Source organism: Phaeobacter sp. SYSU ZJ3003, assembly GCF_041300735.1.
Lineage (GTDB): Bacteria > Pseudomonadota > Alphaproteobacteria > Rhodobacterales > Rhodobacteraceae > Phycobacter > Phycobacter gallaeciensis_A.
Genome location: NZ_PXNU01000049.1, coordinates 1 through 41538, shown reverse-complemented (window position 1 = coordinate 41538; position 41538 = coordinate 1). Strand labels below are relative to the sequence as shown.

Sequence of the window (41538 nt, the reverse complement as noted above, 5' to 3'; positions counted from 1 at the left end):
GGCGAAAACGCCGGCAAACAGCAAGTCTGCGCAGGTTCCTCCGCATTATGGCCAACTGATGATAAGTGAAGTAATGGAGAGGTGATCATTACTTCACGTATGGCCGGACATAGAGCGGCGACATCAAACGAGGCTCATGTCCCTTCTCAAGACAGAAACGCCCGATGTGATGCGCTCTGCCACAAGCTTCCATCGCAACCACGCAGGGCGGAAGCGCATCAAGAAAGTCCAGCAGCCGATGCCGCTGGAGCCGTTTGCGAAACACAACCACTCCCGCTTCATCCAACCCGGCCAGGCTACAAACGGTCTTGCCCAAATCAATGCCCAGAACCTTGATGTCCATCAGATCCTCCTCTCTCCACCTATGTCCGCCACTCTAGCAGCGGGTTGGTGGGAAGGCTGTTCATCCCATTAGCTCAATCAGGCTGACCCAGAGTTTCTTGCAGCTCTGGTCGAGGAATTTGGCCCGTTTGATGTAGTCCTTGATGACGGTAGTCATGTCTGCTCCCACCAGATCGCCAGTTTTGAGGGGTTGTGGTCGCATTTGAAGAACGGTGGGCTCTATATGGTGGAAGATTGCCACACCAGCTACTGGCCAGGGTTTGGCGGTGGTTACCGAAACGAGACCAGTTTCATTGAGTATTCCAAGAGACTCGTTGATAAAATTCACTCTTGGTACACGAAGCAGGATAAACTGTTTGCGTTTCAGGAGATGGCTAAAGAGGTCAACTCCGTGCGGTTTTATGATTCCATTGTCGCGATCGAAAAACTGGAACAAAAGGAGCCGCCCGTCTCTCTGACTTCCGTCAATGGGAAGGTTATGGGATCATGCAAGGCGCTTGATGTTCGGGGGCGGACTTCGATTTTTGCAGGTAAGGATGGCAGGTAATCGGCAGGCAAATAATGATATAATTGCTGTCCTCACAGATCGCTGTCCGGAGGCGGCGCTAGTGTTCCCCGCCTGACATAGGATTCCCAATCCTGCTCTGCCGTGGCATGATTGTTGGATGAGATGCTCCGACGTTTGCCTTTATCTTGGCCCCGCTGACCGCGCCGAGCTTCAATCTCTGCTCACCAACCACAACACGCCTCGCAAGCTTGCATGGCGCGCCGATATCGTGCTGGCGACGGCGGACTGTCAGGGCACGGTCGAGATCATAAGGCGCACAGGCATGTCGAAGCCGACCGTCTGGCGCTGGCAGGAGCGGTATCTCGATGAAGGCATGCCGGGGCTCAAGCGCGACAAAACGCGGCCCTCGCGGGTGCCGCCGCTGCCGCGGGAAACGCGGCTCAAGGTGATCGCGAAGACGGTGCAGGAGAGCCCGCCCAATGCCACCCATTGGAGCGGCTCTACCATGGCCGAGGCCATGGGCATCTCGTTGTCGAGCGTGGGCCGCATCTGGGACGAGGCGGGGCTGAAGCCGCATCTGACAAAGGGCTTCAAGGACTCCAACGATCCAGCATTCGAGGAGAAAGTCACCGACATCGTCGGGCTCTACCTCGATCCGCCGGAGCGGGCGGTGGTGCTGTGCGTCGATGAAAAGTCTCAAATACAGGCGCTGGACCGCACCCAACCGGGGCTGCCGCTCAAGAAGGGGCGTGCCGCCACCATGACCCATGATTACAAGCGCCACGACACGACCACGCTGTTCGCCGCGCTCGACGTCAAATCCGGCGTGGTGATCGGCGAATGCCTGCCGCGCCACCGGGCGAAGGAGTTCCTGAAGTTCCTCCGCCGCATCGACCGGGCTGTGAAGAAACCGCGCGACATCCACATGGTTCTCGACAACTACGCCACTCACAAGACGCCCGAGGTGTGGGCATGGCTGGAGAAACATCAGCGCTTCAAGTTGCATTTCACACCGACCAGCGCGTCCTGGCTGAACCTGTTCGAACGCTTCTTCGCCGAGATTACGTCGAAGCGCATCCGGCGCGGCAGCTACTCAAGCGTCGACGACCTGCAGAGCGCGATCTACGACTACCTGCTGCTGCACAACGCAAAGCCCTTCGTCTGGAGCAAGACCGCCGATGACATCATCACCCGCGAGCGCCGCGCGCTTGATGCTCTCGATGAAACCAGAGGAATCGGTAGCATGTGTCAGACTCGGAACGCTAGCGCCGAAAGCTGCTGGCGAAAAGAGCAAAACCGCCCCGACTGTCCGTCGGAGCGGATCTCGTTATGTTTCTCTGAAGGCCTTTGCGAAATAGTCGCTGAAGGGTTTCAGCAGATAGGTCAGGGGTGAGCGGTCCTTGGTGCGGATATAGCTTTCCACCGGCATGCCCGGGATCAGGGCGGTATCCGCAGGCAGGCGCTGCAACTCGCCGTCATCCAGTGCGATCTCGGCGCGGTAGTAGGACACCCGCGTACCTTCGTCCTCAAAAGCGTCAGCAGAGACCTGCGTCACCTTGCCAAAGAGTTCCGGCGTCTGGCGCTGATCCAGCGCCGAGAAGCGCAGCGTCACCGATTGGCCGACAAAGATCTGATCGATATCCGTCGGTACCACCTGCACCGCGATCACCAGCGGACGGTCCTGCGGCACCAGATACAGCACCGGCTCTGCCGGGCGGATCACCGAGCGCGGCGTATGGACCTGCATGCCATAGACGACGCCCGACACCGGCGCGGTGATGTCGAGCCGGTTCAGGCGCTCCAGCAGCGAGCGGCGAGTTTCTGCCAGTTCCAGCTCCCGGTAGCGCAGATCGCGCAGACGGGTGATCGCCTCTTCCCGCTGGCGCGAGCCAAGCGTCAGGATCTGGATGTCGATTTCTGTGATGCGGCCTTCGGCCTGGGCCTGATTGGCCAGGAGTTCCCCCAGAGAGCCGCTGAGGTTCGCCTCGGTGCGGCGCAGGTTCAGAACCGTGCCCGCCTGCGCCAGCCCGCGCTCCAGAAGGGTCTGCTGGTTCTTCAGTTCCTCGCCGATCAGATCCAGCTGTACTCGCATGGACTCCTGCTGCGCCTTGATGCCGACGATCTGATCGTTGATCTGGGTGCGGCGTTTTTCCAGCTGTTCGATCTCCCGGTTGGTCGAGTCGCGACGGGCCAGGAACAGGCGCTCCTGCCCCTCCATTAGATCGCGCACCTCAGGGCGCTGCGCCGCCAGGGTCTCCAGCTCCGGGTCAAAGCTGATCTCATCCACCTCGTCGCGCTCGGCCTCAAGTCGGCCGCGGCGGGCCATCAGTTCGAACAGCTGACCTTCGGTGATCACCAGCTGCGAATGCAGCTCGGTTTCGTCCAGTCGCAGCAGCGTCTCTCCGGCGGCGACGGTATCGCCCTCGTCGACCAGGATCTCCGATACGATGCCACCATCCAGATGCTGAACCACCTGACGGTTGCGGTCCACCTCGATCCGGCCGGAGGCAACAACCGCCCCCGCGATCGAGGACATCACCGCCCAGGTGCCGAACCCACCGACCAGGATCAGCAGTCCCAGCAGGCCAAGGGTCAGCGGACGCCGGGCAGACCAGTCTTTTTCGACGCTCATTTCACACCTCCGGGGGCCCGTGCCTTGCGGATCGTCTGATGGTTCGCGACCATCTCCTGCAGCACCTTGTCCTTGGGACCAAAGGCGGTCTGCACGCCCTGATCGATCACCAGCAGCAGCTCGCATTCCTGAATGGCGGCCGGGCGGTGGGCCATGATCATCACCGATTTCCCGTCCGCTTTCAGCTGTTTGATGGCCCGGTTGAGCGCCACCGATCCATCATTGTCGAGGTTCGAATTGGGCTCGTCCAGAATGACGAAAACCGGATCATCATAAAGCGCGCGCGCCAGGGCGACACGCTGCATCTGGCCGCCCGACAGGCGCCCGCCACCAGACGAAACCGCGGTGTCATAGCCGTCGGGCAGTTTGACGATCATGTCATGCGCGGCGGCCTTCTTGGCGGCGGCGACAACCTTGTCGGCATCGGGCTCCTGGGCCAGCCGGGCAATGTTCTGGGCGATGGTGCCGTCGAACAGCTGCACCCGTTGCGGCAGATAGCCGATGTGACGCCCCAGAACCTCCGGCGCGTATTGATCGATGGAGGCCCCGTCCAGCCGCACCGTGCCCGCCGCCGGGCGCCAGGCGCCGGTCAGGGCCTTGGCCAGGGTGGATTTGCCCGATCCCGACGGGCCGATCACGCCAATCGCCTGCCCCGGCTGCACCCGGAACGACACGTTGCGCAGCTGCGCCTTGTTGTCACCGGGCGGTACCACCGCCAGCCCCTGCACCTCCAGCAGTGCCTTGGGCTGCGGCAGCGCGGTGCGCTCCTGCTCCGGCGGCACCTTGGCGAGAAGTTCGCCGAGGTTGTTCCAGCCTTTCATGGCGCGCTGCACCATCGCCCACTGGCCGAGGCCCAGCTCGATCGGGGCCAGGGCGCGGCCCATCAGGATCGACCCGGCGATCATCGCCCCGGGCGTCATTTCGCCCTGCAGCACCAGATAGGCGCCCAGCCCCAGCATCGCCGATTGCAGGAACAGCCGTAGCGTCTTGGTGAGGGTGGTGAAGCCGCCTCCGGTATCCGTGGCGGCGATATTGTCCTTCAGCGCGGCCGAACGCGCCTTCTGCCAGCGCTGGAAGGCGGCATTGCGCATCCCCATGGACTGGATCATCTCCGCTTCGGTGCGGATTTCCTCAGACATCAGGTTGGCCTTGTGGCCGGACATATTGGCTTTTTGCAGCGGCGTGCGGCTCAGCAGCTGGTTGAGCACGGCAATCCCGATCAGCACCGCGCCACCGGTCAGGGCCAGCAGGCCGAGCCAGGGGTGAAAGAGGGCGATTCCGGCCAGGAACACCGGCGTCCACGGCAGGTCGAAGGCAGCGCCAAGGACCGGCGATGAAATCAGCCGCTGGATCGATTCCAGATCGCCAAGCCCGGTCTGCGCCACGGGATCACGCGCCACTGCCGAACGGCGGATCATGGCATCGAACACCCGCTGGTCCAGCGCCGCCTGGAACCGGGCCCCGGCCCGCGCCAGAATGCGGCCACGGGCGTAATCCAGAAGACCCATCATGCCGTAAAGGAACACCACCAGGAGCGACAGGGCGACCAGCGTGGCCTCGGAGCGGCTGCCCAGAACCCGGTCATAGACCTGCATCATATAAAGCGGGCCGGTCAGCATCAGCATGTTCACGAAAAAGCTGAAGACTCCGACGAACCAGTAAAGCCCACGGCTGCGACGACGCACCGCCAAAAGCTCGTCATTGCCAGATTGGTGATTTTTGTTTGTCATGCCTTCTTAACACAATTCGATGTTATGCGCGGCCCTTGGGTCGTCTGACGTGTGTCGCGCGTGTTTCGAGCCACAGGCTCTTGCTGTCTCTGGTGACGGTGTAAATATGCTCCATAACGCAGAAAATACAGGTGAGACAGAGCGCTCCGATTATTCCGCATCTATGCGTCATAACGGCAGGCAAGGAAACCCGGTTGAACGGGCATTTTTCCGGGGTGACAAAATGCGCCCGCGGACGGCGGGCGCGTGAGGACGTTTGCCGGACTTTGCAACGCCAGGCCTGACGGGGCTGTGATCCGGTGCTTTGCGTTTGGGACTGGCAAAAAGGCTGGAAAAGCGGCATGAAGCGGCAGTTTGGTGCAGCTTGTTCAGGTGTTCCGAAGGCTTAGACTGGATCAAACCCTGCTCAGGACATCAAGGAGCCCGTCCCGTTGACCCTTCCTCAAAATCACGATGACCCTTCTGGTGCGCAATGAGCAGGATATCATTGCCGACGACATCCGGTTTCATCATGCGCTTGGCGTGGACAGCCCTGCACTCGGCCAAGGCGCGGCAAAGAGCACGGCTGGTCTTGCACCAGTTTTAGGGACCCGTTTCAGGAATGAGGTATCACATGCAGGACCACAGGCTGGACGATGGGCCGGAAGACGGGCGCGGCGATCCTTTCGGGCAGGTCGACAGGACCGTCTTTGTGATCACCTATGGCCGGTCGGGCTCGACCCTGTTGCAGAACATGATCAATGCGCTGCCGGGCCATGTCCTGCGCGGGGAGAACGCCAATCTGCTGGCGCCACTGGTGCGGGCCTGGCAGCAGCTGCGTCTGTTCTATCCCGAGCAGGTGGAGCGCATGAAGATCGCCGGGCCGCTGCCCTCGGGGCCGCATCAGCCCTGGTACGGCTACGAGGCGATCGATGTCGACCGCCTGGGCCGCGATCTGGCGTCCGTGTTCCTGGGCGATGTGCTGCGCCCCGACGCGGACACACGGGTGATCGGCTTCAAGGAAATCCGCTGGCATGAAGAGCCGGATCTGTTCGTGCCGATGCTGGAGTTCCTGCAGCGCTACATGCCGCAGGCCCGGTTCATCTTCAACACCCGCAATCACGCCGAGGTCTGCCGGTCGGGCTGGTGGAAGACCATGGATCCGGCCGAGGTCACCGCTCAGCTGGAAGGGGCCGAGGCGCTTTATGCCGGCTGGCAGGCGGCGCATCCCGGCAGCTGCCTGGCGCTCCACTACAATGACTATGTGTCCAGCCCCGAGGCCTGGCGTCCGCTGTTCGACTTCCTGGACCACCCCTTTGACGCGGAACTGGTAGAGGCCACTCTGGCCCGCAAGCTGATGCATATGAAGTGGCAGCGCCCGGCGGCAGGCTGAGGCCGGATCGCGGGGCTTGTCGCCGACGCCGCTAGAGCACGCCGGCCCGGCTGAAGACGCCGAAGAAGTTGCCGATGAGATTGGAGACGGTCAGCGCATCGTTGATCGGGGATTCGGTGGCAATGACCAGATCGCCGGGGTTGATCTCAAAGGTGCGGGCGGAAAACAGCCCGTCCGCGGTGGTCAGATCCAGGGTGAAGACCACGCGGTTGTGGCGCGGGCCACGCTGGCCGGGCGCCACCGCCGAATCCGGGTATTCGCGCAGGACCAGCAGCCCTTCGGGATCGGCCTTGTTGTCCTGGAACCCGCCCGAGACCGAGATCGCGTCCATCGCCGACATCTCGTCCTTGGTGAAGATATGCAGATCCTCGGTGCCGGTAGCCCCGAAGGACAGAAAATAGCGTTCGTCCTCTTCCACGAAGACTCGGTCACCGCCGCGCAGGAGTGTATCAAGGCGCGGATTGTTCAGCAGGTTCTGCACCGAGGTGCCGTAAATATTGCTGCCCCGCACCAGGCGGATCTGCGGGTTGTTGAGATTGGAGGAAATGCCGCCCCCGGCCGAGATCAGCCCCATCACCGTATAGTTGCGGTCCGGCATCGGATAGGTGCCGGGCTGGGCAACGCCCGAGACCAGATCGACCGAGTTGCCGCGCCCTTCTGCCATGTCCAGCTGCAATTGCGCCGAAGGCACGATGGCCTCCAGCTCTTTCTGCAGTTTTTCCCTCGCCAGATCCGGGGTTAGCCCCAGCACGTTCACATTGCCCACATAGGGCATGAAGACAGAGCCGTTCGAGGCTACTCGCACGTCCTGCAGCTGCACCATCTTCTGCTCGGCTGAGGTCAGCAGGGAATTGTCGCTGCTGTCCCAGATCCGGAGCGTCAGCGTGTCGCCGGCCTGGATGATCTGGGTCTTGGCGCCCTGGCTGGCCCGGATCCAGCCCAAAAGCTCCTTCTGGCCGGTTTCCGGCCATTGCCCCACCGTCGGCAGGAAGGCGCGGGTGACCTGATAAAGCGCAAAATCGGCATCCGGTTCGCTTGACTGGGCCAGGATTTCCTCGCTGACAGGGGCGCCGCTTGGCAGGCGTCCACAGGCCGCCGACAAAAGAACAAGGCTGACGGCGGCGAGCAGTGAAATGAAAGAGCGCATGAGGTCCCTGTCCGGAAACGGCTTGATTTTTGATCCGGTTTCGGACCTGTGGTTTTTATGCGAGCAAGATACCGGGCCTGTGCCATGCGTCAACAACAAGCGTCAACACCTATGGAGGCAGAATCGGGGGGCGATCCCGCCGCCCCGGCCATTTTGGTGCTCGGCGCCGCAGGGCGGATCGGCGGGCTGTTGCACCGGGACTGGCCGACTTTGCTGCCCGGCCACGATCTGCGCTGGCAGGCGCGCCGTTCCACGGCCGATCCTGCAATAGATGACGCCTGGCATATCTTTGCGCCGCTGAAAGATCCCGCTGCCCTTGCGCAGGCGGCAGAGGGCACCGATACGATTCTCTGCCTCGCCGGGGTCACCCCGGGTCATGGTGGTGATCTCGATGACAATGCCCGCCTCGCCGAGGCCGCGATAAGGGCGGCGCAGAACTGCAATGAGGTCAGAGGCCGGGCCAAAAACGGGGCAAGCGACAGAAAGACACGGGTGTTGCTGGCCTCTTCGGGGGCGGTCTATGGCAACCAGTCCGGTATCCTGTCCGAAGAGGCGCGGCTAACCCCAGCCAATCCCTATGGCGTCGCCAAGGCCGAAATGGAGGCGCAGGCCCTCAGGCTGGGGGCAGAGGCCGGGGTTGCGGTCACCGTCCTCAGGATCGGCAATATCGCGGGGCTCGATGCCATTCTCGGCGGCTGGCGCCCCGGGTTTCAGCTGGACCGTTTCGCCGATGGCACGACGCCCCGGCGCAGCTATATCGGGGTGCAGATGCTGGCGCAGGTGCTGGCGGCACTGGTGCAGCACCAGGGTCTGCCTGAGGTGCTGAACCTGGCCCAGCCCGGCCCAGTTGCCATGGGCGATCTGCTGCGCGCGGCGGGGCTAGATTTCAGCTTGCGCCCGGCGCCCGATAGCGCCATCCCCGAGGTTGCGCTGGAGGTGACCCGGCTGGCCGGGTTGCTGCCGCCGGATGTGCCGCTGCCCCCTGCCGATCCGGCGCAGCTGGTGGCCGAATGGGCCGCGCTGAGGGACGAAAGCTGAGACATGACCTGGGCCAAACGCCTTTTCGATCTTTTCTTTGCCACGCTGCTGATCGTGATTCTTGGGCCGATTCTGCTGTTGCTGCTGCTCTGGCTGCTGCTGAAGGAAGGGCGACCGCTGTTTTATGTGGCAGAACGGATGAAAACGCCGGACCAGCCCTTTGATCTCTGGAAACTCCGCACCATGACCGTGGTGGCCGAGGATGCGGGCGTCTCCGGCGGTGACAAGGCGGCACGCATCACCCGCACTGGCGCCTGGCTGCGGCGCAAGCGGCTGGATGAATTTCCCCAGCTCTGGAACATCCTCAAGGGCGATCTCAGCTTTGTCGGGCCGCGCCCGCCGCTGCGCCAATATGTGGAGGCCCATCCGGAAGTCTATGAAAAGGTGCTGAAAAGCCGTCCCGGCGTCACCGGGCTGGCGTCGATCACTTATCACAAGCACGAGGCGGCGCTGCTGGAGCGCTGCACAAGCCGCGAGGAAACCGATGCGGTCTATTCGCGCATTTGCGTGCCTGCCAAGGCGCGGCTCGATATGATTTACCAGCGCCACCGTAACATGTGTTATGATTTCGATCTGGTGTTCCAGACCATCGGCAATATCTTCCGCCGCGGTTAGGGGGCCTGTTTCCAGGACACACAGGGTCTGGATTTGGCGACTTTCCGCCATCTTGGGGTTTGTGCTAAACTCCAAAAACGGGATAGAAATATCCGCAAGCGAATTTGAATAGTGATCCGGATGATTTGCACAAACCGGGCGGACAGCATGGGCGGGATTGCAGACAAACGCTTCATGCAAGGGCAGCGACCCGATGTCATGACCGGGCAACGGCATGGCAGAAGCCTCGGGCTGGCTGTCAGGGAGCAGGGGCACAAGAGTGTTTAATCTGATCAGTGCATTATCGCGCAAACAGAAATCCTATATCTTTCTGGCTATTGATCTGGCTCTGATCCCCCTGGCGCTTTTGTTTACCTTCGCGGTGCAGCCGCTGCCGGATCCCGCTTTGCAGACTCTGATTCTGATGGTGCCGGTACTGCCCTATGCCATGGCGGTGATGGCGGCGATGTCGGTCTGGCTGGGACTGCCGATGGTGCAGCTCAACGCCTATGAACGTCACGCGGTGACGTTGACGGCAGCGGTGGCCGCTGTAACCGCCGCAGTGGTGGCCGGGCTGACCTACCTGTTTGGCCCCGACCTGCCGCCCGGCACCCATGTGGTGTTCGGCACCAGCTATTTCCTGTTCCTGGTTGCCACCCGCGGGGTGCTGCATCAGGTGGTCATGGCGATCTACCGCCGCGCCCAGCCGCGCTGCCGGGTGCTGATCTACGGCGCTGGCACCACCGGCACCCAGCTGGCGCAGGCGCTGAAGGCCCATGACGGCATCGATCCGGTGGCCTTTGTCGATGACAATTCCTCGCTGCAGGGCATGACGCTGGTGGGGCTGCCGGTGTTTCCGCCCGCCCGCATCGACCACATCGTCAAGACCCGCGGCATCAAGCGGGTGCTGCTGGCGATGCCGTCGCAAAGCCAGCCGAAACAGGCCCAGATCACCAAGCGCCTGCAGGATATGCGGCTGGAGGTGCAGGCGCTGCCCTCCTTTGCCCAGCTGATCGGCGAAGAGGCGCTGGTGGACAAGCTGACCCCGGTGGCGCCGCAGAAATTCCTCGGCCGCGCGGCCCGCGATGTGCCCTTGCAGGAGGCCGCCGCCTCCTATGCTGGACGGGTGGTTCTGGTCTCCGGCGCTGGCGGGTCGATCGGCTCGGAGCTCTGCCGTCAGGTGCTGGCCTGCGCGCCGACGAAACTGGTGCTTTTCGAACTCTCTGAGCTGGCGCTATATACCGTGCATCAGGAAATGAAGCAGCTGACTGCGGGCACCGGGATCGAGGTTGTGCCGGTGCTGGGATCGGTCACCGATCCGCGTCAGGTGCGGCTGGTGCTGAACACCCACGACGTTCAGGTGGTGCTGCATGCGGCAGCCTATAAACACGTCCCCCTGGTCGAGGCCAACCCGCTGCCGGGCCTGGCCAACAACGTCTTTGGCACCGAAACCCTGGCCCGGGCGGCAGCGCAGGCGGGGGTGGAACGCTTCATCCTGATTTCCTCGGACAAGGCGGTGCGCCCGACCAATGTGATGGGCGCCTCCAAACGCATGGCCGAGCTGACCGTGCAGGATCTGGCCAGCCGCCATCCGAACACCGTCTTCACCATGGTGCGGTTCGGCAATGTGCTGGGCTCTTCCGGCTCGGTGGTGCCGCTGTTTCAGGAGCAGATCAGCCGCGGCGGCCCGGTGACCGTCACCGATCCCAATGTGAAACGCTATTTCATGACCATCCGCGAGGCGGTGCAGCTGGTGCTGCAGGCCGGCGCCGAGGCCATGGGCGGCGAGGTCTTCGTGCTGGACATGGGCGAGCCGGTCTCGATCCTGCAGCTGGCCCGTCAGGTGATTGCCAGCGCCGGTTACACGGTGCGCGATGAAGACAATCCCGAAGGCGATATCGCCATCCACATCATCGGGCTGCGCCCCGGCGAGAAGATGGAAGAGGAGCTGACCCTCAGCCAGGAAGTGATCGGCACCCGGCATCAGAAGATCTTCTGCGCCCGGGAAACCGTGCTGTCGGAACTCGAAACCGCCGCCCTGTTGCGCGGGCTGCGTCAGGCAGTGGCCGCCGGAGACGAGAGCGCAGCCCGGCAGGTGGTGATGCGCTGGGTCGAAGGCTACACCCAGCCCCCCGCGGACCGGAAAACCTCATAAGCGCGCGCCGCGCTGTTCTGACCGTTGATCCGGTTCAGGATTCTGTGTTCTAACCGCCTGAGGCAGGCATTTTCAGACAGTCAGGACCGTCGTGACCTCTTCCCGCAGATATACGTTCCGGCGCGTTTGGCCCTCTTTCGCAGGGTCGGGCACCTCTGGGTTTTCTGCCGCGATCATCGCGGGGATCTGCGCAGGCGCCTCTGGCGCTGTGGCGCAGGACGCCGCCCCGGCGCCGGGATTTGCCACTGCGGCGCAGGTCGATAACTTTGATGCGCCCAGTCTGGAGCCGCCCGCAGCACCGGGGCTCAATTTCTACGGCACCCCCGGCCTGATGGACACGCCAAGCGCCGAAATGCTGCCGGACGGGCATTTCGCCACCACCTTTTCCTGGTTCGGCGGGCAGAGCCGCTACAACCTGACCTTTCAGGCGCTGCCCTGGCTCAGCGCCTCCTTCCGCTACAACGGCATCCGCAACCTCAACCTCTTTGGCTTCAACACCTATTACGACCGCGGTTTCGACGTGCGCTTCCGCCTGCTGCGCGAGCGGCGCTACCTGCCGGAACTGACCATGGGATTGCAGGATTTCGCCGGCACCGGGGTCTATGCAGCGGAATATCTGGTCGCCACCAAGCGGATCGAGACGCCGCCCCTGCGTTTTGGCGGCGCGCCCGGGCGCAGCCCCGGCCAGCTGAAGGTCTCGGCCGGTCTGGGCTGGGGGCGGCTCGGCTCTTACGGGGCGATTGGCAATATCGGCGGCAAGCGCCCCAGTTTTGTTGGCGGCGGCACCGGCGGTAACCTGTCTTATGATCAATGGTTCCGCGGCGATTTCGCGCCTTTTGCGGGCATCGAATGGCAGGCCAATGAACGCTGGTCCGTCAAGGCGGAGTATTCCTCGGACGCCTATGTGACCGAGACCCGCATCTCCAATGTCTTCGAGCGCAAGTCGCAGGTGAACTACGGGCTGGAGTACCAATGGTCCAAGACCACCCGCATCGGCGCCTATTACATGTATGGCTCCGAACTTGGCATCACCGCGCAGTTCCAGCTGAAGCCCCGGCACCCGATCATCGCGACCCAGGTGCCCGCCCCGGCGCCCATCGTGCCGCGCAGCCAATGGGCCACGAAAGAGGAACATTGGAGCCAGGACTGGACCGAAAGCGAATATAAACGCACCCGGTTCCGCGATCTGGTGGCTGAAGGGCTGAAACCGCACGGGCTGATCCTGGAGGCGATCGATCTCAAGGGGACCGAGGCCGAGGTGCGGTTCCGCAACCCGCGGTACCGCTCCTATGCCATCGCAGTGGGCCGGGTGGCGCGCACCATGGCGCTGACGCTGCCGCCTTCGATCGAGACCTTCCGCATCATCCCGGTGCGTTCGGGCATGGGACTGTCCACTACAGTGATCCGGCGCTCCGATCTGGAAGAGCTGGAATTCTCGCCCGAGGCCTCTGATGGTCTGATGGCGGTGGCGGCGGTGACCGGCGCCGGGCCACTGCCTGAGACGGCAATCTTCTCGGAGGAACTTTATCCCGCCTTCACCCGCTCCATCAGCCCCTATGCGGCGCCGGCCTATTTCGACCCGGCCCGGCCCTTCCGGCTGGATGTGGGGGTGGATTTTGCGGCAGGCTATTCCCCGGCGCCGGGCTGGCGCATCGCCGGCACCATCCGCCAGCGGGCCTGGGGCAACGTGCAGGACGGGCGGGCGTCGAACTCGGTGCTGCCGCATGTGCGCACCGACCAGTCCTTCTATGCGCAATATGGCACCACGCTGGAAAACCTCTACGTGGACCGCAGCTGGCAGCCGCGGCGCAACGTCTATGCCCGCCTGCGCGCCGGCCTGTTCGAAAGCATGTATGGCGGTCTGTCCGGCGAGGTGCTGTGGAAACCGGTCTCCAGCCCGCTGGCGCTGGGGGTCGAGGCCAATTATGTCATTCAGCGCGATTACGACCAGCGCCTGTCTTTCCGCGATTACAAGACCTTCACCGGCCATGCCTCGGCCTATCTGGAGCTGGGCGAAAGCTATCAGGCGCAGATCGATGTCGGGCGCTATCTGGCGGGGGATTACGGCGGCACCTTCAGCCTGTTCCGGGAATTCGAGAACGGCTTCAAGGTCGGCGGTTTCTTTACCCTGACCAATGTCTCGGCTGCGGAGTTCGGCGAAGGTTCCTTTGACAAGGGGTTCTATTTCCGCATTCCGCTGGGCTGGCTCCTGGGCAAGGAAACCCGCAACGCCTACGGGCTGACCATCCGCCCGATCCAGCGCGACGGCGGCCAGCGCGTCGGCGGGGTCGGCGGTCTTTACGGCGATGTGCGCACCGCCCACCGCCGCAGCCTGCGGGCGCAACGGGCGAGGTTCTGGGAATGATTATGACACAGCTGACCCGCCCCCTGCGCGCGCTCGCCGGGATCCTCAGCGCTGCGCTTGTGCTGGCCGCCTGCAGCGGCGGGCCGCAGGATGCACCGCTTGAGGTGGAAATCATGCAGGTCGTCGGCCAGCAGGTGAAGCAACGCCTGCAGCGCAAGCCCGAACGCCCGCCGGTCACCCGGGCGCTGCTCGACAGCCTGGATGAGACCTATATCGAGGTCACCATCGAGGACGACGGCCAGCGCGCCTATCTGCAGCCGCAGCTGGTGAAACAGGACAGCACCCCGGGTCAGGTCACCGTCTGGCTGACCGAGGACGCGGTGACGCTGGCGATGCGCAACGGCGTGCTCACCGCCACCCGCGGGCTGCGCAACGACATGCTGTCTGCTTCGGCGCTGGTCCATGAGGGGGGCAGCGTGATGGGACCTGCGGGTACGGGCGCGCGGCGCTATGAATTTGCCGCGCTCGACAACCGGTCCGAGGTCTTCACCCTGGCCTGCACGGTCTCTGATCTGGGGACAGAGACCATCGAAATCATCGAGTTAACCTACCAGACCCGGCATCTGCAGGAACGCTGCGAATCCGGCCCGGGCGGCGAATCTGGCGTGGTGGTCAATGACTACTGGATTGATTCCCGCAGCGGCCATTTGTGGCAATCGCGGCAATGGGCCGGTCCCACCACCGGCTATCTGCGTATCCGCCAGCTGACACTCTGAGCGAAGTGTCGCCTTTTCCGCCTTATTTTCCCCGCATTTCGCAGAGGTTGAGCGGTTTTCGCGCAACGTTCAAAAAAAATGTTTTTTTCTGCCCGCTACAGCCTCTCCTTTCGTTGAATTGAAAGACGTCGTCGCATAGTGTCAGCCTCAAAGGTCTCCACAGGAGTTTGGATCATGAAACAATTCTTCGCAGCATTCGCACTGGCCGCAATGGCCGCAACATCCGCATCCGCACAGACAAGCGGTGGCGAAGCCGGTCTCGGCGGTAGCCTGGGCGCAGGCGGTCTGGGTGCAGGTATCATTGCAGGTGCAGTTCTGATCGGCGTTATCACCAACGACGACAACGAAACCGGCACCACCACCACCACGACCACCAGCAACTAAGCCAGGCGGTCGCAGGTCGGCACGGTCCGGCAAACGATATTGTGAAAAAGCGGGTCCTCTGTGGCCCGCTTTTTTGCACCCTGTTGAAGCCCCATTCACAGCCGTTTATAGCCAAGGGTCAGACACCTGCCGATCCGGTCATTCTCCCGACCCCCGGCAGGATTTTCGGCACGTTTCCCGGCCCGAACAGGAAAAGGACCCCGGCATGAGCGATCCAGAGGCGCGGATTTGCGTGATCGGCCTTGGCTATGTGGGCCTGCCGCTGGCGGTGGCCTTTGGCCAGCAGCGCCCGACCCTGGGATTCGACATCAGCGCGGACCGTATCACCGAGTTGCGCGGCGGCCGGGATCGCACCGGCGAGATCGCCGCCGATGATCTGACCGGGGCAGGCCAGCTCTCCTTTACCTCGGACCCAGGCGAGATTGCCGGTTGCACGATCTTCATCGTTACCGTCCCGACCCCGGTGGATGCCAGCCACCGCCCGGATCTGACGCCGCTGCTGCGCGCCTCGGAGACCGTGGGCGCCGCGCTGAAACCCGGCGATCTGGTGATCTATGAAAGCACAGTTTATCCCGGCGCCACCGAGGAAGACTGCGTGCCGGTGCTCGAAGCCACCTCTGGGCTGGTGTTCAACCGGGATTTCCACGTCGGCTATTCGCCGGAGCGGATCAACCCCGGCGACAAGACCCGGCGCCTGGCCGATATCGTCAAGGTCACCTCCGGCTCGACCCCCGAAGTGGCGGCACAGGTCGATGCGCTTTACCGCCAGGTGGTGCAGGCCGGCACCCATCCCGCGCCCTCGATCCGGGTGGCCGAGGCCGCCAAGGTGATCGAGAACAGCCAGCGCGACATCAATATCGCCCTGATCAACGAGCTGGCGATGATCTTCAACCGCATGGGTATCGATACCGAAGCAGTGCTGCAGGCGGCAGGCAGCAAGTGGAATTTCCTCAACTTCCGCCCGGGTCTGGTGGGCGGGCACTGTATCGGCGTCGATCCCTATTACCTGACGCATAAGGCCGAAAGCCTTGGCTATCACCCCGAGATCCTCTTGGCGGGGCGGCGGCTCAACGATGGTATGGGTGCCTATGTGGCGGGGGAAATGGTCAAGGCGATGCTGCGCCGGGGCCTGCCGGTGGCGGGCGCGCGGGGCTGGTGATGGGGCTGACCTTCAAGGAGAACTGCCCCGATCTGCGCAATACCCGGGTCATCGACGTGCTGCGCGCGCTTGAGGAATTCGGCGTCCTCCCCGAGGTCCATGACCCCCATGCCGACCCCGAGGAGGCGCTGCGGGAATATGGTATCCCCCTGGTCGCCGAGCCCGCCGCGGGGCGCTATGACGGGGTGATGCTGGCGGTGGCCCATGATGCCTTCCGGCAGATGGGTGCCGAGGCGATCCGCGCCTATGGCACCCCCGGCGCGCTGCTTTATGATCTGAAATACATCCTGCCGCCCGAGGCCTCGGACCTGCGCCTTTAGGCAGCGACCGGCTTTGGGGACATTTGACGGAAAGAAGAACCGACCCATGCGCAAACTCTTTGGCACCGACGGGGTGCGCGGCACCGCCAACACCCACCCGATGACCGCCGATATGGCGCTGCGCATCGGCGCCGCCGCCGGGCGTTATTTCCGGCGCGAGGCCGGCGGCGTCCACCGGGTGGTGATCGGCAAGGACACCCGCCTGTCGGGCTATATGTTCGAAAACGCGCTGACCGCCGGCCTGACCTCCACCGGCATGAACGTGCTCCTGCTGGGGCCGGTGCCGACCCCGGCGGTAGGGCTGATGACGCGTTCTATGCGCGCCGATCTTGGCGTGATGATCTCGGCCAGCCACAACCCGGCCGAGGATAACGGCATCAAATTCTTCGGCCCCGACGGCTTCAAGCTCTCCGATCAGGCGGAGATCGAGATCGAAGCCCTGATCGAGGCCGGGGTGGAACCGGCGCAGGCGGGCAATATCGGCCGCGCCAAGCGGATCGACGATGCGCGCTTTCGCTATGGCGAGCGGGTGAAATCCTCGCTGCCGCGCGATATCCGTCTGGATGGGCTGAAGGTGGTGGTGGATTGCGCCAATGGCGCCGCCCACCGCGCCGCGCCGGAAATCCTCTGGGAGCTGGGCGCCGAGGTGATCGCCATGGGCACATCCCCCGATGGCACCAATATCAACCGCGGCTGCGGCTCTACCCAGCCGCAGGCGGCCGCCGAAATGGTGGTCGCCCATGGCGCCCACGTGGGGATCTGCCTGGATGGGGATGCCGACCGGGTGATCGTCATCGACGAGAACGGCGCCATTGCCGATGGCGATCAGCTGATGGCGCTCTTGGCAGCGCGCTGGTCCGAGGCAGGCCGGCTGGCAGGCGGCGCGCTGGTGGCCACGGTGATGTCGAACCTCGGGCTGGAACGCTTCCTTGAGGACCGGGGTCTCAGGCTGGAACGCACCGCCGTCGGCGACCGCTACGTGGTCGAGGCGATGCGCGCGGGCGGGTTCAACCTTGGCGGTGAACAATCCGGGCATATCGTGATGAGCGATTACGCCACCACTGGCGACGGGCTGATGGCGGGGCTGCATGTGCTGGCCGCCATGGTGCAGACCGGGCAGGCGGCCTCTCAGCTGGTGCGCCAGTTCGATCCGGTGCCGCAGCTTCTGAAGAACGTGCGCTTTGGCGCCGGGCAGACGCCGCTGGAAGAGACCGGCGTTCAGGACGCGATCCGCGATGCTGAGGCGGCGCTGATGGGGCAGGGGCGTCTGCTGATCCGCAAATCCGGCACCGAGCCGCTGATCCGGGTGATGGCGGAATGCGAGGATAATGCTCTTCTGATGCGCACCGTGGACCAGGTGGTCGAAGCCATCGAAGCTGCCAGCGCCTGATCCGGCGGGCAGTTCCAGCCGAAGATCAGACAGACTGAGGCAGGGGAAGCAGGCGCACGGGCCGGTCAGGCCGACAGGCGCGGCGCCTCTTCGAACGGCTCTGCCATGCCCCCCGCTGCCGTACCGGTGCGGAATCGGTCCAGCGCCTCGGCCATGGCCTGCGCCTCCTGCGACAGGGAAATGGAGGCCGAGGTCACCTCTTCGAACAGGGCGGCATTCTTGGTGGTGGCATCGTCCAGATTGGCCACCGCACCATTCACCTCCTGCAGGTTGCTGGACTGTTCCGCCGAGGCGCGCGAGATATTCTGCATCAGCTCGGCCGCGCTGGAGACCGATTGCGAAATCTCGTTGATCACCTCGCCGGTGCGCCCGACCAGATCGGCGCCCAGTTCCACATGTTCGCTGCTTTCGGCCACCAGGCTGGCGATCTCGTTGGCGGCCTCTTTCGAGCGATGCGCCAGGTTGCGCACCTCGGAGGCGACCACCGCAAAACCCTTGCCCACGGATCCGGCCCGTGCCGCCTCGACCCCGGCATTCAGCGCCAGAAGATTGGTCTGCTGGGCGATACTGTCGATGAGGCCGATGATCTTGGCGATCTTGTCCGAGCTTTCCTTGATCGCCTCCATGGCGGCAAAGGTACGCTGGACCACATCCATGCTTTCGCTGGCGTTGCGGCGCGCGGTCTCCACCGAGGCCGAAGCCTCGCCCGAGGCCTGCGCGGTGCTTTCGACCGAGACTGACAGCTCGTTGAGCGCCGCCGCGGTAGAGGCCAGGGTCTGCGCCGAATGTTCCGAGCGGGCTGACAGATCGCGCGCGGCGCCGGAAATCTCGGTGGTGCCGCTGGCGGTGGACTGGCCGCTCTGGCTGAGGCTGCGCACGGAATCTTCCAGCGCGCCAAGTGCCCGGTTGAAATCGTCGCGCAGCTTGCCGTAGCCCGCGCTCATCTCGTCGTGGATCCGTACCGTCAGATCGCCTTCGGCAAGCCGTTCCAGCCCCTGACCGATGGCGCTGACGGCAGCCGTCTGCTGCGCCAGATGCTGCTGGCGTTCGGCCTCGGCCGCCTTTGAAATCTCTTCCTTTTCCACCAGCCCGTTGCGGAACACCGACAGGGCCTGGGCGATGCGGCGGATTTCGCTGCTGGAGCGGTCAAAACCGGTGACCGGGCTGAGATCGCCGCCCGCCAGGTTTTCCGTGGTCTCGCTGATCCGGGCCAGCGGCCGGGTGATCAGCAGCCGGGTCAGCACCATCGCCGCCAAAAGCACCGCCGCCGAGACCGCCCAGAGGGTCTGCATCCGGGTTTGCGCCGCCTTCACATCGCGGGAGACAGAGCCGGCCATCTCGGCGATGGCGCCTTGGTTGTCAGCGCTAAGCGCCGCCGCCCGCAAAGCGATTTCGGCCACCGCGCTGGCCGCCTCCTGCGAGGCAGAGACGGTTTCGGCGCGGGCACGGATCGTGGCAATCCGCGAGGCGGCAAGACCGGTCTCCGGATCGGCATCGGCAGCGATCTGTTCCAGATCGGCAGCGAATTGCCCGCCAGCAATATCACGGAAGGCCATCAGCGCCGTGGCCGCGGCCTGCAGCGGCGCACCGGCCTCTTCAACCGCGGCGACACGGTCGGCGGCCAGCACCTGCAGCGCCGCCAGCTGCAGGGCGTTGACCTCGGTGTTCATTTCCAGAAGCTGTTTCAACACACCGATTTCATTGTCCAGCAGGCTCTGCACCGCATCGCGGCTTTCCTCGACGGTTTCCTCGGCGACGATTTCCAGCACAAAGACCATGTCCTCGATCGCCTTGTTCAGCACATTGGCGCTGGCCTGGCGGTGATCCAGCACCATGGGGCGCAGCTCTTTCTGCTCGGAGCGGCGCGCGTTCATCATCTGGTCAAAGATGGCAAGCGCCTCTTCGACGATGCCCGCTTCAACCGGGTCTACCTCCATCTCCACCAGCCGCTCGGGCAGGTTTTCCAGCCGCGCGGTCGAGCTTTTGGCGATATTGGACAGGGCTTTTTTCAAAGACGGATCCCGGGTCTGCCCCAGCGCCAGCGCCACCCCGGACAGAAGGTTGATATCGCCCTGCGCCTCCAGAAGGCTTTGCAGCCCGGCAAAATTTTCCTCCACCAGCACCAGAAGCGCGTCTTCGATCGCGGACATCGTGGCATCGCCCCCGGTCTGCAGGTTGGAATAGGCGGCCTCGGCGGCGCTCAGCAGCGTGTTCTGCAGATGCTGGCTGTTCTCCTGCAGATCATCGATCTGCGCCGCGATCCGGGCCTCGCTGTCAAAGGTGGTTTCCCGCGCCGCCATCAGCGCATTCAGCGACTGCACCGTCTGGGTCACCACGGCCTCATACTCGGCGCGCAGATCCGAGGGCAGGCCGGTGACCTCCTCCTGCAGGCGCTGGGTCGCCGCCTCCATCTGGCTGCGGCGGTCCTGCAGCTCTGCGGCATCATCGGCCAGCAGGATATCCGTCATCGCATTGCGGGTCAGGCCGGTGGCCTCGGTCAGCCGGGCGCTGACCTCCAGCTGCGGCAGCATGTCCTGAGTCAGCACCCCCATGTCATCGGACACCCGGGCAAAGACCAGCGACACCAGCACCCCGATCCCGGCCGAGGCAGCCCCCATCGCCAGCAGGATCAGCACCAGCTTGGCCCCGATGCTGGAAAACGGCCGGAAGCGGCGCGCGGCGCGCGTCCCACCAGCTGCGGGATCTGCGGTGGGATCGACTGCGGGATCTGCGGAGGACTTGTGAACCATACTGTATCACCTGTAGCAAAGCGCCGCCCGCCTGCCCGGCGGAGGGCCTGCGGATCGGATGGGGGGCAAACAACCGCAGCCTATCAGCCTGTGGTTTAATTTTATTTTAGCCCTCTCACCCCTTTTTCAGATAATTTGATCGGGTTGATCGGACGCGGTCACGCCCGATGTGGGGTGGATTCCGGTAGGGGGCAGGATCGTATCACAAGGCTCTGACGCCCCCTACACCCCTTCAATTTGAGCCCTGTGGTTGCCTTCATTGTGGCGGTGAGCGTGGTGCGCGCGTTTCGTGGCTGTGAAGGTGGCAAGAAATTGGGGGTGATTACTTCACAACTTCACCCTGGCTTACCGCCGCCACCGGTATTCGCCGGTGAGCAGGATGTGGGCCCATCCGAGCGGGGAGATGTGCGCGAGCAGAGCGGGATCGCAATTCAACCCGGCCCGCTGCCGCGCGGCTACAGCCTGACCGAGGTGCTTGGTGTTCCAGTAGATGATGATGGCGGCGAGCAGGTTGAGACCGGCCATGCGGTAGTGCTGCCCTTCGGCTGTACGATCCCGGATTTCGCCCTGCCGCCCGATGCGCAGGGCGTTTTTCAGAGCGTGATGTGCCTCGCCCTTATTCAGGCCAATCTGGGCCCGCCGCTGCATGTCGGCGTCGAGGAGCCACTCGATGATGAAGAGGGTGCGCTCGACGCGGCCGATTTCGCGGAGCGCCAGAGCTAACTCGTGCTGGCGCGGATAGGCGGCGAACTTCTTGAGCAACTGACTGGGCGGTATGACGCCTGTCACCATCGTGGCGGCAGACCGCAGCACACCGGGCCAGTTCTGGACGACAAGGCCCTCTCGGATCTTGCCACCGATCAGGCTGCGCAATTCGTTTGGCGCTGACGCCGGGTCGAAGAGGTAGATCCGTCTGGATGGCAGGTCACGGATCCGCGGGATGAATCGGAACCCAAGCAGCGAGGTTACGGCAAAGACGTGATCGGTGAACCCGCCGGTGTCAGCATATTGCTCTGTGATCTTCCGCCCCGCCTCGTTCATCAACAGCCCGTCCAGGATATAGGGTGCCTCGCTCACGGTGGCGGGAATGTTCTGGGTCGCGAAAGGGCCGAACTGATCGGAGACATGGGTGTAGGCCTTGAGGCCCGGCTCGGAGCCGTATTTCGCGTTGATGAGGTTCATCGCTTCGCCCTGCCGGGCGGCGGGGAAGAATTGCCCATCGCTGGAGGCAGTCATGCCACCACCCCAAAACCTGGCCATGGGCAGGCGGGATTGCGCCTCGATCACCATGGCGAGGGCCTGGTTGATGGCGTCGCTCTCCACATGCCATCGCGACAGACGGGAAAGCTGGAAGTAATCATGGGTGTTGGTCGCCTCGGCCATCTTGCTGAGCCCGAGGTTCAGGCCCTCGGCCAGCAACACCGTCAGCATGCCGATCTGGTCTTTGCAGCGCGCGCCGGTTTGCGCACTGATGAAGGTTTCCGTGAAGCCGATATCCGCATCGACCTCCTGCATCAGCTCGGTGATCCGTACGGCGGGCAGCCGGTCGTAGAGATCGAGCACCAGCTCGTCCGCCTCTTGCGGCACCGCCGCACTCAGGCGGTCGAGTTTCAGGATGCCGTTCTCGATCGAGCCGCCGGGGATGGCCCCGTCACGCGCTGCCTTTGCCAGCCGCGTCAGGCCTTCGGTCATGCGTGCCTTGCGGTCGGCAAGCCAGGCTTCCGGATCAAGCGGCACGGCCAATCTTGGCATATCCTTCACCGCCTCGGCGGGAACCAGAGCCTGTTTCAGATCGCTGTAGCGTCGGGAATGAGGCACCCAGATATCGCCGGAGCGGAACGCATCCCGCAGGTGGAACAACACCGCCACTTCCCAGAGCCGATGGCCGTCACCGTCCTCAGCGTTCAGATGGCGGTGCCATTTCGAACTGCGTCGCAGGAAGCCAACCGGTCGTTCCTCGGGTCTCTGATCGTCCGCGATCAGCGTGCTGGCCTGCAGCAAGGGCGCTGCGACACCCGCCGCCTGGATATCCAACGCGCGCAGCATGCGCGGGGCATAGCGCCGGAACCGGTGATAGCCTTGGCCAACATGCGCCAAGGGGTCAGCGGCCATCGTGTCCGTCAACTCGGCGGCGATGGCCACCAAGCCTTCAAGCCGTTCCCACCCGCAGGCCAGTTCCGTCGCCTGATCCAAGGGCGCGCCATCGCTTCTGGCGTCGAGCAAGGCGGCACCAAGGGATTTGAAGGCGCGCAGGGTGTCCTGCACCGCCGTCTTTGCGTCAGCGATCTTGGCATCGCAGAGCTTCTTGGCACCCTGCCATGTCTTGCCCACGATCCGATCGTGGGTCTCGATGACCGCGTCCGCAAGCGCCGCACGCCATGCGACCGCGCAGACCGCGAGGATGGCCAGGCGGCGATCACTGCTGATGTCGCGCAGGCCATCGGCAAAATAGCGTTCCCCCTGACGCTGCAGGCGGGTCACCCGATGGGGTGGAATGCCCGAAAGGATGTCAGGCGACAGGTTCATCTGATGCAGAAATTCCAGCCGGTCGAGCAGGCGACTGGCATCGGCCGAGTTCTGACCCACCTCGAATTGGCGCAGCCAGACGAACCGGCTGACCTTGCCCTCGACCATATCCGTAAGCAGGGCATCAAGGCGGGCTTTCATCGGCTCATCCAGCCGGGCTACGATGGCGCTATCGATCCGACGTTCCGCCGCGACCAGCGCATCCGCGCAGAGGCGCTCGATCACGGACACGCCCGGCAGGATGGTTCTGGTCCGGCGGCACTCATCGACAAATCGGCGGGCAAAATCATGGTTGGTAGTCGCGTTCTCCGCCTCACCCGCAAGCCAGGCCTTCAGCTCGCGTGCGCGGTGACCGGAGAACATCCTGAAGCCGTAGGCTTGGCGCAAGTCGACCAGATGCCTTCGCCGCGTTACGTCGGTCTCAGCGTAATGGGAAAGCTCATCCATCTCTTCGCCAAGCTGTGCGGCGATGAAGCGACTGACGGCCTCCGGAATGACCTCACCCGACACCAACAGTCGGCCAGGATACCGGAACGCACAAAGCTGAAGAGCAAAGCCGAGGCGATTGCGTGCATGGCGACGGGTCCGAATGATTTCGATGTCATGATCCGACAGCGTGTAGTGGTGGAGGATGCCGGCTTCGTCTTTCGGAAGGTCGATCAGCGCCGCGCGTTGGCGCGCGGTCAGAATAGAGCGTCTTGGCATGTGGCCTTGTCCTTGTTAGTCATTAGTCTGTTCAGGACAAAATCCGCACCAGCAATATCAAAGGCTTGCAAGGCCAAATTCCGAGGGGGTTCAATTGGGACACATCCTCAAGCAGCAGAGCGATAGGATATGAAAAACCGCGCGGCCATCTACGCCAGAGTTTCGACTTCTGATCAGTCCTGTGAGCGGCAGGTCGCGGAACTGACCGCATTTGCGGAACGCGGCGGCTATGACGTGGTCGGCATGTTCAAGGAAACGGCCTCCGGGGCCTCAGCCAATCGCGCCGCCCGCAATCAGATCCTCAATCTCGCGCAGGCCCGGCATATAGACGCCATTCTGGTCAGCGAGCTTTCCCGGTGGGGGCGGTCCACTCAGGACCTGCTCGATACCCTCAATCGCCTTGCGGGCTGGAAAGTCTCGGTCGTGGCTATGAACGGCATGACCTTCGAGCTCGATACACCTCACGGTCGGATGATGGCCACAATGCTGGCCGGGATCGCCCAATTCGAGCGCGACCTTCTCAGCGAGCGCGTGAAATCCGGCCTGGCCGCTGCACGGGCCCGCGGCAAAAAGCTTGGGCGACAGCCGGGACAGCGACCCAAGTCTGATAAGCTAGCCCCGAAGGTGCTGCAGGCCGTTCAAGACGGCAAATCATACCGATGGATTGCGCGCGATCTCGGCATTTCCAAAAATACCGTCACTGACATCGTTAAACGGCACAGAGATCACGCTTAGGGCGTCATCTAGGGTCTGCCCCAAAATGGTGCCCGCCGAAGCCCATCTCCCGGTCCATCGGTGCAAGACCTGTTTCGCCTTGTGTTATTCTCTCTTCCCCTACTGCCCCAAACGCACCGCGGAGAAGCCCCCGGCGCCGACAAGTTCCCCATCCTGCGAGAAGAAGACACCTCAGTGTCGCCGCCGCTGCTGGATCAGGGGGGGACGGTTTACCGTCGCCATACCCTGCTAGGCAGCAGGTCATTCCGGAAGAGGATTCCGAAGATTTATTTTCGTATTTTCACGGTCATCGAAGACACTTGCCGTGTAGAGCGAGGATAACAGCATGGCACTCAAACCGGAACACCTGAAAGACGCGAAGGCAGCGCTCAAGTCGATGTCGGCGCAACGGGAGAAGAAACTGACAAGGGCCGATTTCGTCACCGGCCTGATCAAGGATATACACGCGAAGATGACGGCTGGGTTCTCTCTGGAAGAGATCTGCGCCGAACTCAACAAGACGCTCCCGGATGGCGAGCAGTTCAAGGTGAACACGTTTAAAACCTACGTGCGCCGCGCCAGAACTCAGGCCGGGATCGCGCCGACACGGTCATGGACGCGCCGGACCGGTCCTGCGGAAACCAGGATACAGGCCGTCCCGGACAAGGGCATGACAAAGGGTCAAAAAGAGGCCCCCGCATCCGATTTTCGAGATCAAGGAGGCGACCTGTGAAGCGGATTTTTTTCATACATGGGGACAAAGGCGGCGTCGGCAAAACCGAAGTCGCAAAGCGGATGGCCGCCGTGATGCTCCAGAATGGCCTACCGGTCACATTGGTCGATGGCGACAACAAAAACCCGGGCCTCCACGCGGCGTTTCAAGACGGGAAACTGGATGTCCACTGCATCAACGTCATGACACCCACAGGCCGCAATGCCCTCTTTGACGTCATCGCGGAAAGCCCAGGGGATGTCCTGACTGATTTGCCCGCGCGGGGCTCGGACGTCACAAAGAAGCTGAATCAGGGCGGCGCTTCTGAAGATGGGTTCAGCCTCGAATTGCTGCTGACCGAGATCGACGCCGAATTGACTATTGTCTTCGTGATCGATCAGACCCGGTCGCCGCTCGTCGCACTCAAGGCGGAACTGGCGGCCCTCCCAGATGCCACGCGCTGGATCGTCGTACGCAACTGGCGCGAGGACCGCGATTTCAGATTGTTCGACACGACCCAGGTCAAAGCTGATCTCGAAGCGCGCGGGGCAGCCATTATCGACATGATCCGGCTCGACCCCCGTGTGAATGATATTCTGGAGAACGGATCCCTGAACCTGATCACCGCACAAACCTCGGATAAGCTTTCCACGCTTCAGAAGATGCGCGTAAAGGCAGCTGTCAGGTCCTGGTCCGAGCAGATGAAGATTGCTGGGCTTATCGAATGACCGAGCTTCCGGAAGACTTGTTCACCCAGATCTACCGTCGCGCACCTACCGAACAAGACCGGGCCCGGTTGTTGGGGGTTAAGGCGGGTCTTGGTCTCTCCCCGCGGGACGAACTCTGGCCGGTCATCATGGTTCTCGATTACTATGACCGCGCAATCAGGTCGGGCCGGATTGATACCTTGCGATACGTCGAGCGCGTTCTGGACGAGTTGCAAGCGATCCCGGACCGTGCCGGCCCGATCGCCAGCGCCGAGGCGCAGAAAGCGATCGCACGGATCATTGAGCAGGCCTCCGACAAGATCGCCCGAAACGCGGCGCAAAAATCGATCACGACAGCCGACCGCATCTCCCGGCGGCAGCTTATTGTCGCGGCCGTGGTCGGTGCCCTTGTTGCCGCATGCCTCGCCGGTACCACGGCTTGGGGGATGTATCTCTTTCTCGAAGCTCGAGGCCTCTGCGCCGAGCCGCCGTTCCTGACCGACGGCGGCCAAATCGGATGTTTCGTTCAGCGGTGATGGGCTGATCTCCTTCTCCGCCAGATGGCGTCGGCGGGATCAGCTATGGGCGTTAGGGGAAGGGGTGCGTTAGGTTTTTTCACGGAGGGGTCATAAAAAGGAAGAAGGGCGAATTGGGGCTGAGCGGACATGGCACGGTCAGGTGACGGGAAACAGAGATCAAACCGCCGGAGAAGGAACAACCTCCTTCAGCAGCGGGTGGACGATGAAGAGCTGCACCGGTTCATCGCGCGGGCACGCAGGGCCGGGTTTACGAACCACCGTGATTATCATGCTGCTTTCGTCTTCGGTGAGGCCGAGCTTGAGCGCCGCGAGCGCCATGACCTGCTGCGCATCAAAGGCGAGCTGGGAAAGCAAGGCTCCAACTTGAACCAACTCGCCTATGCCGCGAACGCAGGGCGTCTCACCGTCTTTTCGGCCGATGACATGCGCGTGATTCATGATGCCATCGCCGCTGTTGAGAAGGCCTCCGCAGAGATCCGGGCCCTGCTGGCATGATCGGCGAGGCGATCAAGAGAGAGGGGGAGAAGGGGTCCGGTGGCCGCCCGGACGCCTTCAAGCCTGGCGTGGCCTATGTCTGCGGCAAGGCGGCCCGCGTAGAGCTGCGCAACCTCGCCTCAAGCGACTGGCAGAACGCGGCCGAGGACATGCGCCTTACGTCCGAGCTGAACAGCAGGTGCATTAAACCGTATTACCATCTGGTCCTCAGTTGGCATGAACTGGAGCAGCCGACGGACGACCAGATGATTGAGGCCGCGGACCACATGATCCGCAGCCTGAGGCTCGAGGACCATCAGATCGTCATCGGGACGCATCACGACACAAAACGGCGACACGTCCACTTGGTCTGTAACACCGTTCACCCCATCACCGGAAAGGTCTGGTCAAAGTCGAATGATCATCTCCGGATCGAAAAGGCTTGCCGCGAGATCGAACTGGCACAAGGCTGGTCGCATGACCGGGGCCGGTTTGACTTCGATGTCTCGGCCGACGGCGCAGTCGCGTTGAAGCCCAACCCGGAGGCCTGGGACAAGAAGCAGGCTGCCCGGGACGCCGGGCAGAGGCCAAAAACCTCCGGCGCCCGAAAGTTTGAGAAATCGATCGGGATCGAGTCATTCGAACACAGCATCCCCAACGCCCTGAAGGCCCGGTTTGCAGAGGTCGTTGCCTCCGCGCGGGACTGGCAGGGCCTTCACGCCGAACTCGGGGCGCTCGGGCTGCGATATTACAGGGCCGGGTCCGGCGCGCGGATCGGCATCCTGGGCAGCACCGAATTCGCGAAAGCCTCGGCCTTTGGGTCGAAGTTCTCCATCGGCAGGATGGAGGCACGGCTCGGGGCCTATGAAGATCCGGGCGGCGCATACGTCAATGATCGCAAAGGAGATCATAAGGAGATAGAAAGCCTATCCGGGGTGTTCTCGGAGGAAGATCGAAAAGCAACCGCATCCTCGGCGTTCAAGCTGACCCTCTTGCGCCGTATTTACTGTGATCTCCATCTCGATCCCGCCGTGTCTGAGGCGGTCCGCTTTGTCGATCTGCAGGATGTCCACCCTCAGATCACCTTCAGGGACAACGTGACCCTGGTCGATCATGGCGACCGCCTCTCGACATCGCGCAGCACTCGGGAGACGCGCGCGGCCATGATTGCGATCGCCAAGGCAAAGGGATGGTCCTCCGTGCGACCTGAGGGGTCATCTGACTTCGTGCGCCTGATATCGCTTGAGGCGGCGCGGGCCGGTCTGTCCGTACATGGCGTCCCGAAGGATATTCAGGCCCAGTGTGATGCGATCCTTGACCGTCTGGAGCGTCAGCAGCGCCGGATCGATACCGACGCCCGGGCGGCGCAGATGGCGGCCCAGGAGACCATCGCCCACCGAGATCAGGCGATCGAGGAAAATGACGCAGAACGGGCAGAAGCCGCGACCGAAGTCGAGATCAAGACAGCTGAAGCCAGAGCCGTGATCGACGCCATCGGTTCCGGGCGTGACCCCGTCCGGTCGGCCCTACGGACCGTGGCGCGCGGGGAAGAAAAGCGGATCACAGCAGAACTGCCAGATCGCCGGAGCGTCGCGAACCCGCAACCCGCACCGGACGTCGATCGCGGCGACAGCAGCAAGAAGCGGCGGATCGCTCAGGTGATCAAAGAGAACGACCATCATGAGTTGGACAAGATGCGTGCCGTCCATGTCGATGAGGTTGCCGCACGCGGTGGCTGGTCCTACGCCCGCAAACACAAAGACGGGCACAACGACCCGCAGGGCCGGGATCGGCGCACCTATGTGCGGGGTGCTGAGACCATCAAAGCGACGCGGAAAGAGGCGGTCTGGGTCTGGACGAATAACAAGACCGGCGCCTCTGGCTCGGTCATCGACCTCTGGCTGTCGGACAACGCCGGATCCACCTTGGGTGATGCGCGCAAGGCGTTCCGCGAGATCATGGGTGCCGACACCCCGAAACCGGCGCCCACGGCAGCGCACCGCCGGGGCGACAGCCCACGGGACCACACCGAGGCCCGGCGCAGATGGGAGGACGCGCCCTATATCGAGGATCAGCGGACCTATGCAGAGGATCGGGGCATCTCGACATCGACGCTCCAGCGCTTTCGAGCCGATGTGCGCTGTGGCGCCTTTGGCGGCATCTACTTCGCCCATCGCAACCCCGAGACCGGCGATATCGTAGGGTTCGAACAGCGGTGGGAGAAGGATGGGCGGAAGAACACCGCGCGCTTCGCCAAGGGTGGCCTGAAGACGGTCTCCGTCCTCGGCAATCAGAAAACCGCCACGCGCATGGTGGTGTTCGAAGGCGGCCTCGACGCCCTCGCGCTTGCGGAACTCGAATCCTGGGAGGACACGATCTATGTCAGCACCGGCGGTGGGTTCGGGCCGAGAACGGAGACGGCCCTCGTCAAGCTGGCCGAGGGTCGGCAGGTGCTGTCAGGTTTCGACAATGACGCCGCGGGGGATGTCCTGCACAGGCAGCTCGCCGGGCTTCTGCCGCAGGTGACGCGTCTTGCGCCGGCCTCACGGGTCGAGGGCAGCACGCAGCCCAGCAAGGACTGGCTCGATGTTCTCAATGCCTCTAAAGGTGCATCCTCGCCCGCCATGCAGCCAGCCCGTCCCCGATCCGTCGGTGAAGTTGAAAACGAAGTCCAGCAGCCCGTGCGCTCCCCACATTTAGATGAGCCTGAAATGCCAGGTCCTGGCTGACCTAAAATGCGTTGCAGCGCGACAAACAGAGATGAGGTTGCGTCACACCGTCTCCCAAAAGTGATCACGGCGTCTCTTGAAATGAAGAAACATGAGGGCGGCAGACCTTATGATACAATCCTGCCCCCTACCGGAATCTACCCCGATGTGCAGCCAGCTGCTTTTCGGGGTAAGGTCAGGCGGTTTCTGAATATTTTCAGTGCCCTGTACCGTTTCCAATCTGGCCTTCTATCTCGTCTCCTCCCTGTTCGGGACTGGACCGGGGCCCGCCGACCGCCTCCGCCCCGCCCGAAAACATGCCCAAAATGCGACGCTTTGGCGGTTTTTCTCCTGATTTGAACCGCTTACTAACGGTTGGCTGCTAGTTTTCGTATCATCGGGGCAGAAACCGACGCCCAAACGCTGCCTGAACGCCTTTTTGCACCCGGCAAAGGGCGCGCTGCAGGCGGCCCGGGCGCGACTTGGATCTGTCCTGAACGTGTCTGGCACCCGGCTGGCACCCTTGATACAGGGCCGGTCGTACTAGGATTTAAAGAGGTTTTCGGTGACGCAGGCAGAGCATGCCCAGGATGATACGGCGCTTCGCGCCCTGATCGGCGCAGCCCAGAGCCCCATGGCCCTGCTCGGCGGCGATGGCGCGATCCTGCATGCCAACAAGGCCTTTGCGCGCCTTGTGCCGCTGCGCCCGGGTCCGGCGCCGGGTATGCAGCAGTTCGTCTCCCCGCCGCCGCTGTCGCCGGAACGGCTCAGCCCCGGCGCAGGCCCGGCGCGGATCACCACCATGGCCGCGAGCGGGGACCGGCTGCACTGGAATATCAGCGCGCTGCGCCCCGGTCTGTTCCTGATCGAGCTGACCCGCTCCCAGAGTTTCTGGCGGCGCCGGTTCTATGCCCGGCTGCGCGGCCTCGCCCGTGCCACCCAGAGCCCGGTAATTTTCTGTACCCCGGAGCAGCGCATCCGCTGGATCAACCCCGCCTGCGAACGGCTCACCGGCTACAGCAACGGCGATGCGCAGAACCTCAACCCCAGCGAGATCCTGCAAAGTGCCCATATGGATCCCGAGGGCACCGCCCGCATCACCCGGGCCATGGCCGCGCAGCGACCGGTCACCGCCGAGCTGCTGAATCGCGCCCCGTCCGGGCGGGAATACTGGCAGATGCTGGATGTCACCCCGCTGCACGGCCCCGACGGGCAGCTCGAAGGCTATGTGGCGGTGCTCACGGATATCACGCCGCTGAAACAGGCCGCCGAAGAGAACATGCGCAGCGCCCGGCTGGGCCGGATCATCGAAGAAAGCCTGCATGAAATCTATGTCTTCGACCCCGACAGTCTGAAGTTCACCGAGGTGAACCGGGGCGCCCGCGACAACCTCGGCTACAACATGAAAGAGCTGGCGCAGATGACGCCGCTGGACATCAAGCCGGATTTCACCCCTGAAGCCTTCCGCAAGATGGTGGAGCCGCTGACCTCGGGGCGGCAAAGCGTGCTGCGCTTCAAGACCCGGCACAAGCGCCGGGACGGCAGCTGCTATCCGGTAGAAATCACCCTGCAGCTGATGATGGACGATCAGCCCTGGTTCGTGGCCATGGTGCAGGACACCAGCCTGCGCGATGCCAGCCAGCAGGCGGCGGAAGTGGCTCATGCCAGGTTGGTGGCTGCGGTCGAGGCGCTGCCGGACGGCTTTGTCTACTATGATGCCGACGACCGGCTGGTGCTGGCCAATTCCCGTTACCGTGAAATCTATTCCGCCAGCGCCCCGATGATCCGCGAAGGCGTCCGGTTTGAGGACATCCTGCGCTACGGGCTGGAGCATGGCGAATATGAAGAGGCCAGGGGCCGCGAAGAGGACTGGCTGAAGGAACGCCTGGCCCAGCACCGCAAGGAAAGCGGCTCTTTGCGCCAGCGGCTCAGCAACGGGCGCATCCTGCAGATCTATGAACGCAACACCCCCGATGGCGGCCGGGTCGGCCTGCGGGTGGATGTCACCGAATTCGACGAGGCCCGCGCCCGCGCCGAAGCCGCCAATGCCGCCAAGACCGCTTTTCTCGCGAATATGAGCCACGAGCTCCGCACCCCGATGAACGGTATCCTCGGCACCCTGCAACTGCTGGAGGACACCCGGCTCGACGCCGAGCAGAGCGAAATGCTGACCACCGCGGAAACCTCGGCTCAGGGGCTGCTGTCGATCCTCAACGACATTCTCGATCTGGCCCGCATCGAAGCGGGCAAGGAAGAGCTGAACATCGCCCCCTTCGTGCCGAAGACGGTGCTGGAGCAGGTCGCCTCGCTGCACCGGGTGGTGGCCGAGCGCAAGGGCGTGGCGCTGGAACTGGCACTGGCACCGGGTACCGGCACGGCGCGGCTTGGCGATGCCCGCCGGATCGGCCAGATCCTGCATAACCTCTGCGGCAATGCGCTGAAATTCACCGAAGTTGGTGAGGTGCGGCTCAGCGCCGAATTCTCGGGCGACGGGCACCTGTGCCTCGAGGTGCGCGACAGCGGCATTGGCATGACCCCGGAAGAGCTGCAGCGGGTGTTCGGCAAATTCGAACAGGCCGACAATTCCAGCACCCGCGCCTTTGGTGGCACCGGCCTGGGCCTGGCCATCGTGTCCGAGCTGGTCACGCTGATGCAAGGCCAGCTGGAGATCGCTTCAGAGCCGGGGCAGGGCACCACCATACGGGTGCGGCTGCCGCTGGAGCAGGCCGATGATGCGGACACCGCGCCCCCTGAGACAGCCCCCAAAGCGGACGCGGAGACAGAAACAGGGACGGGCGCCGATCTGCCGACGCCCCCTTCCGAGGCTTTGCTCCTTGCCCAGCCCCCCGCAGGATCTGAGACCTCAGGCCCGCCGCTGCGCATCCTGGTGGCCGAGGATAACGCCACCAACAGGCTGATCATTGGCAAACTGCTGAGCCGGATGGGCCATCAGGCGGTGCTGTGCCACGACGGGGCAGAGGCCGTCGCCACCTGGGAGCCGGGGGCTTTTGACTGCCTGCTGATGGATATTTCCATGCCGAAGCTCTCTGGCATCGAAGCGCTGCACGCGATCCGCAAACAGGCCGGTGGCGCGGATCTTGCCCCGGTTTTTGCGGTGACCGCCCATACCATGCCGGACCAGGTGGACTCGCTGCTGGGTGAAGGGTTTGACGGGGTGCTGAGCAAACCGATCCGCACCATGGACCTGAGTCAGGCCCTGTTGCGCTGTCGGTCCGAGAGCAGGCCCAAAAGCGGAGCAGATCCCCGGCCCGCAGGTCAGGCGTGATCCGGCCTGCGCCCAGGGTTTAAATCCCGCCTAAATCCCGATAGCACAGGGTATATTTAACATAATATACGTTATGAGGTACATAACTGTAGCCGCAAAGCGATAATGTCACCCATGAGCAATTCAGAAGTGTCACTCTCCTCGCATACGATAGCGAGGATGAGTGGACATGGGATGGGTTATGATGAGCGAGCGCGATTTGAACCGCGTTGAGGTTTTGGCGCAGGTCGATGATGGTCGGCTGACGGTAGACAATGCGGCAAACCTGCTGAATCTGACAAGGCGGCAAGTGTTCCGGCTTCTCAAGCGATACCGGCAGGATGGCGCCTCAGCGATCCGGCATAAGGCGCGCGGCAAACCTCCAAACAATCGTATCCATCATGCAAAGCGCGATTATGCTCTGAGCCTGATCAAAGAGAATTACCCGGATTTCGGCCCAACACTGGCAGCTGAGAAGCTGGCTGAGCATCACGGGTTCACAGTGTCTCGCGAGACCGTGCGCAAATGGATGATCGAAGACGGCATCTGGCTCTCGCGGAAACAGCGCCGGACCTTCCATCAACCTCGCTTACGGCGCGAATGCTATGGTGAGCTGATCCAGATTGATGGTTCCGATCACCGTTGGTTTGAGGATCGGGGTGATCCCTGCACCCTGCTCGTTTTCATCGATGATGCCACCAGCACCTTGATGGAGCTGCGGTTTGTGAAGTCCGAGAGCACGTTCAGCTATTTCGAGGCGTTGGACAGTTATTTGGTTCAGCATGGCCGCCCAGTGGCCTTTTACAGCGACAAGCATTCGGTATTTCGAGTTGCCAAAGAAGACGCCAGGAATGGTGCAGGCATGACCCAGTTCGGGCGTGCGTTGAATGAGCTGAACATCGAGATCCTGTGCGCCAACAGCTCTCAGGCCAAAGGTCGCGTAGAACGGGCCAACCGCACGCTTCAGGACCGGCTTGTCAAAGAACTGAGGCTGGCAGGCGTTTCGGACATGAAAGCCGGAAACGCTTTTCTTGAAGGCTTTAAGAGCCGCTTTAACGCCAAATTTGCCAAGGCCCCGGCCAAACCGGACAACCTGCACCGGGCGTTGAATGTGGAGCCGGATCGGCTGGCGGAAGTGTTGTGCTGGCGTGAGAACCGCTATGTCGGCAAGCAGCTCACGTTTTCCTATGACCGCAAGCGGATCATGCTCGAAGAGAACGAGCTGTCACGCGCTCTGGTCGGCAAATATGTGGACACCTATGTCTTTGTGGATGGGCGGTTCGAGGTACGCTGGAAAGGCCAAGCCCTGCCCTACAGGATCTTTGATATGGACCAGCGCGTCACCCATGCAGCCATCACCGAGAACAAGCGGCTCGGTGCGGTTCTGGCCTATGTCAAAGAGATGCAGGACGCTGCACCGCCTAAGCCGAAGGTGCGGACAAACTCAGAGAAGATGGGCTACAAGCCGAACGGGCGTCGGCCAGGCAGACCGCCAGGATCGCGGGCCAAGAAGAAGATTGCACAAGCAGCGGAATAGCCTCAAGTTTGGTCCATGAATACCGATGACGATGTTGAAGTGATTTTCTCAGACCTGTGCGCCGATGTAGAGATCGACGGGCATTTTCTGACGGTCGAGATCTATAAAACGGACATTGATCCGAGCTGGATCTTGGAAGTCGTAAACGAGTTTGGCACCTCAACCGTTTTCGATAACCCGTTCATCGAGGACGGCCTTGCTTGGAAGCAGTTCGAGAAGACTGTGGAAGAAGAAGGGCTCGCTGCCTTCTTCACCAAGAAAGAGAAACGCCAGCTTTTCCACTGACACCCGCAAGGCTTTTCAGCCCTCCGATATTTGGGGTCTGCGGGCTGCAAAGCCTTGCTCCCGTAGCGCCCTGTGGTGACCTTTCTGCTTTGCGCAGCCAGTGACATTTCTGAATGGGATTTACAATAACTGACAGCCGGGCACATTCTAAACTGGGTTGTGCCAAATACCATGCCTTGCTGGAAACGACGGGCGCGGCCAGGGCGCCAGCCATCGCAAGGGTTATTCGCTCCATCATAGACGATAGCCCAGAAATGTAATGCCCTGCAGTCTTAACCGGTGCGGCTTACCCGCACCGGCTGTGATCTATTCCCGGGTCAGGCACGCGTCAGTCGATGCGCCGCAGGAATCCGTTCTTTGCAACGGTGATCAGCAGGCGCTCGTGGATCTGGCTATCGGTCTCGAAACTGTTGCTCTCCTGGAGATAGGACTGGATGGCAGTATAGGGGTTGTTGCCCTTGCCCCAGGGACGGTCCTTGTAGGTATCCTCTTCCATGTCTTCAACCAGAGTGTCGAACACCACGCAGTAGCTGCCGGAGGAGGTGAGCGGGGCATAGGCACGCAGCTCTTCCAGGACGTGTTCATGGGTGTGGTTGCTGTCGAGGCAGACCAGGATCTTCTTGTAGTCGGCCGCGAAATCGCGGACCTGGCTGATGATCTCGGGATCCACCGAGGAGCCCTGGATCATTTCGATCCGCGAACGCATCGGATGGGCGTCGATGGCGGCGCGGTTGTGGGCGCGGATGTCGATATCGATGCCCAGAACCTTGCGCTTGGAGACCGCCGGATCAAGGCTTTCCCCGGCTTCGATGGCATCGACCATATCCAGCATGGCCAGCATCGAGGCGGAGAACACCAGCGAGCCGCCATGAGCGATGCCGGTTTCAATGATCAGATCCGGCCGCAGCTCGTAGACCAGCTCCTGCATGGCGACGATGTCCTGCGGGTACTGAATGATCGGGCGGTCCATCCAGTGGAAATTATAGGAATATTGCGCCTTGGCGGAGCTGCGCAGAAAATCTAGCGCGGATTTCTGCAGGGCGGGATTTGCAGTCATGTCCTTGATGCGGCCGGTAATCTCGGTTTTGAAGTCGGTCATGGTGTCAGTCTCTTGCTCGATAGGGGGTCAGATGGGAAGCGGGGCATCGGTGCGGTGGCCGATCACGCAGGGCGGATCATCCGGATTGCCGGGGCGGGCGCCAAAGATCAGCAGATCCCGGCGGCCGTATTGGTCGGCGATGCTTTCGGCCAGGGCGCGCACCGAAATGCCGGTGCCGCTGCAGATATTGCTGATGCCGCTGCGCGCGGACAGGGCATCCTGAACCAGCAGGGCGGCGGCGGCATCGACATCCATAAAGTCGCGGATCTGTGTGCCGCTGCTAAGCTCCAGCGGTCGGCCTTCGGCCAAATGCGCATGCAGCGAGGCGACCAGCCGCCGGGGGTCCTCTTCCGCTCCGTGCAGATAGAACAGCCGCGCCCAGAGAAAGGAGACACCGGCCTGCGGCAGCGCCGCTTGCAGAGCGGTTGCGCAGGCCGCCTTGGCGGCGGCATAGGGCGACTCCGGCGCCAGCGGCGTGTCCTGGAAGGCCTGGCCGCTGCTCAGATCGTATTCCAGGCAGGTGCCGAGCCCGACAAAGCGCGGCACCCCGGCCTGCCGGGCGCCCTCGGCCAGAGCCATGGTGCCGGCTACACAGTGCAGATTCTTGAGCGAGGTCTGGTATTTGCCCGGCTCCGCATACCAGGCCATGTGCAGCACCAGATCATAGCCGCGGGCGGTTTCCGCCCACCAATCGGCGGGTTGCGCAAAGAGATCCTCGACCTCGACGATGCGGTCCCGGGGATCCGGGGCACAGATGCGCCCGGCCGAGCCCTGCCGGATGACATGGCACAACTCATGGCCGCCTTGGCGCAGCTGCCGGGTAACGGCGCGGCCGACAAACCCGGTGGATCCAGTCAGAAGGATACGCATCATTGCTGCCCGCAGCCTCTCTTCATACGAATTTCTGCTCCAGTTGGGTGCCCGTGACATGCGCCAGCGCATGCTCCCGCGCGGCGGCGCACAAGGCCTCATCTTCGCAGCCGAAATCGAGGGCCACATCCCGGTCGGTGATGCCCTCGGCCTCGGTCACGCGCCGGACCGGTACGTTGGTGAAGGTCTTGAGCTGCTGCAGAGAGGCCTCCGGATACTCGCCAATGACCGCGACCCCCTCGGCCCGCAGGGTCTCGGGCAGTTTGACACAGGCAAAATAGAGCGCCGCCGTGCTGCGGATCTGCGCCATCGGAACTGGCAGGTTATCGACCTGCCCCAGCCCGCGCAGCCGCGCCGCCAGCGCATAGTTTTCCAGCGGGTCGGCGCCCAGATTCACCCGCAGCCGCAGCGCCGTGAGCATGCGTTCGATCGGGTGAACCCGCAGGTAGCTGGCAACCATATCCGGTTTGGTCAGACCGCCATGGGTCAGGGCCAGACCATAGAGAACCTCCAGGCCACCGCGGTAGGTGTCCCAGGCGCTCATGACATCGCGGAACCCCAGCTGTGAGCGTGTATCGCCTTCGAAATGGCGGCTGACGGAGATATAGAAGGGGTCCTTGGCATAGATCAGATCCCCCGCCCCCAGATATTCGGTCGGGAAGGTGAAGGCCCAGAATGCAATATCGGTGGCGATCGGGTGCAGGGCGCGGAAAGCCTCCCGGCGCAGGATGCAGATTTCCGAGTAGATGCGGTGTTCTACGATATGCTCCAGCAGCTGGGCATATTTGCCCTGACCAATGGTGACATCGCGCGGCTGGCTGTAGAATTGCGCTTGCACCTCGCCGGTGACCAGATCCTTGATCTGCCAGGGGGCATAAAGACCGCTGGCGGAGGGGGTGGCCTCCAGCATGGTGATGGCACTTTGCAGGGCCTCGGGCTGCAGCCGGTCGTCATCCGCGAGATAGACGAGATACCTGCCCTTGGCCGCGCTCATCACCGAATGAATGTTCGGCACCGCCCCGATGTTTGTCTCCTGCCGGAAGGTTCGCAGAGGCAGCCGGTCCCGCGCCGCCTCCAGCACAGCCTGGGTGCTGTCTTCGGAGGCATTGTCAGAGACCAGCACTTCGGTTTCAAAGGGCAGCTGCGGCAGGATCTCCTCCAGATGCGCCAGCACCGTCTCCAGATATCTGGCCCGGTTGAATGTTGGAATGCAGATACTGAGTTTCAGGTCTGACATAAGTGGGAATCCTGTTCGAATATGCGGAGCGATCGGGCGTGAAAGTCGATCATCAAAGGGTGGGAGGGACCAGACAGGCCGGTTCCGGCATGATGGTCCAGAACTTGGTGCCGTGGTCCCTAGCCAGCCAGGCGAGGTCGGCTGCGATTTCCGCCTTGATGTTCCAGGGCAGAATCAGCAGATGCTGTGGGGGGGCTTCCCGCAAGGCTGCGGCCGGACGGACCGGAATATGGCTGCCTGGCAGGAACCGGCCTTGTTTGAAGGGGGCGGCATCGCAGACATAGGGCAGCAGCCGCGGGCCGATGCGGGCATAGTTCAGCAGCGTCGTACCCTTGGCTGCGGCGCCATAGGCGGCCACGGTTTCGCCGCGCGATTTGCACTCGGCCAGGAAGACAAGCAGGCTGTCCGCTGCGTGATCGGCCATAGATTGCAGGTTGCTGTAGAAGTCCACGGTCCCGAGGCCTGCTTCGTGTTCCTGCCCCAGCACCGCATCGACCGAAGCCTGGCGCACATGTGCGGCCTCCTCGTGGCATCCCCAGACCCGCAGGCTGCCGCCATGGGTCGGCAAGGTCTCCACATCAAAGATCCGAAGCCCCGCTGCGGCAAAGATCTTGCTGACGGCAGTCAGTGACAAGTAGGAGAAATGCTCGTGGTAGACGGTGTCGAACTGCCCCTGGGTGACCAGTTCCAGCAAATGCGGGAATTCCAGAGACACCACGCCCTCGGCGGCGAGCAGCTGACCAAGGCCACGGGTGAAGTCATTGATGTCGGGCACATGGGCATAGACATTGTTGCCGGCGATGAGATCAGCGCCGCCATCCCCCTTGCCCTGCGCCGCGCGTTCCTGCCGCAGCGCCCGGGCCGTGGCTTCGGAGAAGAACTCCAGACGGCTCTGCACGCCTTCGGCGCGGGCGGCCTCTGCGGTGCTGGCAGTTGGCTCGAACCCCAGACAGGGGATGCCTGCAGCAACGAAATTCTTCAGCAGGTAACCGTCGTTGGAAGCCACTTCGACCACAAAGCTGTCCGCACCCAGACCAAAGCGTGAGATCGCGGTCTGCGCATAGCGCGCGGCATGGGCGCACCAGCTGCTGGAGGTGGAAGAGAAATAGACGTAGTTGGCGTCGAACAGATCATCGGCGCGGCAGAAATCCTCGGTCTGCACCAGTGTGCAAGTCGGGCAGAAGAACAGCCGCAGCGGAAAGTGAACCTCCGGCTGCAGGAGCTGTTCTGCCTCCAGATAGGCGTTGGAGGGCGGCGCATGCGCCAGATCCAGGATGTTATGCGAAAGCGGCGTTGAGCAATGTCTGCACTGCATCAAGTGGCCTCCTTTATGTCAGAGAGAAACGGCAGCGCCGCGTCGCGGTCGGAAATCACCGTCACCGGCAGTTCCCATTCGATTGCAATCTGCGGGTCCCGATAGGACAGCCCGGCCTGATGAGCGGGGCTGAAGGGCTGGGAATGACTGTAGTGCAGGGTCACGTCATCGCTGAGGGTCTGAAACCCATGGGCGATGCCTACCGGAATATAAAGCGTATCCGCCTGGGCCCCATCAAGGACGATACTGGTCCACTGCCGATAGGTGGGCGATGTCGGCCTCAGGTCCACCAGCACATCGTAAATACGGCCGGTGATGCAGGTCAGCAGCTTGATCTCGGCATAGGGAGGCGTCTGGTAATGCATGCCGCGCAGGGTGCCCCGGGCGGCGGTTCGAGACAGGTTGCTCTGCACCCAGGTGCGGTTGAGCCCGGCCTCCTCCAGCATCGCAGCACAGGACAGACGGCAGAAACTGCCGCGCTGATCTTCATGTGAATGCGGCCGGTAGTGAAAGGCGCCAGGCAGGGACAAGGCGGACAGAAGCGGATCTGACATGGGTCAGGTCCAGGTCTTCCAGGGCGCTTGGCCGCTGTTCCACAGGCCTTCCAGATAGGTCTTGTCGCGCAGCGTATCCATCGCACTCCAGAACCCGCGGTGCTTGTAGACCGACAGCTGCCCCTCCTGCGCAAGATTCTGCATCGGCCCCTTTTCCCAGATCGTCTCTGGTCCTTCGATCTGATCCAGCACCGAGGGTTCGCAGACGAAGAAGCCGCCGCTGACCCAGTGGTTGTCGCCCGCCGGTTTTTCGACGAACCCGGTGGCGGCGCTGCCGTCCATCTCGATGCTGCCATAGCGGCCGGTGGGTTGCACTGCGGTGACCGTTGCCTGACGGCCTTCGGCAAAGTGAAAGCCAAGCAGGCTGGTCAGATCGACATCAGAGACCCCGTCGCCGTAGGTCAGGCAGAAAGTCTCGTCCAGATACGGCCGGGCATAGGCCAGGCGGCCGCCGGTCTGGGTCAGCTCACCGGTGCTCAGCATGGTGATACGCCAGGGCTCGGCGGAGTGGTTCAGGATATTGAACTCTCCGGTGCCCAGATTGACGCTCACATCTGCATTATAGAGCAGGTAGTTGGTGAAATATTCCTTGATCATATGGCCCTTGTAGCCACAGAGGATGACGAAATCCGTCAGCCCATGGGCGCTGTAGGACTTCATGATGTGCCACAGGATGGGTTTGCCGCCGATCTCCAGCATCGGCTTTGGCCGCAAGTGGGATTCTTCGCTGATCCGGGTGCCCAGGCCGCCGGCCAGAATAACAACTTTCATGCACTTGCTCGCATCATTTTCAATTTCTCTTGAAATTTAGCGATAAGCGGACGCGGTTAATTTTCTTTTACCCGGATGAGGTGTTTCGAGTTTGGTAACCATTTTCTCCTAGGCCTTCAGACATCAGCCCCGTACTGGAAATCCCGCGCTGGAAACCCTTGCAAAGATGGATCATGAGCCGACCGCTGCCGCCCCGCAGACCCCTGCCCGCCTGCTGCACAAGGTGCCGCGCCCTGCGGGATCACCAAGACGTGAGAACCGGAGCAGGAAGGATCGCGGACAGGTCCAGCATCACCGGCAGCCGTCAACTGCAGCATGTTTCCTGACCCGGACGGCAAGACACCAACAGGCAGAGCACCAGAGGCACGCCACCGCAGATAAGGCACAAACGTGAGCAACACTGACTTCGACAGCGCATCCTCATTCTGGCAGGGGCGCCGTGTATTTGTGACCGGGCATACCGGGTTCAAGGGCAGCTGGCTGACCGCCTGGCTGCTGCAGATGCAGGCCCAGGTGCGTGGTTTTGCGCTGCCGCCCGCGATGGAGGGCGTGCCCGAGGGACGCCAGAGCTTCTTTGACGAGCTGGGCCTGGCGGCGCAGATCGACCATGTGCCGGGGGATGTGCGCGATCAGGAGGCGCTGCGCCAGGCGGTCAAGGGGTTTGACCCCGAGATCGTCATCCACATGGCGGCGCAGCCGCTGGTGCGCTATTCCTATGCGGCGCCGGTGGAAACCTATGCGACCAATGTCATGGGCACCGTGCATCTGCTGGAGGCCTGCCGCACGGCGGCGCCTTCGCTGCGCTCGGTTGTCGTGGTCTCCAGCGACAAATGCTACGAGAACCGCGAACAGATCTCCCAACTTCGACACTTCGCGATGGATTTGAGCCCGGTTTGGCGATGCGGACTTCAATGAAAT

General features: G+C 62.7%; 29 protein-coding genes and 3 pseudogenes. 20 read left to right on the top strand and 12 right to left on the bottom strand.

Annotated features, from left to right (window positions below; translation table 11 throughout):
- Window positions 1-91 precede the first annotated feature (91 nt).
- Window positions 92-343, bottom strand: a pseudogene (locus C6W91_RS16825) (IS110 family transposase); the annotation flags it as partial.
- A gap of 664 nt (window positions 344-1007) precedes the next feature.
- Here C6W91_RS16825 and C6W91_RS16820 point away from each other — a divergent pair.
- Window positions 1008-2072, top strand: a pseudogene (locus tag C6W91_RS16820) (IS630 family transposase); the annotation flags it as partial.
- A gap of 105 nt (window positions 2073-2177) precedes the next feature.
- On the opposite strand, the gene C6W91_RS16815 reads toward C6W91_RS16820, so the two are convergent.
- Window positions 2178-3482: an HlyD family type I secretion periplasmic adaptor subunit gene (locus tag C6W91_RS16815; protein ID WP_370571165.1), complete on the bottom strand. Its 1305-nt coding sequence runs from the start codon at window positions 3480-3482 to the stop codon at window positions 2178-2180.
- Window positions 3479-5212, bottom strand: a complete 1734-nt coding sequence (locus C6W91_RS16810) for a type I secretion system permease/ATPase (protein ID WP_370571164.1) — start codon at window positions 5210-5212, stop codon at window positions 3479-3481. The genes C6W91_RS16815 and C6W91_RS16810 overlap by 4 nt, the downstream gene beginning before the upstream one ends.
- Before the next feature lie 613 nt (window positions 5213-5825).
- On the opposite strand from C6W91_RS16810, the gene C6W91_RS16805 reads away from it, so the two are divergent.
- Window positions 5826-6584, top strand: coding sequence for a sulfotransferase (locus C6W91_RS16805; RefSeq protein ID WP_274869151.1), 759 nt, complete (start codon window positions 5826-5828; stop codon window positions 6582-6584).
- Between the two features lie 31 nt (window positions 6585-6615).
- On the opposite strand, the gene C6W91_RS16800 is transcribed toward C6W91_RS16805, so the two are convergent.
- Window positions 6616-7731, bottom strand: a complete 1116-nt coding sequence (locus tag C6W91_RS16800) for a polysaccharide biosynthesis/export family protein (protein ID WP_370571163.1) — start codon at window positions 7729-7731, stop codon at window positions 6616-6618.
- A 111-nt stretch (window positions 7732-7842) separates the two neighbouring features.
- Here C6W91_RS16800 and C6W91_RS16795 point away from each other — a divergent pair, with 111 nt between their 5' ends.
- The 8 genes and pseudogenes from C6W91_RS16795 (at window position 7843) to glmM (ending at window position 17852) form a co-directional block, all read left to right on the top strand.
- Complete coding sequence (locus tag C6W91_RS16795) at window positions 7843-8769, top strand: NAD-dependent epimerase/dehydratase family protein (protein WP_370571161.1); 927 nt, start codon at window positions 7843-7845, stop codon at window positions 8767-8769.
- Between the two features lie 3 nt (window positions 8770-8772).
- On the top strand, window positions 8773-9384 hold the full coding sequence (locus C6W91_RS16790) for a sugar transferase (RefSeq protein WP_370571160.1): 612 nt from the start codon (window positions 8773-8775) through the stop codon (window positions 9382-9384).
- Window positions 9385-9643: 259 nt separating this feature from the next.
- Window positions 9644-11518, top strand: a complete 1875-nt coding sequence (locus tag C6W91_RS16785) for a polysaccharide biosynthesis protein (RefSeq protein WP_370571159.1) — start codon at window positions 9644-9646, stop codon at window positions 11516-11518.
- Window positions 11519-11609: 91 nt separating this feature from the next.
- Window positions 11610-13883 carry a YjbH domain-containing protein gene (locus C6W91_RS16780; protein ID WP_370571158.1) on the top strand — a complete coding sequence of 758 codons (2274 nt, stop codon included), beginning with the start codon at window positions 11610-11612 and terminating at the stop codon, window positions 13881-13883.
- A gap of 2 nt (window positions 13884-13885) precedes the next feature.
- A complete protein-coding gene (locus C6W91_RS16775) occupies window positions 13886-14599 on the top strand; it encodes a YjbF family lipoprotein (RefSeq protein WP_370571157.1) in 714 nt (237 codons plus the stop codon).
- Window positions 14600-14773: 174 nt separating this feature from the next.
- Window positions 14774-14983, top strand: a complete 210-nt coding sequence (locus tag C6W91_RS16770; protein ID WP_370571156.1) for a hypothetical protein — start codon at window positions 14774-14776, stop codon at window positions 14981-14983.
- 205 nt (window positions 14984-15188) lie between these two features.
- A pseudogene (locus C6W91_RS16765) lies at window positions 15189-16462 on the top strand (nucleotide sugar dehydrogenase).
- A gap of 46 nt (window positions 16463-16508) precedes the next feature.
- A complete protein-coding gene (gene glmM, locus C6W91_RS16760; RefSeq protein WP_370571155.1) occupies window positions 16509-17852 on the top strand; it encodes a phosphoglucosamine mutase in 1344 nt (447 codons plus the stop codon).
- A gap of 65 nt (window positions 17853-17917) precedes the next feature.
- On the opposite strand, the gene C6W91_RS16755 is transcribed toward glmM, so the two are convergent.
- On the bottom strand, window positions 17918-20602 hold the full coding sequence (locus C6W91_RS16755; RefSeq protein ID WP_370571154.1) for a methyl-accepting chemotaxis protein: 2685 nt from the start codon (window positions 20600-20602) through the stop codon (window positions 17918-17920).
- Window positions 20603-20947: 345 nt separating this feature from the next.
- Complete coding sequence (locus tag C6W91_RS16750) at window positions 20948-23833, bottom strand: Tn3 family transposase (protein ID WP_347510265.1); 2886 nt, start codon at window positions 23831-23833, stop codon at window positions 20948-20950.
- A 129-nt stretch (window positions 23834-23962) separates the two neighbouring features.
- Here C6W91_RS16750 and C6W91_RS16745 point away from each other — a divergent pair, with 129 nt between their 5' ends.
- The 9 genes from C6W91_RS16745 to C6W91_RS16705 all read left to right on the top strand — a co-directional run bounded on the left by C6W91_RS16745 (window position 23963) and on the right by C6W91_RS16705 (window position 34774).
- On the top strand, window positions 23963-24568 hold the full coding sequence (locus C6W91_RS16745) for a recombinase family protein (protein WP_347510264.1): 606 nt from the start codon (window positions 23963-23965) through the stop codon (window positions 24566-24568).
- Window positions 24569-24893: 325 nt separating this feature from the next.
- Window positions 24894-25280 (top strand): hypothetical protein, encoded by a 387-nt coding sequence (locus C6W91_RS16740; RefSeq protein WP_347510263.1) that lies wholly within the window; start codon window positions 24894-24896, stop codon window positions 25278-25280.
- Entirely contained in the window at window positions 25277-25987 is a 711-nt protein-coding gene (locus tag C6W91_RS16735) for a hypothetical protein (RefSeq protein WP_370571152.1), read from the top strand. The genes C6W91_RS16740 and C6W91_RS16735 overlap by 4 nt, the downstream gene beginning before the upstream one ends.
- A complete protein-coding gene (locus C6W91_RS16730) occupies window positions 25984-26502 on the top strand; it encodes a hypothetical protein (protein ID WP_347510261.1) in 519 nt (172 codons plus the stop codon). Before C6W91_RS16735 ends, C6W91_RS16730 begins: the two co-directional genes overlap by 4 nt.
- 198 nt (window positions 26503-26700) lie before the next feature.
- Entirely contained in the window at window positions 26701-27000 is a 300-nt protein-coding gene (locus C6W91_RS16725; protein WP_085633405.1) for a hypothetical protein, read from the top strand.
- Window positions 26997-29708 carry a relaxase/mobilization nuclease domain-containing protein gene (locus C6W91_RS16720; RefSeq protein ID WP_347510260.1) on the top strand — a complete coding sequence of 904 codons (2712 nt, stop codon included), beginning with the start codon at window positions 26997-26999 and terminating at the stop codon, window positions 29706-29708. Before C6W91_RS16725 ends, C6W91_RS16720 begins: the two co-directional genes overlap by 4 nt.
- 544 nt (window positions 29709-30252) lie before the next feature.
- Window positions 30253-32973: a PAS domain S-box protein gene (locus C6W91_RS16715; protein WP_370571151.1), complete on the top strand. Its 2721-nt coding sequence runs from the start codon at window positions 30253-30255 to the stop codon at window positions 32971-32973.
- A 169-nt stretch (window positions 32974-33142) separates the two neighbouring features.
- Window positions 33143-34489 (top strand): ISNCY family transposase, encoded by a 1347-nt coding sequence (locus C6W91_RS16710; protein WP_274830626.1) that lies wholly within the window; start codon window positions 33143-33145, stop codon window positions 34487-34489.
- 15 nt (window positions 34490-34504) lie between these two features.
- Entirely contained in the window at window positions 34505-34774 is a 270-nt protein-coding gene (locus tag C6W91_RS16705) for a hypothetical protein (protein WP_370571150.1), read from the top strand.
- Window positions 34775-35102: 328 nt separating this feature from the next.
- On the opposite strand, the gene C6W91_RS16700 is transcribed toward C6W91_RS16705, so the two are convergent.
- The 6 genes from C6W91_RS16700 to rfbF are packed head-to-tail and all read right to left on the bottom strand — an operon-like array spanning window position 35103 to window position 40620.
- Window positions 35103-35873: a cephalosporin hydroxylase family protein gene (locus C6W91_RS16700; RefSeq protein ID WP_274830814.1), complete on the bottom strand. Its 771-nt coding sequence runs from the start codon at window positions 35871-35873 to the stop codon at window positions 35103-35105.
- Between the two features lie 27 nt (window positions 35874-35900).
- Window positions 35901-36743: an NAD-dependent epimerase/dehydratase family protein gene (locus tag C6W91_RS16695; RefSeq protein WP_370571149.1), complete on the bottom strand. Its 843-nt coding sequence runs from the start codon at window positions 36741-36743 to the stop codon at window positions 35901-35903.
- A gap of 22 nt (window positions 36744-36765) precedes the next feature.
- Window positions 36766-37980 carry a glycosyltransferase family 2 protein gene (locus C6W91_RS16690; protein WP_370571148.1) on the bottom strand — a complete coding sequence of 405 codons (1215 nt, stop codon included), beginning with the start codon at window positions 37978-37980 and terminating at the stop codon, window positions 36766-36768.
- A gap of 52 nt (window positions 37981-38032) precedes the next feature.
- Window positions 38033-39295 carry a methyltransferase domain-containing protein gene (locus C6W91_RS16685; protein WP_370571147.1) on the bottom strand — a complete coding sequence of 421 codons (1263 nt, stop codon included), beginning with the start codon at window positions 39293-39295 and terminating at the stop codon, window positions 38033-38035.
- A complete protein-coding gene (locus C6W91_RS16680; protein ID WP_370571145.1) occupies window positions 39295-39849 on the bottom strand; it encodes a dTDP-4-dehydrorhamnose 3,5-epimerase family protein in 555 nt (184 codons plus the stop codon). The genes C6W91_RS16685 and C6W91_RS16680 overlap by 1 nt, the downstream gene beginning before the upstream one ends.
- A 3-nt stretch (window positions 39850-39852) precedes the next feature.
- Window positions 39853-40620, bottom strand: coding sequence for a glucose-1-phosphate cytidylyltransferase (gene rfbF / locus C6W91_RS16675; protein ID WP_370571144.1), 768 nt, complete (start codon window positions 40618-40620; stop codon window positions 39853-39855).
- A gap of 390 nt (window positions 40621-41010) precedes the next feature.
- Here rfbF and C6W91_RS16670 point away from each other — a divergent pair, with 390 nt between their 5' ends.
- Window positions 41011-41535, top strand: a complete 525-nt coding sequence (locus C6W91_RS16670; protein ID WP_370571143.1) for a GDP-mannose 4,6-dehydratase — start codon at window positions 41011-41013, stop codon at window positions 41533-41535.
- Window positions 41536-41538: the final 3 nt, after the last annotated feature.

Coding starts and splice junctions, on each gene's coding strand:
- C6W91_RS16815 (WP_370571165.1), bottom strand. CDS start 3,482: ATGAGCGTCGAAAAAGACTGGTCTGCCCGGCGTCCGCTGACCCTTGGC.
- C6W91_RS16810 (WP_370571164.1), bottom strand. CDS start 5,212: ATGACAAACAAAAATCACCAATCTGGCAATGACGAGCTTTTGGCGGTG.
- C6W91_RS16805 (WP_274869151.1), top strand. CDS start 5,826: ATGCAGGACCACAGGCTGGACGATGGGCCGGAAGACGGGCGCGGCGAT.
- C6W91_RS16800 (WP_370571163.1), bottom strand. CDS start 7,731: ATGCGCTCTTTCATTTCACTGCTCGCCGCCGTCAGCCTTGTTCTTTTG.
- C6W91_RS16795 (WP_370571161.1), top strand. CDS start 7,843: ATGGAGGCAGAATCGGGGGGCGATCCCGCCGCCCCGGCCATTTTGGTG.
- C6W91_RS16790 (WP_370571160.1), top strand. CDS start 8,773: ATGACCTGGGCCAAACGCCTTTTCGATCTTTTCTTTGCCACGCTGCTG.
- C6W91_RS16775 (WP_370571157.1), top strand. CDS start 13,886: ATGACACAGCTGACCCGCCCCCTGCGCGCGCTCGCCGGGATCCTCAGC.
- C6W91_RS16770 (WP_370571156.1), top strand. CDS start 14,774: ATGAAACAATTCTTCGCAGCATTCGCACTGGCCGCAATGGCCGCAACA.
- glmM (WP_370571155.1), top strand. CDS start 16,509: ATGCGCAAACTCTTTGGCACCGACGGGGTGCGCGGCACCGCCAACACC.
- C6W91_RS16755 (WP_370571154.1), bottom strand. CDS start 20,602: ATGGTTCACAAGTCCTCCGCAGATCCCGCAGTCGATCCCACCGCAGAT.
- C6W91_RS16750 (WP_347510265.1), bottom strand. CDS start 23,833: ATGCCAAGACGCTCTATTCTGACCGCGCGCCAACGCGCGGCGCTGATC.
- C6W91_RS16745 (WP_347510264.1), top strand. CDS start 23,963: ATGAAAAACCGCGCGGCCATCTACGCCAGAGTTTCGACTTCTGATCAG.
- C6W91_RS16740 (WP_347510263.1), top strand. CDS start 24,894: ATGGCACTCAAACCGGAACACCTGAAAGACGCGAAGGCAGCGCTCAAG.
- C6W91_RS16730 (WP_347510261.1), top strand. CDS start 25,984: ATGACCGAGCTTCCGGAAGACTTGTTCACCCAGATCTACCGTCGCGCA.
- C6W91_RS16720 (WP_347510260.1), top strand. CDS start 26,997: ATGATCGGCGAGGCGATCAAGAGAGAGGGGGAGAAGGGGTCCGGTGGC.
- C6W91_RS16710 (WP_274830626.1), top strand. CDS start 33,143: ATGGGATGGGTTATGATGAGCGAGCGCGATTTGAACCGCGTTGAGGTT.
- C6W91_RS16705 (WP_370571150.1), top strand. CDS start 34,505: ATGAATACCGATGACGATGTTGAAGTGATTTTCTCAGACCTGTGCGCC.
- C6W91_RS16700 (WP_274830814.1), bottom strand. CDS start 35,873: ATGACCGACTTCAAAACCGAGATTACCGGCCGCATCAAGGACATGACT.
- C6W91_RS16695 (WP_370571149.1), bottom strand. CDS start 36,743: ATGCGTATCCTTCTGACTGGATCCACCGGGTTTGTCGGCCGCGCCGTT.
- C6W91_RS16690 (WP_370571148.1), bottom strand. CDS start 37,980: ATGTCAGACCTGAAACTCAGTATCTGCATTCCAACATTCAACCGGGCC.
- C6W91_RS16685 (WP_370571147.1), bottom strand. CDS start 39,295: ATGCAGTGCAGACATTGCTCAACGCCGCTTTCGCATAACATCCTGGAT.
- C6W91_RS16680 (WP_370571145.1), bottom strand. CDS start 39,849: ATGTCAGATCCGCTTCTGTCCGCCTTGTCCCTGCCTGGCGCCTTTCAC.
- rfbF (WP_370571144.1), bottom strand. CDS start 40,620: ATGAAAGTTGTTATTCTGGCCGGCGGCCTGGGCACCCGGATCAGCGAA.